The following is a 56,153-nucleotide window of genomic DNA, read 5'->3' as shown; positions in this document are numbered from 1 at the left end:
GCACCTTCAACGCGAGCCTGTCGATCGGCCGGCTGGTTCTTGTCAGGGCTGATGGTGATAGGCGTTCCCGTATCCAGCTTCAGCTGGCCAGCGCTGACGACTTGCTCGCCCTGTTGCAACCCGCGGGTCACCAACACCAGGCCACCCCGCCGCTCTCCGGTTTCAACAAAGCGCCGCTCGGCAATCAGCAGCGGCTGGCCGTCTGCATCTTTCTCCACGCTGCCGTCCTCGGCCTTCTTTTGCGCGACCGCGTACACCGAATTACCGTAAAGGGTGTAGGTAATCGCGCTTTCCGGTACCACGATATGAACCGTCGGATTGGGCAGCAGCACCTGCAGATTGGCGAACATGCCCGGGAGCAGTTTGTTATCCGGGTTCGCCAGGGTAGCGCGCACCAACACATTCCGTGTGGTGGTCTCGACCTTGGGGTTGATCGCGCTGACGGTGCCAGGAAACATCTGTTTCGGATAGGCCGAGACTTCTACCTGCACGCCTTGGCCGATCGCAATCTTTGGCACCGATTGCTCAGGGATATAGAAGTCGACGTAAAGACTGCTGAGGTCCTGCAACGTGGCAATCACTGTCCCGCTGGCCAGATAATCCCCAACATCCACCTGGCGAATACCAATGACCCCGCTGAAGGGCGCAAGAATGTGCTTCTTGGCGAGGGTGGCCTTGAGCTGGTTCACCGTGGCTTTGTTTTTTTGCAACTGGGCTGAAAGGCGGTCGAACTCGCCCTTGGAGATGGCGTGATCACCAACGAGTTGGCTGCCGCGCCCATAATCCAACTGTGCCAGTCCAAGATCTGACTGGGCGGTTTCCAATTGCGCCTGCTCTACCGCACTGTCCAGCCGGACCAGGGGTTGCCCGACCTGAACCTTTTGCCCCGACTCGAACTGCACGTCCTTGACCGTCCCGGCGGTCTCCAGGCTCAGGCTCACACCGCGCAACGCCTTGAACGCCCCCACGGCCGGCAAGCGCTGCTGCCAGGGCTGCTCAACCGCAGTCACCACTGCCACGCTGACGGGCGGTTGAGGCTTGGTAAAACCCTGAATCTGTTGATAGATGGCAAACGCCTTATAGGCCGCCAACATCAACACCACAACCAGAGAAACACCCAACATGATCAGCATGCGACGGCGCAACATATTCCTAATCCTTGGAAAAATTTGAACACGCGAAGATGAATCAGCGAGCACATTACTCCGAGTATCAAAATGTTTCCAAGAGAGATTTTTGACAGTTTTTCGGTCGAGGAAGGCAAATCATTGTGCTAGAGCCCTGCGCGTCATTCGAGGGCCTGGCGTTCGACGGTTTCTGTCGCGGATCGGTAAGAAAATGCCGTGGGTGGCTGGAAAAGCATCTGCGTAGGTGCCGATTGCGCACCAAATCCAAGGCAAAAAAAAGCCTGCATCGCTGCAGGCTTTTCTCTATCTGGCTCCACGACCTGGACTCGAACCAGGGACCCAATGATTAACAGTCATTTGCTCTACCAACTGAGCTATCGCGGAATGCGCCGTATGTTACTGATTAAAAAGAAGAAGTCAAGCATTGAGGTGCATTTGGACGAAATCCTGCAAATTCCGCTTGCAGCCCGCTATACCGGACTGGCCATTTCCTTGGCCAGATCCAGCCACGCGCGCGCCGCCGGTGGCAGGTGTGCGCTGGCGCGCCAGGCCAGGGCGATGTGCCAGTCGGTGTGGGGTTCGTCCAACGCAATCAAGGCGATGCCCGCGTGCTGATGTTTGACCGCGAGCATGCGTGGCAGGAAGGCGACGCCCAGCCCGGCCGCCACCAGGTCAACGATAAAATCGATCTGCCCGCTGCGTGCGGTCACTCGGGGCGTGACGCCTTTGCGTTCACAGGCGGCGAGGATCTTGGCGTTCAGGGCGAAGCCGGCTTCGAACAAAATGAACGGTGAATCGGCCAGGTCGGTGAAGTCGATGCGTGTGCGCTTGGCCAGTGGGTGGTTGATGGGCAGTACCGCCATCAGTGGTTCATTGCGCACCGGCTGGTAGTCGAAGGCTTGGTCCACCGGCAACAGCAGCGCGGCGAGGTCGACCTCCCCGGCTTCCAGGCATTCGCGCAGTTTTTTGCTGCCGTATTCGGTGAGCTCAATTTCGATCTCCGGGTAGCGGCTGCGGTACGCTGCGAACATCGCCGCGAACAGCACGCCGCAGCCTACCGGTGGCAGGCCGATGCGCAGTACGCCGCGTTTGAGGCCGCGCAGGTCGTTGATCTCGGCCACCAGGTCGTTGTGTTCGGCGAGCAACACCAGGGCGCGGCGGTAGGCGATTTCGCCGGCCGCCGTCAGCTCGTTACGGTGGCCCAGGCGGTTGAGCAGCGGCGTGCCAAGCTCGTCTTCGAGGGTCTTGACCGCCTTGCTCACCGTGGATTGGGTCAGGGCCACCACTTCAGCCGCCTGGGAGAAACCGCCCTGGCGCACCACTTCGACAAACGCCCGCACGGTTCTCAGGTTCATCGGTATTCCTATAGCGACTGGATGCTAGTAATAAAAGTTGTTTTTATCATGCCAGCTTTTTGCTTATGGTGGTGCGACCCAGCTCTGTGGAGAACCCGTTCATGATCATCTCGTCCGCCTCCGACTACCGTGCAGCCGCCAAACGCAAGCTGCCGCGCTTTCTGTTCGATTACATCGACGGCGGCGCCTACGCCGAGCACACCCTGCGCGCCAACAGTTCGGACCTGGCCGAGATCAGCCTGCGCCAGCGCATCCTTCGCAATGTCGACAACCTGAGCCTCAAGACCCGCTTGTTCGGCCAGGAACTGGCCATGCCGGTGATTCTCAGCCCCGTGGGCCTGACCGGCATGTATGCGCGACGTGGCGAAGTGCAGGCGGCCAAGGCGGCAGCCAACACGGGCATCCCGTTTTGCCTGTCCACAGTGTCGGTATGCCCGATTGAAGAAGTGGCGTCGCAAAGCCCGCAGTCGATCTGGTTCCAGCTCTATGTGCTCAAGGACCGCGGCTTTATGCGCAACGCGCTGGAGCGCGCCCAGGCGGCGGGCGTGACCACGCTGGTGTTCACCGTCGATATGCCCACACCCGGCGCGCGTTACCGTGATGCGCATTCGGGCATGTCCGGGCCCTATGCGGCGCAGCGCCGGATGCTGCAGGCCGTGTGCAAGCCGCAATGGGCCTTTGATGTGGGCTTGATGGGCCGCCCACACGACCTGGGCAATATTTCCAAATACCTTGGCAAGCCCACCCACCTGGAAGACTACATTGGCTGGCTGGCGAATAATTTCGACCCGTCGATCAGCTGGAAAGACCTGGAGTGGATCCGTGAGTTCTGGAAAGGCCCGATGATCATCAAGGGCATCCTCGACCCCCAGGACGCCAAGGACGCAGTGAGTTTCGGCGCCGACGGTATCGTGGTCTCCAACCACGGCGGGCGCCAGCTCGATGGCGTATTGTCGACCGCCAAAGCCCTGCCGCCGATTGCCGAAGCCGTGGGCGATGACCTGACCGTGCTGGTGGACTCCGGCATTCGCTCCGGGCTTGACGTGGTGCGCATGCTCGCCCTGGGCGCCAAAGGCTGCCTGCTGGGGCGCTCGACGGTGTATGCGCTGGCCGCTGCCGGCCAGTCCGGGGTGGAAAACCTGCTGGATATCTTCGCCAAGGAGATGCGCGTGGCCATGACTTTGACCGGCGTGACCTCGATTGATCAGATTGACCACACCACCTTGGTTCAAACAGCCAAATAACTGACGTCAGGGCGCAACGACTGGGGTGAGCTTTTTAAACAGTCGTTGATTTATAAGGCGTTTTTTTAAGTTAAACAAACTGGCATGAATCTCGCTCTAACCCCTTTCAAGCAGGTTAAGCGATGACAAGACGTGTGGCAGGGCCCATGGGTTATAACCCATGGCAAAGCGGTTTAAACTGTTTCCAATGTTTTACGGAACTGAAGGAACAGTAAGGCGCTTGGCATTTGCCACTCTCGTGCAGCCTGTAAGACAGTTAAGTGCTTAGAGGCCGTCAGCTTATGAAATCACCTACCCAGACCAACGCAATTGACTTCGACAGTGCCAAATTGCAACGCCTGGGGTTTGGTCAGCCGTCCCTGCTTCCACGTCGCCCCACCACACTTGCGCAACTTCGTCAGCAACTGAGCCAGCAATTGCAAACCAGCCTTGAGCCGGAACGCATTTTGGCGCTGTTCTTTCGCGAGGTTCAGCGGCTGGTGCCGTTGGACGCGCTGCAATATCGCCATGAGGCCAGCGACTTGCGCCTGGAGTTTGGCCATCGTGGGCACCACTCGGTGAGCTACACCTTGAGCCATGAAGGCGAGCACCTGGGCGAGTTGATATTCCGGCGCAACCAGCGTTTGCTGGACGACGAATTGGCGCAGCTTGAGTCGTTGCTGTCGACCTTGCTGTACCCGATGCGCAACGCCCTGCTCTACCGCGCCGCCACCCGCAGCGCCCTGCGTGACCCGCTGACCGAAACCGGCAACCGCATTGCGATGGACCAGACGCTGCAACGGGAAATCGACATGGCCCGGCGGCACCTGAGCCCACTGTCCTTGCTGATGCTGGACATTGACCATTTCAAGAAAATCAACGACACCCACGGCCATGCGGCGGGCGACATCGTATTGCGCGCGGTCGCCGACTCGATCAAAAGCCAGTTGCGCAATGTGGACATGGTGTTTCGGTTTGGCGGGGAAGAGTTTTTGATTTTGCTGTCGAACACCGGCCGGGATGCGGCAGGTTTGGTCGGCGAACGCCTGCGTCGGGCGGCAGAGGCCAAGGACTATTGGGCCGATGGCAAGCGGATTGAACTGACGGTGAGCCTGGGTTGCTCGACACTGTTGGCGGCCGAGTCGGCAGAAAGCCTGTTGCGGCGGGCCGATAACGCCCTGTACGTGGCCAAGCGCGAAGGTCGCAACCGCTTGGCAATGGCGGGGTAAACCCCCGCCATCACGCTTACATCACGCCTCGCTGGCGACGCGAACCTGACGCTCGCGAACGGCTGCTGGCGCCTTTGCTTTTTCGTTCTCCAACCGCATGCAACTTTCCAAAAACAGGTACATGTAGTCGTAGCTCTTGCACACCGCCTGGCGCAGTTCTACCTGCAAGGCCTTGCTCGGGTTCATCCCCGCCAATGTGCAGATGATTTCCAGCGCTTCCCAAGGGTGGGCGTCGTCGTATTGCGCGTGCATCTTCAACCACTTCATGGCGCGCTTGCGGTCTTCTTCAGGGAAGGCGGCCGCATACACACCGGTCGAGCACACCACGGCAGACCACTCCCCGGTCGCCCCCTCGATCGCGTAGTTGGTCGCTGCAATCGCCACGATCAATGAATCAGCCGAACTGGTGTGCCAGCACCAGTGACTCAGTGCATGCAACTCCGGTGGTACGTTCTGCGCTTGCAACTCTTCCAGGCTTACACCGTGGGCGCGCGCCCAGTGCACCCAATAGTCGGCGTGGTTGAGTTCCACGCGAATATTGCGCATCAGCCACCGGCGCGCCATATCCTCTCCAGGATGACGGGCAAACTTGGTCTTGGTGAGGTTCTGTGCCATGTACAAGGCAAACTGTTCAACCACTGGCCAGCCACCGATCAGGTAGTGGCGCATGGTTTTGGCGCTGAGCGTGTTGTCACGCATGCGCTGGTACAGTTCGTGTTCGACAACCCGGCGCTTGCTCTCACTACAGTCCTGGATCAGTTGTTGCGCCCAGGCCGGGTAACTCGAGGCTTCCATAAGCGGGCCGGTTCGGTTGAAGGTGTCGATCACTGTAGGGCTCCTTTTCTAGTGTGATTGTACAGACCGTCGAATGCTTCAGCGGAATGTGCCGGGCGCCTTTAGCAACAGTGGCTGCGGCCGCACAGGTCGGCATTGCAGACTATCAAAGGTAAACAATTGCGGACGTTCGATCAGGTAGCCCTGAGCATAATCCACACCGATCTCAAGTAAAGCCTGTTCGATCAGCGGTGTTTCAACAAATTCGGCAATTGTGCGCTTACCCATGACGTGGCCGATGTGGTTGATCACTTCGACCATGGCACGGTTAATCGGGTCGTCCAGCATATCCTTTACGAAACTCCCGTCGATCTTCAGGAAGTCTACAGGCAAATGTTTAAGATAGGCGAATGAAGACATTCCGGCACAAAAGTCATCCAGCGAAAAATGGCAACCTAAGGCCTTGAGTTCATTAATAAAGCGGATCGCACTACCCAAATTGGCAATAGCACTGGTCTCGGTTATTTCAAAACAAATCATTTCCGGCGGAATGCTGTAAGCCTCGAATTTCTCACGTAAAAATCCGAGAAAATCATCATCTCCAATAGTTATGCCTGACAGATTAATCGCACACATAGCCATAGGACGGCCTGCACGCTCTTGCATACAACGGGCGATAATCTTAAATACGTTCTCCACCACCCAACGGTCCAGCGAAGTCATCAAACCGTAACGTTCGGCAGCCGGAATAAAACTGTCCGGCAGGATGATCCGACCCGCCTCGTCATGCAGGCGCAGGAGGATCTCAATATGACCATTGCCGCCATCGGTGTGACCCAGCGGCGAGATTTCCTGGGAATAGAGGCAAAAACGATCTTCTTCCAGGGCCATGTGCAGGCGCTGCACCCAGGCCATTTCGCCAAAACGCAGGGACAATTCCGAGTCATCGGCATGGTAGACCTGCACCCGGTTGCGGCCCTTCTCCTTGGCCATATAACAGGCCATATCAGCCGCGCGCAACGACGTTTCCAGGGTGGTCGGCGATTGCGAGATATGCACCAGGCCAATGCTCACGGTGGTCATGAACGGCCGGCCTTTCCACACAAAGTGCAGGCTTTGCACGGTGTGGCGCAGGCTTTCGGCGATCTTTTCCGCCACGGCTGCCGGGCAGTTCTCCAACAGAATGCCGAACTCGTCGCCGCCCAGGCGCGCCAGGGTGTCGCCTTCGCGCAGGTCCGATTGCAGCAACGCACAGATATGCCGCAACAGCTCATCACCCGCTGCATGCCCGCAGGTGTCGTTGACCAACTTGAACTGGTCGAGGTCGAGGAACATCAGGGCATGCCGCCCGCTCTGCTGGCGCGACACCTGTTGCAACACCTGCTCCAGGCGGAACTCGAATTCGCGGCGGTTGGCCAGGCCCGTCAAGGCATCGTGGGTCGCCTGCCACGACAGGTTAGCGATGTACTGGCGCTCCTGAGTCATGTCGTGCAGCACCAGCACCGCGCCGCTGACCTTGCCGGCACTGCGGATCGGCGCACCAACCAGGGTGACTGACACCGTGCTGCCGTCCATGCGCTGGATCAGCTTGGAATGCCCGCTGCCACCACTGAGTTCGCCCTTGATAATGTGTTCGATCAGGGCAAAACCATCGGGCTCGGCATTCTCGTCGAGCAGGTTGAATAACGCCGCCAACGGCAAACCTTGGGCCTGCGCGTTTTTCCAATGGGTCAGCGCCTCGGCGGCCGGGTTCATGTAGGCAATCGCACCGTCGACATCCGTGGTGATCACGCCGTCACCAATCGACTCCAGGGTGATCTGCGCCCGCTCCTTCTCGGCTTGCAGCGCGGTGGCAAAGGCGTGGCGCTGAGTCAGCAGCTTGTGGGTACGCAGCAGCGCCAGCACGATCAAACCCAGGGCAGTGGCCAGGTTGGTGATCAGCAGCAGGCGCAGGATCATCCGCGAGCCTTCGCCCAAGGCATCGCTGAAGGCCTTGGCCGCCGGCGTCACGCCTTCGTTGATGGCGATGATGTGCTTCTTCCAGTCGGCAACGTCGCCAGAGTTGACTTGATCGCTGTGGAACGCCCGGTGCATCGCCTGGGCCAGGTCATCGAGTTGCACCAGGTAACCATCGCCGACGGTCCACAGTTCGATGGCTTTTTCCAGGTAACTGAAATGACGAAAATTGAGGTACAGCCAGATCAGGCTGGACACGTCATCGGGGTGGTTGCCGCCCTTGAGGATGCCCAGGCGCGCGGCCGCAAGATCGGGCGTGGGTTGGTCCAGCGCCACCCGCAACTCATGGCCGCCCTGGGGCACGGCGATGGCCTGCTGGTATTTGAGGAAGGTCGCTTCGTCGCGGTTATCGGCGTAAAGGGTCAGGTAGTAGATGGCATCTTTCTGGCCCTTGGACCACAAGCTCTCGCCTGCCACATAGCCGCGCACTGCTGACAGCACGTAGAGGCTGACGCAGCCCAGCAATGCCTGGAACAGCACGACGGCAATAAAGGGCCAGACAATGCCCAGCAACCGAGGCCTGCTTAACGTCGCTCCGAGAGTACGCTTTTGCTTCATGAGGTCCCTTGCACATGCACTGCTTGATACGCACGCGAAAATCCGCTCTCGATAGCTCAGCTAAATCAACGCACTTGTTGCAGATGCCCATAGAGCTTGGCGTACAGCCCTCCATCGGCAATCAACTGCTGATGGTCGCCATCTTCGGCGATATGCCCGCCATCAAACACCAGTACCCGGTCGGCCTGCTTCACCGCAGAAAGCCTGTGGGCGATGATCAGTGTAGTACGCCCACTGAGAAACCGCGCCAGCGCCTGGTGCAGGTTGTATTCGGTAGCGGCGTCCAGGGCCGAGGTGGCCTCGTCCAGTATTACCACTTTCGGCTCGGCCAGCACCATACGCGCGATCGCCAGGCGTTGGCGCTGCCCGCCGGAAAAACGCACACCCGAGCGCCCCACCACGCTGTCCAGGCCCAAGGGCAGTGCCTTGACGGTAGCATCCAACTGGGCGATTTCCAGTGCCTGCCAGCAGGCTTGGTCGCTGCGGGCGCGGCCCATGGTCAGGTTGGCGCGCACGGTGTCATTGAACAGCGCCGGGTGTTGCAGCACCACTGCGACGTTCTCGCGGATGGTCGCCAGGCCGATTTCCTGCTGGGTGGCACCGCCGAAACGGATACTGCCGGCCTGGGGCGTATACAGCCCGAGCAGCAGTTGCACCAAGGTGCTTTTGCCGCCGCCGCTGGCGCCGACAATCGCGACCTTCTCGCCGGGTGCGATGGCCAGGTTCAACTGGTTGAGTACCAGCTCTTCGCCATAGCCGAAGTTGAGACCGCGCACCTCGATGCCGACGGTCTCACGCCCGGTGAACGGGTCTTCGCCGCCGGCATATTGCGGCTCGTCAGCCCGAGCCAGCAGCTCGTTGATACGCGTCAGCGCACCACCCGCGGCGTAATAGGCATATTGCAGGTTCAGCAGTTGCTCTACGGGGCCGATCATGAACCACAGGTAGCTGAACACCGCGAGCATCTGGCCGATGGACAGGTCGGAAAACAACACGGTGAGCATCGCCGCTGCGCGAAAGATGTCGATACCGAACTGGAACAACAAGCCACTGGCGCGGCTGGAGGCGTCGGTTTTCCATTGCGAGTGGATCGCGTAGTCGCGTACTTCCTGGGCGCGCTGGCCCAGGCGCCCGAGGAAAAACCCCTGGCGATTGCCGGCACGCACTTCCTGGATGGCGTCGAGGGTTTCGGTCAGCGCCTGGGTAAAACGCGACGTGCTGTCGTTCTCCAGCTTCTTCAGGTGTTTGACGCGTTTGCCCAACTGCACCGTGGCGTAGATCACCAAGGGGTTGAACAGCAGAATCAACAGCGCCAGTTGCCAGTGCATCCACACCAGAATCGCCGAGGTGCCGACCAGCGTGAGCATGGCCACCAGGAAGCGGCTGAGGGTTTCACCAACAAACTTGTCCAGCGTGTCCAGGTCGGTGACCAGGTGCGTGGTCACCGTGCCACTGCCCAGGCTTTCGTATTCGCCCAGGGAAATCCGTTTAAGCCGTTCGATCAGGCGCACGCGGATGCGGTACACAATATCCTTGGCCAGCCGCGCAAACAGCCGCGCCTGCACCACGTTGAACACCAGCGCGCCGCAGCGCAGGCATAGGGTCACTAACAGCATCAGGCCGATATACCCAGCGGCCTTTTGCCAGCCCAGTGGCAACGCGTGGTTCATCACCTTGAGCGCGGCATCGCCGTGGCCCAGCAGCACTTCGTCCACCAGCAGCGGCAACAGCAACGGGATGGGCACGCTGCACAGGGTCGCCAGCACGGCAACGCCGTTGGCGATCCACAGGGATTTCTTGTGACGCAGCGCCAGGCGGCGAATTTCCGCCCAGGTCAGTCGGTCGGTGCGTTTGGGCTCATCCTGCACAGGTGGCACGCTCCAGCCATCGGGCGAGCAAGGGCGACAGCTCGGACAACGGCTGATAGCCGTTGGTCAGCAACGCCAACTGGCCATTACGCTCGGCCAGCAACGTCGGGAAACCGGCAATGCCCAGGTCCTGCACCCAGGTAAAATCAGCCGCCGTCGCCGCATGTTGATCGGCGCGGTCGAAGGCGCCGGCAAACTCGATGCGCGGAATACCGGCCTGCTCGGCCAGTTCCACGAGCACGCTGGCGAGGGTCACATCCCGGCCTTCGACATAAAACGCCCGCTGGATCAGCCCCAACAGTGTCCAAGCGCAATCCGGCGCCAGGCTGCGCGCGGTGACGATGGCGCGGCACGCAGGCTCGGTGTCATAGACAAAGCCGTCGGGCAACGCGCCTTCACGCTTGAACGGCTGGCCGGTGGCGTCGGTGACGGCCTGCCAGTGCTCAAGGATATAGCGCCGCGTAGTCGGCTCCAGCGCCGCGCCGCTGCCGGTGCGCAAACCGCCCACCACCAGGTGCACGTCCACGCCGGCCGCCTGGGCCTGCTCAACCAGCGCCTGCGCCACCGGGGCAAAGCCCCAGCACCAGGAACACATCGGGTCCATCACATAGAGCAGGCGCGCGGGCATGGGTCAGGCCTCGGAAGGGGTTTGCTTGTAGTTGAAGCCAATCGGGTGCGGCATGTTGCGGGCCTTGGCCAGCTCGATCTGCTTTTGCCGATCGATGGCGCTGCGGCGGGTCTTCTCCGGCAGCTTATCCCAGCAATGCGGGCAACTGATGCCCGCCACATAATGCTCGGACGCGCGGTCTTCTACGCTGACCGGTGTGCGACAGGCATGACATTGATCGTAGTCGCCTTCGCTGAGGTCGTGGCGCACGGTGACGCGATTGTCGAAGACAAAACAGTCGCCCTGCCATTTGGTTTCTGCCTGCGGCACCTCTTCGAGGTACTTCAGGATCCCGCCTTTAAGGTGGTAAACCTCGTCGAAACCTTCGCTGAGCATATAGCTGGAGGCTTTTTCGCAACGAATGCCGCCGGTGCAAAACATCGCGACTTTCTTGTGCTTGGCCGGGTCGAAGTTGGCTTTGATATAGTCGGGAAATTCGCGAAAACTGGTGGTTTTCGGGTCGATTGCGCCTTCAAAGGTGCCGATCGACACTTCGTAGTCGTTGCGCGTGTCGATCAACAGCACTTCAGGGTCGCTGATCAGCGCGTTCCAGTCCTGCGGGTCGACGTAGGTGCCGACCTTTTTGTTCGGGTCAACGCCTTCGACGCCCAGGGTCACGATCTCTTTCTTGAGCTTGACCTTGGTGCGGTAGAACGGCTGATCGTCGCAGTACGACTCTTTGTGGTCGATGTCGTCCATGCGCGGGTCGTTCTTGAGCCAGGCCATCAGGCCGTCAATGCCTTCGCGGCTGCCGGAAACGGTGCCGTTGATGCCTTCTTCGGCGATCAGCAAGGTGCCTTTGATGCCGTTATCGACCATTGCCTGCAGCAGTGGCTCGCGCAGGGCGACGTAATCTTCGAGGGTGACGAACTTATACAGTCCCGCCACGACGATCGGTTGAGTCATGGGTGTTCTCTCCAGGTGGCTACCCTCGTAAGGGGTGAACCGGATGCAAAAAAAACGCGCCGGCTAAGCGGCGCGTTGCGGATTCTAACAAATGCCGGGGGTCAGAGACACCTGATCATTAGTCATGCCCGCCGGCGCAGGTCGGCGAGGCCGGGGCTGCGTCGATTTTCGCCCATTCTTCAGGCGTATAGGTATGCAGCGCCAACGCATGAAATTCGCTCATCAGGTCACCCAGGGTGGCGTAGACCGTCTGGTGGCGCTTGACGCGGTTGAGCCCCTCGAACTGCTGGCAGACCAGCACGGCCTTGAAGTGGGTCTGCAACCCACGGCTGTGCATGTGGCTTTCATCCAGCACGCTCACGTGGTGCGGGCTCAGGGCGGCGAGCGCCGTTTCGATACGCTGTTGCATGGTCATTCCTGCTTACTTCTTCTTGGCCGGTGCGGCGGCTTTTGGCGCCAGCTCGTTGGTCATGTCTTCGAGCAGCTTGTTGACCACCGGCACGGCGCTTTCCAGCTTGGCCTGGGTCATCTGGGCCGATTGCTGGGTCAGTTGCGGCATTTTTTCCAGGACTTTCTTGCCCAGTGGCGACTGGTAGAAGGCTACCAGGTCCTTGAGCTCGGATTCGCTGAAGTTGGTGGTGTAGAGCTTGACCATGTCCGGCTTCAGCTTCGGCCAGCCGATGGCCTGGTCCAGCGCGGCGTTGGCCTTGGCCTGGTAGCTGTCCAGTACGGACTGCTTGGCGGCAGGTGCCTTGGTCTGTTCGAAACGCTGGGCGAACATTTGCTGCACTTGCATGTACACCGGGGTACCCAGCTTGTCAGCGTGGGCCAGGGTCAGGAAGGCTTCGGCACTGGCGTTATGGCTGGCGGTATCGGCAAAAACCTGGCCGCTGGCGCAAACCAGAGCAACCGCGGTACAGATGGCACGAAGACGAGTCATCGAGTTTCCTTTCTAGCAGGCGAGGTAAGACCCCAAGGGCGACCATTCTGCGCCTAAAAAACCTCGCGGCTCAACCCCAGGCCTTGTTCGGCCTGGTTTTGCCGGGGCATGGGCGCGCAATCCACCTTTCGGTGGGAGCGGCATGCAGCCTGAACCTCATGGGAATACCCTCGATGAAACGTCTTTTATGGAACCCCCACCCCCAAGCACAGCCTAAACTGCGCAAACGAACCTGAAGGAGTGTGCCCGATGAGCCGTATCGAAACCGACAGCCTGGGAGACGTCCAAGTCCCGGATGACGCTTACTGGGGCGCCCAGACCCAACGCTCGCTGGTGAACTTCGCCATCGGCGAGCAACGCATGCCGCTGGCGGTATTGCACGCGCTGGCCCTGATCAAGAAAGCCGCAGCACGGGTCAACGACCGCAATGGCGACTTGCCCGCCGACATCGCCCGCCTGATCGAACAGGCCGCCGATGAAGTGCTCGATGGCCAGCACGACGACCAGTTCCCGCTGGTGGTATGGCAGACCGGCAGCGGCACCCAGAGCAATATGAACGCCAATGAAGTGATCGCCGGCCGTGCCAACGAGCTGTCGGGCAAAGTCCGTGGTGGCAAAAGCCCGGTGCACCCCAATGACCATGTGAACCGCTCGCAAAGCTCCAACGACTGCTTTCCCACGGCCATGAGCATTGCGGCGGTGCAGGCGGTTCATCAACGCCTGTTACCGGCGCTCGCCACGCTTTCTGGCGGTTTGGCCGAGTTGGCCGCCCGCCATATGAAACTGGTGAAGACCGGCCGCACCCATATGATGGATGCCACGCCGATCACTTTTGGCCAGGAAGTCTCGGCCTTTATCGCCCAACTCGACTACGCCGAGCGCGCCATCCGCAGCGCCCTGCCGGCCGTGTGCGAGCTGGCCCAGGGCGGCACCGCCGTGGGCACCGGGCTCAATTCGCCCCATGGCTTTGGCGAGGCGATTGCCGCCGAACTGGCGGCGCTGTCCGGCTTGCCATTCGTGACTGCGCCGAACAAGTTCGCCGCGCTCTCGGGCCACGAGCCACTGGTGACCCTGCACGGCGCACTGAAAACCCTGGCGGTGGCGCTGATGAAACTCGCCAACGACCTGCGCCTGCTGGGTTCCGGCCCACGCGCCGGGCTGGCCGAGGTCAAGCTGCCGGCCAATGAGCCGGGCAGCTCGATCATGCCGGGCAAGGTCAACCCCACCCAGTGCGAAGCGCTGTCGATGCTGGCCTGCCAGGTGCTGGGCAATGATGTGACCATCGGCATCGCCGCCAGCCAGGGGCACTTGCAGCTGAACGTGTACAAGCCGGTGATCATCCACAACCTGCTCGAATCGATCCGCTTGCTGGCCGACGGCTGCAACAACTTCCAGGAGCACTGCATCGCCGGCCTTGAGCCGGATGCCGAGCAAATGGCCGAGCACCTGGAGCGCGGTTTGATGCTGGTAACGGCGCTCAACCCGCATATCGGCTACGACAAGTCGGCGCAGATTGCCAAGAAGGCCTACGCCGAAGGCTTGACGCTGCGCCAGGCCGCGCTGGATCTGGGTTACCTGACTGATGAAGAGTTCGATCAGTGGGTGCGCCCGGAAAACATGCTGGAAGCCGGGCACTAGGAGAGCGGGCGAAAAAGCATCCTGTGGTGAACGCAGTTTCTGTGGCGAGCGTGTTCGTCCTTTAAGGGTATTAATGCGCCATGCGCAGCCGCCGGGCCTTGAGCCCGGCGAGCAGCGACGGCGCCAGCGCTACCGTCGCTGACCCGAGCACCACCACCAACGCGCCGACGTAGCCCAGGGTATTGATCTGCTCCGCCTGCACATAGTCCGGCCACAACCACGCCGCCAAGGCCACCGCGACAAAGGTCACCAACGGCGTCAGCGCCAGGGTCGCACTGACCCGCGACGCCTCCCAATGCGCCAGCGCTTCGGCAAACGCGCCATACGCCACCAACGTGTTCATGCAGCAGGCCAACAGCAACCAGCCTTGCAGCGGGCTCAATTGCAAAGCCTCCAGCGGATGCGCCCACGGCGTGAGCAACAGGGCGCACGACAGATAGATCACCATCATTACCTGCAGCGAATTCCACACCGTCAGCAGTTGCTTCTGGCCCAGGGCGTAGAACACCCAGATGGTGGTGGCCAGCAGAATCGTCAGCACGCCGGCCGTGTAGGCGCCCATGGAGGTCAGCAACTCAGCCAGGCGCTGATTGAAGAACAGACCAAAACCAAGGATCAGCACCACCAACCCCGCGCCCTGCCCCAGGCTGAAACGCTCCTTGAACACGAACACACTGGCGATCATCAAAAAGATCGGCCCCATCTGCACCACCAGTTGCGCGGTGCCGGGGCTGAGCATTTTCAGGCCCACCAGGTACAGCACGTAGTTGCCCACCAGCCCGCACACAGCCATCGCCACCAGCCAGCCGCCCCTGGGACCAAGCACCTTGCGACTGGGCAAGCGTTTGCTCAGCGCCAGGTAGATAAACAGGCAACTGCCGGCCACCACCAGGCGAAACCAGGTGACGGTAACCGGGTCCATCACCTGCAACACTTGTTTAAGCTTGATCGGCAGAATGCCCCAGAGCAGCGCGGTCAGCAGGGTCAGGAGAAAACCATAGACCCAGCGGCCCGAAGAAATGTGCATGAGTGCCCCAAAAAACCAGAGGTGGAGGAGCCGGCATTCTAGGGCGATGCACTGCGCTTTGGGTATCGATCATTTTGTGTGTCAGGGCACCCCCATCACCAGCACACCGCTGCCACTTACAGCCCCTGCTGTCGGAAGAGAGCCATTGCGCCGTACCAGCGAGAACGTCACATCGTCTGCGCCCGCGCTGTTGGTGATACGGGTGAGGAACGAACCGTTCACCGGCACTGCAGTTCCCGCGCGCACCATGGCCGTGCCCACGTCCGGGTTACTCATCATCAACAGCCGCGTGTCGAATCCGGAACGGGTGCCTTTGTAGGTAATCGTGATAGGCGTGTTGATCCCGCCGTCCGGGCACGAGTAGGTGAGTCTGCGGTTACTGACGATGGAGGATGTGAGCGGGTCTATGCCGATTGCGCGCTGGTGCACCGTGCCGAAGTTGATTTCGATCGGGTTATTGTTGTTGATCGTGCAGGTGGAGGGGGAAACGGTGAAGTCGTTGGCTGCGGTGTAGGTCACCGTGAGATCCGCTCTGTCTGAGTTATAGTTGTTCGTGGCGGAGATACGCAGGAGCCCAAGCATATCGCCGATTCGAACATCGATCGGGTTGGATGGACTGCTACGCATCAGAATGTAAGGCGTGATATTGATCGGGTAGCCGACGCCGTTGTTGGGCATCGTGGCTATTCGTATCCCCGCCGGAACAGGAACATTCTGGAAAGATCCGTTGATTCGCAAACCGGCCCTCTCGCTGCTGAATTTAGGGCCGGGGGTCCAAGGGGCGCCTGTTGGATTACCGGTAGCCCAGTAGTCTTCGCCCCAAGCAGGACCTGCACCAGCGGTGAATCGACATTCGAGCCGGGCGCCCTCCATCAGAATCCTCGTGCGATCCTCATCGAGCCGGACGTTCACGGGTACGGTCAGGTGAGTGACACGCCCCCACGCCCCGCCATTGACCCGACAGTCAACGGCCTGCGCGGTCGTTGCAACAGCAGTCAGCAGAAGCAGCACAACAGCTTTGTATATTCGTTTCATTTTGATCTCTCGTTGCGTATCCGCGCAGACCACCTACCAGCGAGCGAGGTGTGTGCAAGGCTGTTTCCAACCTATGAATGTCGGTTGATCGTTACGGGTAATCCAGCGTAAACGTTGAGGTCACCGTGTATGCACCGTGCCCGATGGTTTGATCCCTGATGGCGGTCGGCTCGCCCTGCACAAAAGCCTTGAGCTCGATCACATTGCTGCCATCACTCAACACCTGTTCATCGCTGACGGCATTCACAGGCAGTGGCTTATCGCTCAGTGTCTCAATACCGACGCCAATCCCTGAGGCACCACTGCCACCGTCCAGCGCGAACAAACCGGGCAGCTCGCCGTTTTCGGCACCGCCGAAGGTGATGGTCACGGTGTTGCCAATGGTGGTGTCACACTCCTCCAGGTGCAGCTGGAACCGCTTGCCCACTGTTCGCGTGTTGATGTAGAGGTGCTTACTGGTGACGTCCCAGAGCTCCAACGTGATTGCTTCATCGCCTGGGCGGAGGGTGCAGGCCTCTTCAACCAGGTTGCCCTTGAACATCAGGTTGTCCGCCGCATGGCCCAGGGGGATCAGGCCGAAGGTGAGCAAAAACGCCAGCCCGCCTTTTGGCACAATGTGGTTTCGCATCGACTCAGCTCCTACTGGTATTCGGCCAACAACGTGGCCACCGCCGTAAATCGCGAGGGCGTCAAAATGGCGCCTGGCAGCTGCACCGGCACCACTTCCAAAGTCGGCGGTGACGACAGGTTGATGTCCAGTGGCGTATTAAGTGGAAGTGGCAGGTTATTCTGGAAAACACGAATGCCCAGTGCCGGTACGTTGGTCTGCACCGCTGCACCGTCAAACGAGGTGGCTGTGCCGTTGACGCTCAATTTGAGCTCCCACGGCAACGTGTCGGTGCCACAGTTGATGGCGTAGCCGACACCTCTGCGATACTTCACACCGTCGACGCGCTTTACCCCGACGTCGCCAAAATCCACCTCAATCGTGTTGCCGCTGTCGATCGTGCAAGGCGGTGGTTCATTCAGCGTCCCGCTGAACGTCAAATTGGCCGACGCACCACTGCAAAGGCCGATGGAACACAAGGTGAGCAACGCGCGCTGCTGCCAAAAAGTCATTGATCATTCCTCGTCATTGGTAATCGACCACCAGGGTGGCGGCAGCATCGAATGCCCCGCCGGTCAGCTTGCTGCCCTCACGCTTGACCGGCACCGCCTGCACCACGGGGAAATTGGGAAAGGTAAAATTCACCGCCGTATTCAGCGGCCAGTCAGTGCCGTTCACGAACAACTTGACCCCAAGGTCGGCCTTGCGGGTGGCCAGCACGCGGCTGTCAAACCCGGCGCCGGTGCCTTTGAGTTCCAGGGTCAGGGCGTTGCTGAAGGGCGAATCACAGGTGACGGTGTAAGGCACACCGCGACGATAATTGACGCCATCCACCCGTGACGTCTGAAGGTCATTGCCAAACGGCACATCAAGGGTCGTGCCGTTATTAATGACGCAAGGCGCAGGCGCGATGATGACTGCCCGGATGACCAAACTGGTCTCGGCCTGCACACTTTGACTGACAAACCACAGCAGGCCACCAGCAATAAGAATGGCCCTTGGGCCGATTGATTGGGTCATCGCGTTGCCCTTACTCATAATTGAGCCTGAAATCCACCACAGCCCTGAATGCCCCACTGCTCAATGGCGCGGTGGTGCGGGTGGGCCGAACACGCCAGGTCTGGGTGTTGCGTCCTACGGGCAAAAACAAGGGTTGGCCCCTTGAACCCAGCTGTACGTCACGGCCCAAGGCGTCGGTCAATTGCAGGCCCATCCCGGTGATGCCTTGCACTTTGACCAGCCGTGGGTCATCGGCATCGGCCGGCGCATCAAACGTTATCGACACCACGGGTTGGTAGGCGCTCCATGCCAGGTTTCCCGTGCGTTCGTTGCGCACACGGCCGGCCGTGCGCAGGCAATCGGTAAACCGCAGCTGAAAGGCCTTGGCCGTCGCCTGGTCGCCGGGCCGTTGCAATTGGCTGGTGGACACGGCGTCCAGGTCAACCGTCTGATGCAGTGAGGTCATATCCAGGCTGCAAGGCGATTCATGCATAGAGCCGAGCACATTCAGCAGCCCACTCATACCTTCGATATCCTCGTCATCCTCGGCGGCGTGAACCGCCGCCGCCAAGACCCATAACAGGCCGCCCAAGACCTTCACACGTTGCGACTTCATGATGTTCTCCAGCAGCTGGCATTACTCAATTAGGCGATGAGGCCTGCACGTTCACGTTGCACGTGTCACCCGTGCAGGTGAACGCCAGGAGCGGACGACCGCCGTAATCATTCACATAGGCCAGGTAAGGCGCCGAACCCAGCGCCTTGGCGGAAGGGCCCAGGGTCAACGACTCCTTGGGCGCAATCATCAGGGGCGCAAAGCCCTCCACGGTTTTGCCCTCCTTGCTGCTGCGCGCATCCACCAGGGTCACGTAGTAAGGCGTCGGGTTGTGGACCCGGTACTGGTCGCCTTCGCGGGTCAGGGTGAGTTTCTGCTGCCAGGGGTTGGACAGGTCCTGCTGGCTCGGCGTAATGGCTTGCGGCCGGTAGAACAGCTTGATGCGGGTCTGCAAGGCAATTTGCAGGGTGTTGGACTTATCGCTGCGCGGCGGAATTTCCCGCAGGTTGAAGTAGTAAACCGTCTCCCGGTCCTGCGGCAGCGACTTGGCCGCCGGCAGCGCCTGGACTTTCACTTGGCTTTGTTTGCCAGGCTCCAGGCGTTGAACCGGTGGCAGCACGATCAGTGGCGAGGTGATTTTTTTACCCGCCTCGTCCTCGATCCAGCCCTGGGCCAGATACGGCAACTGGGTATTGTTGTTGGTGATATTCACGCTGGTGGCATCTTTGCCGCCATCAAAAATCACGCGGGTACGATCCAGGCCGACGGCGGCGTTGGCGCTCTGGCTCAGGGCCAGGGCCAGCAGCGCCAAGGCCTGGGAAGTGAGTCGTATGTTGGGCATCATGAGGATGTGTTCTCCGTATCAGTGGGCTTGCCGGTCAGCACGGCAGGTTCAGCCAAGGATGGGTCTGTGGCTACCAGCTGGCAGCGCAGTTGCAGGGCGTCGGTCAACCCATCCGCAGGCAACGTGACAGGCAGCGTGAGCAGGCAGCGTTCGTCACCGCCCCAACTGACGACCATCTGCTCGCCGGCCTGGATACCGCTCAGGTAGACGTTGCCGCCGTCATTCACAATCCCGGTGTCCTGTTGTTTGAGGTTCTTCACCGTGGCGCCGAAAGGCGGCAAGCTGCCATCGGGCAGACGCACAACGGCCATGGCCTTTTCACCGGCGATCACATCCAGCGAGCGGTAACCGATCGCGCCTTCGGTAAGGGTCAGTTGCGTGACCGATTGAGTGGCCTCGACATTGTTTGGCAAGCGCTCCAGATCAACGCTGGCCGCCGTGCGCTGGTAACTGCTGATGTCGGAGATCACGGCCTTGCCGAACACATTACTGCGGGTCGGTGAGCCATAACCGCGCACCGGAACATCAGGTACGCCGCCGGTGTCGATCATCAGGCGGGTGCCGCCGGTGCTGGTCGTGCGATGGAGTGCGCCACCGTAGGGGGTGAGCGTGCCGCCGCCACGTGCCGACAGGCCGAGGCTGCTGTAGCCGCCCTCTTGAGTGCTGGCGCTCAGGTCGATGTCGGCCTGGTCGCCCATATGGCTCAAGTAACCACTGGCGGAAGAATCGCTGGCACTGAGCTGGTAGCTGTTGCGCTCATCGAGGCGATCGCTGTAGCGCGTCGCGAAGTTGTTCCTGCCGGCGGTCCGGTTGGCATCCATCGACAGTGTGCCGGTGCGCCCCAAGGGCAGGCTGACCGTCACGGCCATGCCGTTGTCTTTGTAGTTGTATTCCTGGGTGCGGTACATGTTCAGGGACAGGCTCATGTTCTTGACCGTGCCCACATTGAAATAGCGCGACAACGACAGGTTCCAACGTTGCGTGTCTGGCCGGTCCCAATAGGTTTGCTTGTTGTAGCTGGCGTAGACGGTGGCGCCCAGGTCGCGAAACTGCTTGTTGACCGTGACCGTATACAGCGCCTTGCTGCCACCAATCGGCTTCCAGCCCTCACTGGGATCGCGATAATCGCCTCGCCCGCCGAGTTCGCCGTTCAACCCGTAATACCGGGCGTCCAGGTACTCGCTCATGCTCAAGAAGTTTTTCTCGGAAAACCGGTAACCGGCGAAGGTCACTTGGCTGTCGTACTCTTCGAAGTTCTTGGAGTATTGAAGGCGATAGGATTTGCCCGAGAGCGTTTCGCGCCAAACCTCGGCGCGCGACTGCGTCACATCCAGCGAGACGGCACCGAACGCCAGCAAGTCCCTGCCGGCCCCGACCGATAACGCCCGATAGTTGTTATCGGTCATACCGCCGCCGAACAACGACCAGCCATTACTGATGCCCCAAGAAAACTCGCCGGTGCCGAAAACATTGCCATCCGAGCCGTTCTGAAGATTCGACGGTCGGCCAGTCGCCAACTTGTAGCGAACCTGTCCAGGGCGAGTCAGATAAGGAACACCCGCAGTATCCATCTGGAAGCTGTGCACCGAACCGTCCTGCTCCTCGACGCGTACATCCAGCTTGCCCGTTACCGCATCCTGCAAGTCCTGGATGCGAAAGGGGCCTGCTGCGACCAGGGTTTCGTAGAGCACACGCCCCTGTTGACTGATGATGACTTTGGCATTGGTCTTGGCCACCCCGACCACTTCCGGCGCGTAGCCACGCAGGTTGGGCGGTAACTGGCTCTCGTCCGAGTTGAGCGCGGCACCGGTAAAACGGAAGCTGTCGAACAGGTCCGAATACAGGTAATTCTCGCCCACCACCAGGCGCGCCTTCAGCGCAGGAATCGCGCGATAGGCGTAGTAGCGGCTCCACTCCAGCTTTTGCGGCCCGGCCGCTTCCTGCCGACCACGTTCGAGGCGCCCTTGCCAGTCGGCCCTCAAGCGCCAGGCGCCGGCATTGGCGCCGACGGTGCCGTTGCCACTGAGGTTATTGCGGTTGCCGTCGCCTCGTTGGTAATTGGACTGGGCCGTCAGGCTGTAGTCCACCAGCAACCCTGGCACCCCTTCATCCCAGCGCGCAGGCGGGTCCCAGTTGATAGCGTTGTACTCCAGGTACGCCTGGGGCAAGTTGATACTCAGCGTGGAGGTGGCCAGGTCTCCACTGACTTCCATGCCTGGCAAACTTTGAATATCCAGACACTCGCCGCCCTTCCACCATGCCAGCTTGTCGGCATCGGAGCCTTTCAGGCTTAACTGTTCCACCAGGCTGCGCGACAAACACGCCTGACTGCCTTTGGGGTCTTTGTCCGGAGGATAGAACGCCACCGATTGTTCAGGAATAGGCTGGCCATTGACTTGCACCACCATCGTGTAAGTACCCGGCAAAATAAACCCGCTGCGGGCAAATTGAGACAAGTCAATATTGCTGCGATCAATCAGGTCGAGCACATCCGTATTAAACTCGACATCCCCGGCTCCCAGTGCTGTTCCTGCCAGAGACATCAACCCGCCAAACAGGCTCGGGCGCAGCGTATTTTTGAACTTCGCTGTATTCAACATGAACGCCTGTCCATCACTATTCAAAAGTATTCCAACTTGAACCGCACTGCGGCGGTGTGAGCACCCACGACCAGCGGCAGTCCATTACCGACCAGATAAAATCTGTAGTTGAGCGTCATATCGCCCTCCGACAAAGGCGTGGGCGACATTCGCTGCCCGGGAACACTCTCTTCGCCAGCAGCGTCAACGATGTGCAGGGCAACCCCCTGCGAGCCACCAAACACGGCAAAGGAGAGCCCTCCCCGGTCGGTAGCGCCGTCAAATGTCACCCGCATGTGTTCCCAGTCAGGCAGGGTTGCCCCAGGGCGTGATGGGTCCGGGCGAGTCAGCGTGCAATTGACCAGTCGCAGTTGGAAGGGATGGTCTTCGCCGCGCGTGTTGCGTAGCAACCGGCCGACCGGCTCCGGTGGCATCTCGATGGTCTGATCGATACTGCCCAGTTCCAGCCCGCAGGCGGAGTCAACGACTTCTCCCCCCAACTGAACCACGCCATGACCTTGCGAAGATGCCTGGGCGAATACGCAAGGGCTGATGAATGTCATCAAAGAAGAGGCGAGTGCGAGGCGTTTGAATGTTTTCACCTGGATCTCCCGTCAGCGTCCCCCCGCCACGCTGGGTGGCGGGGAGCAAAACTTACTGATAAGCCAAGGTGAAGTTGGTGACGGCGCTGAAGTCGCCCGGGATGATCGGGTCGGTGGCAGCGCCTTGCACGTAGGCACCGAACTCCAGGGTGTTGTTACCGGTGGCGATGACCTGCGGGGTAGTGGGTTTGCCCAGTTCAACCAGGTCACCGCCGTGAGTCATCATGATGCCCACGCCGCCTGCACCACCGACCGTACCGATCGCACCAGGCACAGCGCTGGAAGGCGCGCCGGTGAAGGTGGTGGTCACGGTGTTATCGGTCAGGCCGGACAGGTCGCAGCCTTCCAGTTCAATCAGCACACGACGCGCTTCAGACTTGCCGCCCGACTCCAGTTGGTGTTTGGCAATCGCCCCCAGGCGAACGGTCTGATCCACCGAGTCAGGCTTGATAGAGCAAGCACCCGAGTGCACCGACCCCAGAAACGTAACCGTCCCATCCGCTGCCTGCGCAACAGAGATCGAGCCGGCCATCAGACCGATAGACAACAGCGCAGCTTTCATTTTGGTTTTCATGTACAGATTCCCACTTATTCACAAGTGTCATTAAAGAAGCCCGGCCACAGGTCGGTGCAGGGCTGATTAAACGAGCGGTTATAACCCGTGTTGTTAAGCCGATGATTCCTGAGTTGTTTTCCAATTAGTTGTATTGCAATTCAGGGATCAGCTCAACGCCAGGCAATTCTCCACTTCACACTTGCGCAAGTAAGCCATCCATTTCCGCAAACCAAGTAGCCGCGACACACTAGACCACGCAGGAAAAACATGGCTATTTGCCAAAACTTTGAAAAGCGCTGAAGGAAAAGGACTACGCGCGGACTAATGAGAACAATTCAAACCAGATCGCATCTGTAAGACGAGGATTACATGAGTTAAAAAATAACCGTGTTTACGCCATTAGAGCAACTAATCAAACAAACGAAGCCGTACCTGATTATTACCAAACAGCGAATGTGCAAAGGGGGAGCATGCTCCCCCTTTATTTGGCTACGGTGCTAACTGTCGATTGACTAACGCACCGCCTCAAACAATCCGGTCGCGCCCATGCCACCGCCCACGCACATGGTGACGATGCCGTAGCGCAGGTTACGGCGCTGCAACTCACGCACCAGGTGCCCCACTTGCCGCGACCCGGTCATGCCGAACGGATGGCCGATGGAGATCGAGCCGCCGTTGACGTTGTACCTGGCGTTGTCGATTTCCAGGCGATTGCGTGCGTAGAGGCACTGCGAAGCAAACGCTTCGTTAAGCTCCCACAGGTCGATATCCGCCACCTGCAGGCCCTTGGCTTTGAGCAGTTTGGGCACCGAGAACACCGGGCCGATGCCCATTTCGTCCGGCTCGCAACCGGCCACGGTAAAACCACGGAAAAACGCTTTGGGCTTGAGCCCCAGTTGCAGGGCTTTTTCCAGGCTCATCACCAAAGTCATAGAAGCGCCATCGGACAACTGTGAGGAGTTGCCCGCCGTCACCGAACCGTCTTCGGCAAACACCGGCTTAAGGCCATTGAGGCTGGCCAGGGTGGTGTCGGGGCGGTTGCAGTCGTCGCGGTCGACCACACCATCGAGCACCTGCACCTGGCCGGTATTTTTGTCTTCGACCTTGTACTGGACCGCCATCGGCACGATTTCATCGTTGAACAAGCCGTCGGCCTGGGCCTGGGCGGTACGTTGCTGGCTTTGCAGGGCGTACAGGTCCTGGTCTTCGCGACTGACGTTATAGCGGCGCGCGACGATCTCGGCGGTCTGGCCCATGGGGAAGTAAATGCCCGGCACCTGCGCCTTGAGCAGCGGGTTGATCAGGTTGTCGGTGTTGACGCTTTTCATGGTCAGGCTGATGGACTCGACGCCACCGGCAACGATGATGTCGCTGCAACCCGAGGCAATCTGGTTGGCCGCAATCGCTATCGCCTGCAAACCCGATGAGCAAAACCGGTTTAGGGTCATGCCCGCCGTCCCGGTGCCCAATTGCGAGAGCACCGCCACGTTACGCCCGATGTTGTAGCCCTGGGCGCCTTCGTTGGAGCCGGCGCCGACAATGCAATCCTCGACCGTCGCCGGGTCGATACCATTGCGGGTCAGCAGGGCGTTGACGCAATGGGCCGCCATGTCATCCGGGCGCGTCTGGTTGAACTTGCCACGAAACGACTTGGCCAGGCCGGTTCGCACGCTGTCGACGATCACTACTTCACGCATGGGCTACCTCGATCTTGTTGTTGGGAGATGGACCGAGCATAGAGCCGGGCCTGCCCAACCGCGATGATCATTCACCTGGCATATGCAAAAGCATGACCGCCTTACGAACTAGGCTTCTGTGGCGAGCCAGGGTTATTTCTTTGGATCGTTCCCACGCTCCGCGTGGGCATGCAGCCCCGGACGCTCTGCGTCCCGCTGACCAAGGCCACCTTGAAGGCGACGCGGAGCGTCACTGGATGCGTTACCACGCAGAGCGTGGGAACGATCAATGCTCGACAGCTTCCGCTATTTCTTTTTCTTCTTGTCGTGTTTGTCGGTCTTGTCGAACGCCTCTTCCAGCGCGCGGTTGATGGTGCGCAGCACTTTTACCCGCGCCCAGCGCTTGTCATTGGCTTCCACCAGGGTCCAGGGCGACACTTCGGTGCTGGTACGGTCGACCATGTCACCCACCGCCGCCCGGTAGTCGTCCCACTTGTCGCGGTTGCGCCAGTCGTCTTCGGTGATCTTGAAGCGCTTGAAGGGGATTTCCTCACGGGCCTGGAAGCGCTCCAGCTGCGTGTCTTTGTCGATGGCCAGCCAGAACTTGACCACAATCACGCCCGCATCGCGCAGTTGCTCTTCGAAATCATTGATCTCGCCATAGGCGCGCATCCAGTCCGCCGGGGTGCAGAAGCCTTCGATACGCTCCACCAACACACGGCCGTACCACGAGCGGTCGAACACGGTGAACATGCCGCGTGCCGGAATCTTCTGCCAGAAGCGCCACAGATACGGCTGAGCGCGCTCGTCTTCACTCGGCGCGGCAATCGGCACGATATGGTACTGGCGCGGGTCCAGCGCCGCCGCCACGCGACGGATCGCCCCGCCCTTGCCCGCCGCATCGTTGCCTTCAAACACGGTGATCAATGCGTGCTTGCGCATGCGCTTGTCGCGCATCAGGCCGGAAAAGCGCGCCTGCTCGGTAATCAGCTGTTCTTCGTAATCGTCTTTGTCCAGGCGCTGGGTCAAGTCGAGGCTGTCGAGCAAGCTCTTTTTGTCCACCGAGGCAATCAACGGCGCCGGGTTCATGCCGCTGGCCTTGCCCTTGGGCAGCTTCAAGGCGTTTTGCAGGCTTTCGAGCAGGATTTTGCCCACCGTGAGGCTGCGGTAATTCGCATCCACGCCTTCGATCACATGCCACGGCGCGTAGTCACGGCTGGTGCGGCGCAGGATACGCTCGCCGAAATGCACAAACTTGTCGTAGGTTTCGGACTGCTGCCAGTCCAGCGGGCTGATGCGCCAGCTGTGCAGCGGGTCGTCGGCCAGCGCCTTGAGCCGCGCCTTCATCTGCTTTTTAGACAGGTGAAACCAGAACTTGAAGATCAGCGCGCCTTCATCACAGAGCATCTTTTCCAGGCGCTCGGCACCCGCGATGGCCTGGTCCAGGCGCGCGTCCTTGATCTGGCCATGCACACGGCTTTGCAGCATCTGGCTGTACCAGTTGCCGAAAAAGATGCCCATGCGGCCCTTGGCCGGCAGCTGGCGCCAGTAGCGCCACGCCGGTGGCCGTGCCAGTTCTTCGTCGGTCTGCTGGTCGAAGGTGCGCACCTCGATCAGACGCGGATCCATCCATTCATTGAGCAGCTTGACGGTTTCGCCCTTGCCCGCGCCTTCGATGCCGTTGATCAGGATGATCACCGGGAAGCGCTTCTGCTGTTGCAGTTCGTATTGCACTTCCAGCAAGGCTTCACGCAGGGCCGGCACTTCGGCCTCAAAGGTGTCTTTGTCGATGGCGTGACCGATTTCCGCGGATTCGAACATGGGCAGCTCCATTTCAAGATGGCTCAAGACTAGCGGATTGGGCAACAACACGCGGAAGGAAATTCAACCCGCGCTTGCCGTGGGTCAATTCATTACCGGTTGATCGGCTAGAATGGCCGCCGTGCCTTTGCCCGCCGTTATTTTTATGAGCCGCCCATGACCCCCATCACCCACGCCCAGCTCGACTGGGATGACCAAGGCCGCCCGCATTCGCGAGTGTTCGACGACGTGTACTTTTCCGACAAGTCGGGCCTTGAAGAAACCCGTTATGTGTTCCTTGAACAGAACCGTTTGCAGGAGCGCTTTGCCGCCTTGCCGGTGAATGGGCGGTTGGTGATTGGTGAAACCGGTTTTGGTACGGGGCTGAATTTCCTGTGCGCCTGGCAACTGTTCGAACAACACGCAGTGCCCGGGGCACGCCTGCATTTTGTCAGCGTGGAGAAATACCCGCTGAGCCACGCAGACCTGCAGCGCGCCCTCGCCCTCTGGCCCGAACTGCAGCCTTTTGCAGAACAACTGCTGGCGCAGTACATCGCCATCCACCCAGGCTTCCAGCGCTTGGTGCTGGATAACGGCCGCGTGACCCTGACGCTGTTGATCGGCGACGCCCTGGAGCAATTGCCGCAACTGGATGCGCAAATCGACGCGTGGTTTCTCGACGGTTTTGCCCCGGCCAAGAACCCCGACATGTGGACCGCTGAGTTGTTCGCCGAACTGGCGCGCCTGGCGGCACCGGGCTCGACCATCAGCACCTTCACCAGCACCGGCTGGGTACGTCGGCTGATCAACGCCGCCGGCTTCAAGATGAAACGCACGCCGGGCATTGGCCACAAGTGGGAAATCCTGCGCGGCGAGTTTCTCGGTTGGCCCGACGATACGCCACCACCGGCCACACCCAAACCCTGGTTTGCGCGCCCGGCAGCCGTCAACGGCGAGCGCCATGCCATGGTCATCGGTGGCGGCCTGGCCGGTTGCGCCACCGCTGCCAGCCTGGCCGCTCGCGGTTGGCGCGTGAGCTTGCTGGAGCGGCACGCCGCGCTGGCCCAGGAAGCCTCGGGCAACCCGCAGGGCGTGCTGTACCTCAAGCTGTCGGCGCATGGCACAGCGCTGTCGCAACTGATACTCAGCGGCTTCGGCCATACCCGGCGCCTGCTGGAGCACTTGCAGCGCGGCGTAGACTGGGACGGTTGCGGCGTCCTGCAACTGGCGTTTGACGCCAAGGAAGCCCAACGCCAGGCGCAACTGGCCGAGGCCTTTGCACCGGATCTGTTGCACGTACTGAACCAGGACCTGGCCCAACAACAGGCCGGCATCGCATTGGCCCAGGGCGGGCTGTTTTTTCCGGAAGGTGGCTGGGTGCATCCACCGGCGCTGTGCCAATGGCAAGCCACGCAGCCGCTTATAAAGGTGCTCACCCATCACGAGGCGCTGGAGCTGCACCGCGTCGACGACCAGTGGCAAGCCCGTGACGGCGACGACGTACTGGCCAGCGCCAGCGTGGTAGTGCTGGCCGGTGCAGCCGAAATCAAGCGCTTCGCGCTCAGTGCGGATTTGCCGCTCAAGCGTATTCGCGGGCAGATCACGCGTTTGGCGCAAACCCCGGCGAGTGCGGCATTGGCCACCGTGGTGTGCGCCGAAGGTTATGTGGCACCGGCGCGCCTTGGCGAACACACCCTGGGCGCCAGTTTTGATTTCAACAATGAAGACCTGACACCCACCGTTGCCGAACACACCGGCAACCTCGCGATGCTGCGCGAGATTTCCGAAGACCTGCTGCTGCGTCTTGGCGCTGACTCACTGAACGCCGAACACTTGGAAGGCCGCGCCGCATTTCGCTGCACCAGCCCTGACTACCTGCCAATCGTCGGCCCCTTGGCCGATAGCGCTGCGTTCCAACAGGCTTACGCCGTACTGCGCAAAGACGCCCGTCAAGTCCCGGATACGCCCTGCCCCTGGTTGCCGGGCCTGTATATCAACAGCGGCCACGGTTCACGCGGGCTGATCACCGCGCCACTGTGCGGCGAACTGCTGGCCGCCTGGTTGAGCGACGAACCGCTGCCGGTACCGGCCAGTGTGGCCGAAGCCTGCCACCCGAACCGGTTTGCGTTGCGCGCGCTGGTGCGAGGAAAACCCGCAACACGCTGATCACCCTGAGGGATGAAATAACGCCGTTACGAGCATCGCGGCTATTTGCCTTATAACTTATCGGTCTAAAACTCCACGCATAGCACTGGGTCAGTTTCTGGGTACGCGCCCTGTCGGGCGTATTGAGTATTGCCCTCCCCAACGGAAAAACCGGTAAGGAATTTATGTGTGGACTAGCTGGCGAGTTACGCTTTGATCATCAACCTGCCGACCTGGCAGCCGTAGAACGCATCACCCATCACCTTGCCCCGCGAGGCCCCGATGCCTGGGGCTTCCATGCCCAAGGGCCGATTGCCCTGGGCCACCGCCGCCTGAAGATCATGGACCTGTCGGACGGCTCCGCCCAACCGATGGTCGACGCCCAGCTTGGGCTGTCGTTGGCATTCAACGGCGCGATTTACAACTTCCCGGAATTACGTGAAGAGCTGGAAGCCCTGGGCTACGCCTTCTATTCCGGCGGTGACACCGAAGTGCTGCTCAAGGGCTATCACGCCTGGGGCGAAGCCTTGCTGCCCAAGCTCAATGGCATGTTTGCCTTTGCCATCTGGGAGCGTGACGCCCAGCGCCTGTTCATCGCCCGTGACCGTCTGGGTGTGAAGCCGCTCTACCTGTCGCGCACCGGCCAGCGCCTGCGTTTTGCCTCAGCGCTGCCGGCGCTGCTCAAGGGCGGCGATATCAACCCGATTCTGGATCCGGTTGCGCTCAACCATTACCTGAACTTCCACGCCGTGGTGCCTGCACCGCGTACCTTGCTGGCGGGTATTGAAAAACTGCCGCCGGCAAGCTGGCTGCGCATCGACGCCAACGGCACCACCGAGCAGAAAACCTGGTGGACCCTGCCCTACGGCCCGCATGAGGATGAAAAAAACCTCAGCCTCGAAGACTGGACCGATCGCGTGCTCGACAGCACCCGCGAAGCTGTGGCGATCCGCCAACGTGCCGCCGTGGATGTCGGCGTGCTGCTCTCCGGCGGTGTTGATTCGAGCATGCTGGTGGGCCTGCTGCGTGAAGTCGGCGTGCAGGACTTGTCGACCTTCTCCATCGGCTTCGAAGATGCCGGCGGCGAGGCTGGCAACGAGTTTCAATACTCGGACCTGATCGCCAAGCACTACGGCACCCGTCACCACCAATTGCGCATCGCCGAAAGCGAAATCATCGAGCAACTGCCGGCAGCCTTCCGCGCCATGAGCGAGCCGATGGTCAGCCATGACTGCATCGCCTTCTACCTGCTGTCGCGGGAAGTGGCCAAGCATTGCAAAGTGGTGCAGAGCGGCCAGGGCGCCGACGAGCTGTTCGCCGGCTACCACTGGTACCCGCAAGTCGATGGCGCCAGCGACCCGTATGCCGCCTACCGCGACGCTTTTTTTGACCGCAGCTACGACGACTACGCCGCCACCGTTGCGCCCAAATGGCTGACCGCCAACGACGCCGCCGGCGACTTTGTGCGCGAGCATTTCGCCATGCCCGGCGCCGATGCTGCCGTGGACAAGGCCTTGCGCCTGGACAGCACGGTGATGCTGGTGGACGACCCGGTCAAACGCGTCGACAACATGACCATGGCCTGGGGCCTGGAGGCGCGCACGCCGTTCCTGGACTATCGCCTGGTAGAACTGTCGGCCCGCGTGCCGGGCAAATTCAAATTGCCCGATGGCGGCAAACAGGTGCTCAAAGAAGCCGCGCGCCGAGTCATCCCCAGCGAAGTCATCGACCGCAAGAAGGGCTACTTCCCCGTGCCCGGCCTCAAGCATTTGCAAGGCGACACCTTGAACTGGGTGCGCGATTTGCTGATGGACCCAAGCCAGGATCGCGGCCTGTTCAACCCGGCCATGCTCGACCGCCTGCTGACCGACCCGCAAGGCCAACTGACGCCGCTGCGCGGCTCCAAACTGTGGCAACTGGCGGCGCTGAACCTGTGGCTCAGCGAACAAGGAATCTGATTGATGAAACCTCTTGCAGCGGCTTACAGCCAACGCTTGCTCAAGGGCCAGGCGCCGACTTACGAACGCCTGCAGGCGCGCCTGGCCGAAGACGGCAGCCCACTGGCCGCCGAGCCGATTGCCGTGCATTGCGGCTGGGGCCGATTGTTGATCGGGCACACCTTCCCGGACCCGGCCAGCCTGGCGCAGGAACTGCTCAATGAGCAGGCGGGCGAGCGCGACATTGCGCTGTACGTGGCAGCGCCCCAGCAGATCCTCGGGATTGACCCGCAGCAGTTGTTCCTCGACCCCTCCGACACCTTGCGCCTGTGGTTCAGCGATTACCGCCCCGCTACGCGGGTATTTCGCGGCTTTCGCATTCGCCGTGTGCAGAGCGAGGCCGATTGGCAGGCGGTCAACCAGCTGTATCAAGGCCGCGGCATGCTGCCCGTCGACGCCGAGCGCCTGACACCACGCCACCAAGGCGGCCCGGTGTATTGGCTGGCCGAGGATGAAGACAGCGGCGCGGTGATCGGCAGCGTGATGGGCCTGAACCATCAAAAAGCCTTCCACGACCCGGAAAACGGTTGCAGCCTGTGGTGCCTGGCGGTCGACCCGCAATGCACGCGCCCAGGTGTGGGCGAGGTGCTGGTGCGCCACTTGGTGGAGCACTTTATGAGCCGTGGCCTGAGCTACCTTGACCTGTCGGTGCTGCACGATAACCGTCAGGCCAAGAGCCTCTACGCCAAGCTCGGTTTCCGTGCGCTGACCACCTTTGCGATCAAGCGCAAGAACGGCATCAACCAGCCGCTGTTTCTGGGCCCCGGCCCGCAGGCAGGCTTTAACCCGTATGCACGCATCATCGTCGAAGAAGCCCATCGACGTGGCATTGATGTGCAGGTGGATGACGCCGACGCCGGCCTGTTCACCCTCAGCCACGGCGGGCGCCGTGTGCGTTGCCGCGAGTCGTTGAGCGACCTGACCAGCGCCATCAGCATGACCCTGTGCCAGGACAAGAGTCTGACCCACAAGACGCTCAGCGCAGCCGGGTTGAAATTGCCGTCGCAACAACTGGCCGGCAGTGCCGACGACAACCTGGAGTTTCTCGATGAGCATCAGCGCATTGTGGTCAAGCCGCTGGATGGCGAGCAAGGCCAGGGCGTGGCGGTGGATCTGCAGACCATTGAGGAGGTGCAAAAAGCCATCGAGACTGCGCGTCAATTTGACAGCCGCGTGTTGCTCGAAAGCTTCCACGAAGGCCTCGACCTGCGCATCCTGGTGATCGGCTTTGAAGTGGTCGCCGCCGCCATTCGGCGGCCTGCCGAGGTGACCGGCGATGGCCAGCATTCCATCGGCGCCTTGATCGAGGCCCAGAGCCGTCGCCGCCAGGCGGCCACCGACGGCGAAAGCAAAATCCCGCTGGACGCCGAAACCCAACGCACGCTGCACGCCGCCGGTTACGACTACAGCAGCATTTTGCCCCGTGGCCAAACCTTGGCGGTGCGCCGTACCGCCAACTTGCATACCGGTGGTTGCCTGGAAGATGTCACCGCGATTCTGCACCCGACACTGGTAGACGCCGCCGTGCGCGCAGCCCGTGCACTGGACATTCCCATGGTCGGCCTGGACCTGATGGTGCCCGCCGCCGACCAACCCGAGTACGTGTTTATCGAAGCCAACGAACGCGCCGGGTTGGCTAATCATGAACCGCAACCGACAGCGGAGAAGTTTGTGGATTTGTTGTTTCCGCACAGTCAACCGACTGCCTGACCACTGATCGTTCCCACGCTCCGCGTGGGAATGCAGCCGGTGACGCTCCGCGTCACAAGAGCGGACGCAGAGCGTCCAGTGAGGCATTCCTTTGCTGCGCGTGGGAACGATCGCCCTCAACTCATCAGGAGTTTCCATGACCCGAACCATCCCCGAACCGGATCTCAACTACCTGCAAAAAGTGCTGCTGGAAATGCTCGCCATTCCCAGCCCCACCGGGTTTACCGACACCATCGTGCGCTATGTCGCCGAGCGCCTGGAAGAACTTGGCATTCCCTTTGAAATGACCCGGCGCGGCACCATCCGCGCCACGCTAAAGGGCCAGAAAAACAGCCCCGACCGCGCCGTCTCCGCGCACTTGGACACCATCGGCGCCGCCGTGCGGGCGATCAAGGACAACGGCCGCCTGACGCTCGCGCCGGTGGGCTGCTGGTCCAGCCGGTTTGCCGAAGGCAGCCGCGTCAGCCTGTTTACCGACAACGGCGTGATCCGTGGCAGCGTGCTGCCGTTGATGGCCTCCGGGCACGCGTTCAACACCGCCGTAGATGAAATGCCGGTGAGCTGGGACCACGTGGAACTGCGCCTGGATGCCTACTGCGCGACACGCGCCGATTGCGACTCGTTAGGCATCAGCATCGGTGACTATGTAGCGTTCGACCCACTGCCCGAGTTCACCGAGAGCGGGCATATCAGCGCCCGCCACCTGGACGATAAAGCCGGTGTGGCCGCTCTGCTCGCCGCACTCAAGGCCATTGTCGACAGCGGCGAACCGTTATTGATCGACTGCCACCCGCTGTTCACCATCACCGAAGAAACCGGCAGTGGTGCGGCCGCCGCCCTGCCGTGGGATGTCAGTGAATTTGTCGGTATCGACATCGCTCCGGTCGCGCCCGGCCAGCATTCCAGCGAACACGCGGTGAGTGTGGCCATGCAGGATTCCGGCGGGCCGTATGACTATCACCTGTCCCGTCACCTGCTGCGCCTGGCCTCGGAGAATGAATTGCCGGTGCGCCGCGATCTGTTTCGCTATTACTTCAGCGACGCCCACTCGGCGGTCACTGCCGGCCATGACATTCGCACCGCGCTGCTGGCGTTCGGCTGCGATGCAACCCATGGCTATGAGCGCACGCACATTGACAGCCTGGCCGCGCTCAGCCGCTTGTTGAGCGCGTACATCCTCAGCCCGCCGGTATTCGCCAGCGACGCACAACCGGCCCAGGGTTCGCTGGACAGGTTCAGTCATCAGATCGAGCACGAAACACAAATGGAGAGCGACACCCGCGTGCCGTCGGTGGACAGCCTGGTCGGTCAGAAGTCCTGACACCGGCAACTACTGGTAACTACTGGTAACTACTGGTAACTGATGGTAACTGCTGGTAACAAGGGCCCCCGGCGCAGTAGCATCGCCGGGTTCCTACCTGCGAGGCTTGTATGCTGATTCCCTACGACGCACTTGAAGTCGACACCCTGACCCGCCTCATCGAAGACTTCGTCACCCGCGACGGCACCGACAACGGCGACGACACGCCCCTGGAAACCCGGGTACTGCGCGTGCGCCATGCCTTGACCAAGGGCCAGGCCCTGATTGTGTTCGACCCGGAAAGCGAGCAATGCCAGTTGATGCTCAAGCACGACGTGCCCAAGCATCTGTTTGACTGAGCGGGTGTCAGCGGTTGGTTACGGCGTGGGTGTCTGCGGCCTGGCGTTCGAGGATCTTCTGATACACCTCGGCCCGATGGACATTCACATCCGCCGGGGCGGCGATGCCGAATTTCACTTGAGTACCGTTGAGTTCGAGAATGTGCAGGGCGATGTCATCGCCGATGGAGATGATTTCGCCTACAGCGCGGCTTAAAACCAGCATGGCGTTTGTCCTTTTGGAATGACAGGACCTTGACCATGCGTGATTGGATTTGGCGCAGCAATGGCTTGCGGCAAAATCAGGCAAGGCCTACGCAGCCCGGTAATTTTGCTGACAGACAAGCCCTCGACTCGGTCAAATGTTTGATCGCTAATGCCGCTCCGGACGCTCCGCGTCCCGCTTTCAAGACGTGACGCGGAGCGTCACCGGATGCATTCCCACGCGGAACGTGGGAACGATCATCCGCTCAGCCCTTGGTGGCCTGCGCCTTGGCGCGCATCTTGTCGGCCATCAGCGTCATTTCGTCATACAGCAACTGCGGGTTCTTTTGCTTCAACGCCCACGCCATCCGCCCCTGCTCGTGGGGCAAAATCATGAACTCCCCTTCGGCCACCCGCTGATAAATGTAATCGGCAATATCCGCCGCTGAAATCGGTGAGCTCTCCAGCAACTTGCCGACCTGCGCCTTCATCGCAGGCGTTGGCCCACGGAATGAATCCAGCAGGTTGGTCTGGAAAAACGACGGGCATACCACGTGCACGCCGACCTCCTGCTGCTTGAGTTCCACCAGCAAACTCTCCGACAACGCCACCACACCGGCCTTGGCCACGTTGTAGTTGCTCATCGCCGGCCCCTGCATCAGCGCAGCCATGGAGGCGATGTTGATAATTCGGCCCTTGCTCTTTTCCAGCAGCGGCAGGAACGCCTTGCAGCCCTTGACCACGCCCATCAAGTTGATCGCAATTTGCCAGTCCCAATCTTCCAGTGACAACTCGGCAAAGAACCCACCCGAGGCCACACCCGCGTTGTTGACGATCACATCAATGCCGCCCAGCTTGACTTCGCAAGCCTGGGCAAAGGCGGTGAGCTGGCTGTAGTCACGCACGTCGCAGCGCTGGATAAAACCATCGCCACCGGCCTCGCGGACCCGCTTGAGGGTTTCCTGCAAGCCGGGCTCGCTGACGTCCGACAAGGCCAACTGCCAACCCTCGCGCGCCCAGCGCAGCGCGATTTCGCGACCCAGGCCGGACCCGGCACCAGTGATCATCATGCGATTTTGCATAGGTAGTAGCCTTGTAGTTCACGGAAGAAGTGATCGGCAGTGTAGCGAAGGTTTTTCCTGCACCCACGCACCATCCAATTGATGAATGCCTCAGGCAAACCGCCGGCCAGGTAGCAGCCCGGCTTATAGCGTAAGTTCAATCTTTTTCAACTAAGTGCACGTCATTGCGAACGTATTAAAAGAAATAAGCCTGTTTGCGAAATGCTTTAAGAAACGATGGAATTTTCTGCACAACAGCACAGTCGGAGTTATTAAGGCGTCCGTAAATAAACCCACGGGCCTGTCGTTAAACAACCGGTCTTTTCAGAAGGCCCACAAGGAAAAAAACATGAGCCTGATTCTGATCATTATCCTGATCCTGCTGCTGGTCGGCGGCCTGCCGGTGTTCCCGCACTCACGTAACTGGGGCTATGGCCCATCGGGTATTCTCGGTGTGGTGCTGGTGGTGCTGCTGGTGCTGTTGCTGCTCGGCCGGATATAACATCCGGACAAAAAAAGAGGCCTTTTAGAAGGCCTCTTTTTTTATGCCCGGATTATTAGTCCGGCTTGCCGTCAATCACACCGGCGGTGTTATCCAACAGGCTCTTGGTGGCCGTCTGCAGGAACGACTCAAGTTTCTGTTTCAGCGCGGCTTCGTCCGGCGATTCGGGAATCACCTTACCGGTCGGGTTAGCGCCCAGCTCGTATTCCCACAGTTTCGGCGGCATCTCTTTAGGCAGTACCAGGATGCGGTCAGCAGTGACCAGGGCGACGGTCTGGTCGCTGCCCGACGGCTTGATCACGCCAAAGCCCTTGTCGCCTTCCGGCAGGTTCAACAGGTCGCGGCCCCAGCACTGGTGCAAGGTGTCGCCACCCAGACGGCCCATGATGGTCGGCACGATGTCGATCTGGGTGCCCACGGTGTGGTCACGCTCGCCGAACTTCTCCTGCATGCCCGGTGCGATCATCAGCATCGGTACGTTGAAGCGGCCCAGGTCCATCTCGGTGATCTGCTGTTCATTACCAAAACCGTGGTCACCCACGATCACGAACAGGGTTTCCTTGAAGTACGGCTCTTTACGCGCCTTTTCAAAGAACTGGCCCAGAGCCCAGTCGGAGTAACGCATGGCCGTCAAATGCTCGTTGAGGCTGCCACGGTCGGTGACTTTCTCAACCGGCAAGGGCGTCGGCAACGCATACGGCGTGTGGTTGGACAGGGTTTGCAGCAGCGCGTAGAACGGCTTGCCGCCTTCGCGGGCCTTCAACTCTTCCAGGCCACGGTTGAACATGTCCTGGTCGGACACGCCCCAGGTCGGGTCGGAGAACACCGGGTTAACGAAGTCGTTGCGCCCGATAAAGTTGGTCATGCCCTGGTTGCTGAAGAAACCCGACTGGTTGTCCCAGGCGAAATCGCCGTTGTAGACATACACGTCGTCAAACTTGCGCGCGCTGAGCAACTGCGGCAGGCCCGACAGCTTGTGGCTGCCTTCCGGGGTCTGCATCAGGTATTCGAAGCCCGGCAGGTTCGGGAAGCATGCCATAGTGGCAAACATGCCCTGGTGGGTGTGGGTGCCGTTGGAGAAGAAACGGTCGAACAGCAAACCTTCCTTGGACAGCTTGTCGAAGTACGGCGTGATGTTGCCCGGGCGACCCAGTGCGCCGACCGAGTGACCGGCGAAGCTTTCCATCAGGATCACCACGACGTTCTTGATCGGCAGGGTTTTCTCGGCCGGTGGCGTGTAGTCACGGCGCACGGCGGCAGTGTCGGTGTCCACCAGTTTCTCTTGCGGCAACACCAGCATGTCGCGCACGGTCTGGGTGGCCAGCGGTTGGTCCAGCGTGGCTTTCCAGATGTTCGAACGCTCTTCGGAGAAGCGCGACTTGGCCGCCGCGATCAACGACAGCGTGCCGTTCAAGCCCAACTGGTTGGCGAAGTTGGATTCGGTGGTGTAGACATCACCCCAACGCAGCGGCGGGCCCTGGCGCAGGGTGCCACGGATGGCGACCACGGCGATCAGCAGGCACACCACAAACACTGCAATGCGGCTGTACCACGGCGCCACCTGGCGAGTGCCGACGGTGCCGCCGCTGAACGGGCCACGTGGGCGCGTCGCGCGGTCGGCGCCCTTGAAGGCGATGCTCAGGATCAGCGTGCCCACGGCCCAGGACAGCAGATAGCGCACCACCGGGAAACCGTACCAGAGCATGCTCATTACGGTTTTCGGGTCTTCCTTCACATACTGGAACACCAGGCCGTTGAGGCGTTGGTGGAATTCGCGGTAGAAGTCCATCTCCATCAGGCCCAGGAACAGGGCAATGCTGGACACCACGGTCAGCCAAAAACGGAAGAACCCACGCGCCGCCATGGCCCGTACGCTGAACAGCGCCAGCAGCAGCGGAACCAGTGCGTACATCACAAAGCGGATGTCGAAGCGCGTGCCGTTGACAAAGGCTTCGAGGAAGGTCGAGGCCGGCGTGTCGAGGATCATCTCGCGGTTGTAGACCAGCAGCGCCAGGCGCAGCAGGGAGAACATCACCATCATGACCAGCGCGCAAAGCAGCGTGTATGCCAGATGGGATTTGACGGTCGGTTGCAGCAAGCGATTAGAAGCTCGCTGCTGACTCAGGGCGTCCGGGTTTGCCATGTCGTTCTAGGACCCATTGGAAGTTTAAGTTTCGAAATAATGCAGTGGCGTCCGACCCTCGCCCAGGCCGGCTGGGGTAGGCGGTTAACGCGGTGGCGCAAATGGTGCCCGATCAACGGCATCAACGCTATTAATTACTGAACGTGCGCCCGGGACCTGCCTTTAATCGCACCCGAGTTAGAGCCTTGGCAGAGCCGGAAAAGCGCCGAATTGTCTTGGAAAAGATGTGAAAATTGTGTGCAGCGAATAGTTTCGACACACAAAACCTGTGAATGCACCAGAAACTAAATGTGGGAGCGGGCTTGCTCGCGAATGCGGCGTGTCAGTCAAAACATCTGAAACTGATACACCGTATTCGCGAGCAAGCCCGCTCCCACATTGACTGTGCCCACTCTAGATAGAGTGGGTGAACGATCAGATCCGCACGTTACCGCGCGGCCCGGCAATCGCCCAGATGATCAGGCCCAGTACCGGCAGCAACAGGATCAGCAGGATCCACAGCACTTTGGCGCCGGTGCTGGCGCCACTTTTGAACACGTTGATGATCGCCCAGATATCCAGCGCCAGAATGATCAGGCCGATAAGACCGTTGAAAGTGGAACCCATGGTGTCGCTCCTAAGTGAGGGCATGCACTTGTAGGATAGTCAGCCCTGGCAGGGGTTCCGTTTTATTTCAGACGTGGACGGCGACTTTCAAGGCTTCCAGCGACGGCTCGGCCTTGATCCCGACTTCGGCGCACAGTTCCAGCACGCGCGGCAGGTCGTTACCGTACACCAGCACCGCCTGGATCTCGTCATCGAGCAATTGGCTGAAGTCGAGCAACACATAGCCGCCCTCTTCGGGGCTCAACGCGCTCATCTGAATCTGGATGCGGTTCAGCGCGGTGAGGTCTTCGGTCTTGGCCAACTGCTTGGGCTTGAGGTTGAACGCCACGCCGGGGCCGAACGAGGCGACGATCTGTGCGAACAGATCGCCATAAGTATCGGCCTGGAACAGCACCGTGTCCGGCAGGCTGCCAACTACTACCCACTCACCCAACGGGATCGGGAAGGTGTCGTCGTAGTTGATATCCGGGTTCGCCGTCAGAAACGCCGCCGGGTCCGCGTAGGCCTGGGCGGCTTCTGTGGCGATGCGTACCACCTCTTCCTCGCCCATGACGCCGGCGCTGATTTTGCTGATAAGTTCGACGAGGGCGGTGTGCATGGGAAGGTCCTGTGGCGGCTGGTTTTTGAGGGCGCGTAGCCTACACCAGTTTCTGCAACTGCGCCGCCGTATCCGCCGCGCCCATGGTGTGCGCCGCCGCCAGCGCAGTCGCGCCCTGGGCATCGGTGGCCTTGGGGTTGGCGCCTTGAGCGAGCAGGTAGTCGACCATTTCAACGCGGTTGAACATTGCGGCCAGCATCAGCGCCGTACGCCCGTCCGGAGATGCGGCATCCACCGGCACGCCGCCTTCGATCAGCGCCTTAACCACCGCCAAGTCGCCTTTGAACGCGGCGCCGGCAATCGGCAGTTGGTTCTTATCGTTGGCAATCAGCGGATCGGCCTTGAACTCGAGCAACACTTTTACCGCCTCGACATGGCCGTGATAGGCCGCGAGCATCAGCAAGGTGTCACCATTGTGATTACGAAAATTGGCCGGCAAGCCTTTGGCCAGCAGCGCAGCCAGCATCGCCGCATCGCCTTTGCGGGCCACGTCAAAAACCTGTTCGGCGAATTCGGCGGCTTCATCGTCGGTCATTTGTTTGGGCTGGTCTGACATGCAGGGCGCTCCTTGTCTGGGAATGTGTATAAGGCGCCCAGTGTCGCGAGGGAGTTCCCCGCTGTCATGGCTTTTTTGTCAAAAGCACTCATAGCCAGAATCAATAACGGAACTGCCCGCCCTGGATCTGCGCCAGCAATTGCCCGGTGACCGGTACATAACTGTCGGAGCCCGGCAGCCACGCGTACACCGGGTCGTTACCGGCCTTGTCCGGGTCGAAGGCTTCCTCCTTGAGCTTGACCTTCTGGTATTTGAAGGTGCCAGTGGTTTCCATCTTCACCTTGATGCGCAAAAACAACGGCACCGCATAGTGCGGCAACTGGCCGTGGGCAAACTGCAACAGCTCGCGCATGTCCAGGGCCGCCAGAGATTCGCTTGGCGTGATGGCAACCATGCCGGCGCGGCCATTGGTGTTTTCGATCTCGACGCCATAGGCCACCACTTCGGCGATCTGCGGGTGCTGCAACAGCACGTTTTCCACTTCGGTGGTGGAGACGTTTTCGCCCTTCCAACGGTAGGTATCGCCCAGCCGGTCGACAAATTGCGCATGGCCAAAGCCGATACTGCGCAACAAGTCGCCGGTATTGAAGTAGCGGTCGCCCTTCTCGAACACGTCCGTAAGCACCACCTTGCGGTTCTTTTCCGGGTCGGTGTAGCCATCGAACGGCGACTTTTCATCGATCCTGGCCAGCAGCAAGCCCTGCCCGCCGGTTTGCACCTTGCGCAGAAAACCATTGCTGCCCCGCAACGGCTCGCCGGTTTCGTGGGCGTACTCCACCAGCGCCCAATGCTGCAGGCAAAAACCGATGGTGTTGTCGAAATTCAGCACATTGGTAAACCCGATGTTGCCGTCGCTGGCCGCATACAGCTCGCAGATGTGCTCCACGCCATAACGCTGCTTGAACTGCGCCCAGACACCGGGGCGCAGGCCATTGCCGACCATCTTGGTGACTTTATTGTCGCGATCCTGCGCACTGGCCGGCTGATCCAGCAGGTAGCGGCACAGTTCGCCGACATACCCCAGGGTGGTTGCGTTGAATCTGCGCGCATCGTCCCAGAACTGGCTGGCGCTGAATTTACGCCGGATGGCGAAGCCCGACGCGCCGATAATCGCCGAACCCCAGCACACACACAGGCCAGTGGCATGGTACAGCGGCAAGGTGCAATACAGGACGTCTTGCGGCCCCATGTCCAGGGCGATGCTGCCGAAACTCACCGCCGTCTTGGTCCAGCGCCCATGTTTCATGATGCCGGCCTTGGGCAAGCCGGTGGTGCCGGAGGTGTAGATATAGAAGCACGGGTCGTTGAAGAAGATGCGCCCGCTGCTGGCAGGGTTGTCCAGCGGGCTGTCGGCGCTGGCGGCCAGCAGGTCGGTGTAGCCTTGCGGCATCACGGTTGAGGATTGATCCGCCACACACCAGCTGCGTTCGGCCGCGATCGACACGTGATCGCGCACCGCCGCATAGGCGTCGAGCAATTCCGCGCCTGCCACGATCGCCACCGGGTTAACCAGGTTCAGGCTGTGCACCAGCGCCGCCTGGGTTTGCGCGGTGTTGAGCATGGCGCAGATGCCGCCCAGCTTGGCCACGGCCAGCACGCTGAGGAGCAACTCCGGGCGATTTTCAATAAACAGCGCAACAACATCACCCTTGCCGATGCCCTGCGCGTGCAGGTAATGCGCGATACGATTGGCGCGCTGGTTGGCTTCGCGGTAGCTGAGCACGCTGTCGCCGTACAACAACGCCGCGCCGTCGGGGTTGCGCAACGCAGCCTGTTCAAAGTGCCAACCGAGGCCGCAGGGCTGCGCGGAGTCGGTGACATTCGCGGCGCGCATGCCGCGCACCACGCGTGGCAGGGCGCGAACAATCGCAGGCACCTTACGCAAGAGCTTGCCCCACGTGATCATGTCGTCTTGTTGATGGCTCATGGCGCAACGTCCTTTTTCTTATTCTTCGTATGATCCAGGGACAGCGGCAGCCCTGTAGGCAGATGCCGAATGCCTTGCAGGAAAATACGCCTGCCATTCTTTGACTGTACATGCCGGATTTGAAAAGTTTTGTATCCCGAGCCGGCCTCCACCGAAAAGGAATTTTGCCAGGGCGAGGCGGTCTTTATCCTGGAGGCTGACCTGAAACAGCTGGCGCGAATAACGCAAAATGCAGGATGCACGATGGCCATTCATGCAAATTGCACGAAACCGAAAATCTGTTAAGTTTTTAAATGCTTGATTTATAACGATTTTTTAAGATATCCAATACTGGCACAATCACTGCACCTATCTCTCCATGCTTGCCAACTTGAGCCAACGGAGCTGATAGACATGAGCCTGATCCAAGATAAATTCGCTTCAGTATTCTCCCAATACGACGTCACCACTCAGCCACGTCCCGACGGCGGTATCCTGCTGACCCTGCGCAACAGCGAAGGCAAACAGGTCAAGCGTTCGATCTCGTATCAACAGCTGCACACCGCTGACCAACTGACCTGGGTGATCAGCGCGATCCGCCGCGACCTGGCCGAACAAGCCAGTGAACTGCCACAGATTTCGATGCTGCAAAGCCAGAACCGCTTTGCCCTGCCGACCTACCATTCGGCATAAGCAGAAGATAACCAAAAAGGGCCGCGACGCTGACAGGCGTCGCGGCCCTTTTTTGTGTGGCTTCAGCACAAGCCTTGTCGGCTGGCCTCATTCATCGCCTGTACGCGGTTGGTGACTTCCAGCTTGCCGTAGATATTGCGCAGATGGAATTTCACCGTGGCTTCAGAGGTCGCCCGAATCTGACTGATCTCCCAGACGGTCTTGCCTTCCGAGGCCCAGCGCAAAATTTCCAGCTCGGTCGGGGTGAGGGGCTTGCCGCCCAGGCTCAGACGTCTTCTAACGGTCATCGGCGCGTCCACCGGCGTGCGACACGACTGTTCTGGGCCACTCATTGTGCTCTCTCCTTATGTAGTGGATGCCCTATCACCTTTCGGATTCCTGCTATTGACAGGTGATATAAACATCGAGTCCGCAGAGAGTTACATAACGAATGGATTGAAAGCACAGGGCGCAGCAGAAACAGCTACGCCCTACAGATAATCAGGCTTATTCCCACAACAAATTCCAACTTGCCTGGGTTGAACATTTAGATATCTGTGCTTAGTCGTCCAAGCCCGGGAAACCATCGGCAATAGCATCGCCGGTAAGTTGAGGCTCACAGCCTTTAGCTGTGTTGAACAAACGCAAGGTGACAAAGTGCGGGTTCTCGCCCATGTCGAACCAATGCGGCATGCCGGCCGGAATCACCAGCAGGTCATTTTTCTCACAGCGCACGGCATACACATAGTCGCCCACGTGCACGTTAAACAGGCCCTGGCCTGCGACGAAGAAACGCACTTCGTCTTCGCTGTAGCGGCGCTCATCGAGGAACTGTGCGCGCAGTGCAGCATTCTCTAGAGGGTCACCCGCCGCCCTGAGCACTTGCACAGCGGCGTAGCCAAGGGCATCGATCTGCGGTTGGTACGCGGCGATGATGTCTGCGTCGCTGGCGCCCTTCTCTATCGGCGCCGGCTGCCAGCGCGCAAAGCGCACACCGTGGTCAGCCAGCGTCGAGACGATATCGTCGAAATGGGTCAGGACCTTGTTCGGGGTCTCCGGTGTGGCAGCAGCGTAAACAGCGACATAACTCATTGCTCGGTTCCTGTAGTCGGTTCTTGCAATCGAAGGCCAATGATAATGGCGGCGGCCAGGGCGGCGACGCTGGCGATGCTGAAGGTCAGAGTCGGGCCCAACAGGTTCCAGCTGTAGCCGGCGTAAAGAGCACCCAACGCGCCCCCGGTGCCGGCCAGCGCGGCATACAGCGCCTGGCCCTGGCCTTGTTGTCTGGCGCCGAAGCTGCGTTGCACAAAGGCGATGGCGGCCGCATGAAAGCTGGCGAACGTGGCGGCGTGCAGCACTTGCGCCAGCAGCAATACCCAGAAGATTTCCGCGAATGACCCCAGCAGCAACCAGCGGATAGCCGCCAACACAAAACTGGCCAGCAGCACCCGTCGCACCGAAAAACGCGTGAGGATGCGGCTCATGGCCAGGAACATCAGCACCTCCGCGACCACGCCCAGCGCCCACAGCATGCCGATCACGCCACGGCTATAACCCAAATGTTCGAGGTGCAGGGTCAGGAAGGTGTAATACGGGCCATGGCTCATTTGCATCAAGGCCACGCACGCATAAAACGCCAGTACGCCGGGGCTGCGCAATTGCTTGAGAAAACCGTCCCCGGCCAGGCGGTTGCCCTGCACGGCGGGCTGCGCGTTCGGCACCCACAGGCTGGCACCAATAATACCGGCCATGATCACCACGACCACCACCGGGTAAATGTCCAGGCTCAGCCCGTCGAACAGGCGGCCCATGATCACCACGGTGAGGATAAAACCGATGGAGCCCCACAGGCGGATCTGGCTGTAACGTGCGGTCTGCTTTTGCAGGTGCGCAAGCGTGATCACTTCAAACTGCGGCAACACCGCGTGCCAGAAGAACGCATGCAACGCCATCACCAGGGCCAGCCAGGCGTAGGTTTTGCTGAAGAAGATCAGCGAGAAACTCGCCAGGGTGCACACCGCGCCAAAGCGCACGATGGCCAGGCGCCGGCCAGTGTAGTCGCCGAGCCAGCCCCACAGGTTGGGCGCCACGCAGCGCATCAGCATGGGGATGGCCACCAGCTCGCCGATACGCGCGCTGGAGAACCCCAGGTGGTCGAAGTACAGCGCCAGGAACGGCGCCGTCGCCCCGAGCAGGGCGAAGTAGAAGAGGTAGAAGCTGGAGAGGCGCCAGTATGGGAGGGCTGTCACGGTCAGCCCGTCACAGCTGGCCCAACACCGGCGTACTCACCTGCACATCGGCATTTTGCCCACGGTGGCGCAGCAGGTGGTCCATCAACACGATGGCCATCATTGCCTCGGCAATCGGTGTGGCGCGGATGCCCACGCACGGGTCGTGGCGGCCCTTGGTGATTACGTCCACCGGGTTGCCGTGCACATCGATCGAACGGCCCGGCGTGGTGATGCTCGACGTGGCCTTGAGCGCCAGGTGCGCAACAATCGGCTGGCCGGAGGAAATACCGCCGAGGATGCCGCCCGCGTTGTTGCTGAGGAAACCTTGCGGGGTCATCTCATCGCGATGCTCGGTGCCGCGCTGGGCGACGCAGGCAAAACCGGCGCCGATTTCCACGCCCTTGACCGCATTGATGCTCATCAGCGCGTGGGCCAGCTCGGCGTCGAGGCGGTCGAAGATCGGCTCGCCCAGGCCGGGTTTGACGCCTTCGGCGACCACGGTGATCCTGGCACCCACCGAGTCCTGATCACGGCGCAACTGGTCCATATAGGCTTCCAGTTCCGGCACCTTGTCCGGGTCTGGGCTGAAAAAGGCGTTATCGTCGACGCTGTCCCAGGTCTTGAACGGGATTTCAATCGGGCCCAACTGGCTCATGTAGCCGCGGATCACGATGCCCTGGGTGGCCAGGTATTTCTTGGCGATGGCACCGGCGGCCACGCGCATGGCGGTTTCGCGCGCCGAGCTGCGGCCACCACCACGGTAGTCGCGCTCACCGTATTTGTGGTGGTAGGTGTAGTCGGCGTGGGCCGGGCGGAACAGGTCCTTGATCGCCGAATAGTCCTTGGACTTCTGGTCAGTGTTGCGAATCAACAGGCCGATGGCGCAGCCGGTGGTGCGGCCTTCAAACACGCCGGAAAGGATCTCGACTTCGTCGGGTTCCTGGCGCTGGGTGGTGTGGCGGCTGGTGCCGGGCTTGCGGCGGTCGAGGTCACGCTGCAGGTCTTCCAGAGACAACTCGAGGCCTGGCGGGCAGCCGTCGACAATGGCGACCAACGCCGGGCCATGGCTTTCGCCCGCGGTGGTGACAGTGAACAGCTTGCCGAAGGTATTGCCGGACATGCAGGGCGCTCCGTGAAATCAGTTGAATCAACTCAACCGTAATAACTTAAGGCGGCCAGTATACGCAGGCTAACCGACTAGTTCATCCTCGAAACCTTACCGGTAGACGTTGGTCCAACCGGCACCTTCCTGATGATGGCGCGATGATGCTGCGAGTTTTGCTTTTGACCCTTACCCTGTTTTCCAGCCTTGGCTTCGCCGCCTCCCCTGTTGTGCTGCAACGGCCGATCAGCCTGGACACCGGCAGCGGCGAGTTGTTTGGTTCGCTGCTGCTGCCCAAATCCGACAAACCCGTGCCCGTGGTGCTGATCATCGCCGGCTCCGGCCCTACCGATCGCAACGGCAACAGCGCCGATGGCGCGCGTAACGACAGCCTCAAGCGCCTGGCCTGGGTGCTGGCGCGCAACAACATCGCCAGTGTGCGCTACGACAAACGCGGCGTGGCCGCGAGCCTGGCCGCCACACCCGACGAACGCAACCTCAGCCTGGATGCCTATGTGGCCGATGCCGTGGCCTGGGGCAAGCTGCTCAAGGCCGACAGCCGCATGGGCCAGTTGATCGTGCTGGGCCATAGCGAAGGTGCGCTGGTGGCCGCCCTGGCCGCGCCGCAACTCGACCCGGCCGGGGTTATTTCGCTGTCCGGCAGTGCCCGGCCAGTGGACCAGGTGATCCGCCAGCAACTGGCTAACCACCTGCCGCCGGCCCTGTTGCTGCGCAGTAATGAAATCCTCGACCACCTCAAGGCCGGCCGGGTGGACGCCGACGTGCCGCGCCCGCTCGAAGGGATCTTCCGCCCCAGCGTGCAGCCTTACCTGATCAGCCTGTTTCGCGCCGACCCATCGGCCGCTTTCGCCAAACTGACGATGCCGGCGTTGATCCTCCAGGGCACCAACGATATCCAGGTGGGTGTGGCGGATGCCCAGCAGTTGCAAGCGGCCAAGCCGGACGCACAGCTGAGCGTGATTCAAGGCATGAACCACGTGATGCGCATCGTGCCCAAGGGTGTGAAGGAACAGCTGGAGTCGTACAACGACCCGAAACTGCCCCTCGCCGCCGAACTGGGCCAACGTATCGTGCGCTTTATCGACGGACTTCAACCCCGTTAAGCGACTATTTGCCTCCAGTCCTGAATAAAACGGCCGATAAGCCCAGAGTCGACAGTAAAAAGACTGTCGACTCGCAGGGCTTGGACAGGATCGCGCCGCATGACTACCACCGAAGCAACACCCGACTCTACTGCCGACAACCCGGCTGAAAAAACCGAGGCTGTCGAGGCCGCAGCACTGCCGTGGGCGGACGTCCAGGCCGAACACTTCAAGATGCTGCGCCTTGCGCCCCTGGCCACCGATCGCGCCACCGGCGCGCGGCCGCTACGGTTTGTGCAGTTCGGCTATACCGAGCGCCATGACAAGAAGCACAGCCTGTTGCGCATGGTGATCCAGCTGCCGGGCCAGCGTGTGCGCCGCGAGCAGAACCACCTGGATATCTGGGTCGACCACGAAACGCACCGTGTGCACTTCGGCCCGGGCAACAGCCTGGAAATCGAACCGGCCAACCGGGGCCTGGGACGCTTTCTGGTCGCACAGGGCGCCGCGTGGGCAAAAAAGAAGTGGTCACATTACCGCGTTGACGGCGTGAACCTCGCCAACAAGGATGCACTCAACGAAGCCACGCGCCTGCGCCGCGATCATTTCCTGCGCATCCAGGGGTTTGATGTGGCCTACGCCGATGTGCAGCACCTCAAAGGCAACGTGCAACCCGGCAAAGTCAGCGAAGTGCTGGACAGCTGGAACACCGAGAAGGTGCAGTACGTAGAAATCCTCGAGGCGGCGCAGATGCTGCAGCAGGCCGAGCACAACCTGGCCGAGCAGGAAGTGAAGCTGCGCAAGGAAGAGGAAAAGGTCACCAAGTTCAAGCGCGAGGACAGTGGGTTGCGCTTTACCATTACGTGCCTGGTGGCGTTTACGGTGTTTCAGGCGGGGTTGTTGATCTGGATAGCCACACACCGCTAGCCGATAGGAATGCAACAAAAATGTGGGAGCGGGCTTGCTCGCGAAAGCGCAGTGTCAGGCAAAAAATCTGCCACTGATACACCGCCTTCGCGAGCAAGCCCGCTCCCACATTTAGACCCTGCCCGCACAGTTGGATCGGCTTAAACCCGCGCCGCAAACACCGCCTGATGCGCCCGGCACTGCTCAGCCGTCAGCATGAACACACCGTGCCCGCCGCGCTGGAAGTCCAGCCAGGCAAAGTCGACTTCCGGGTACAGCGCTTCGACGTGCACCTGGCTGTTGCCGACTTCAACAATCAGCAAGCCCTTCTCTGTCAGGTGGTCGGCGGCCTCGGCCAGCATGCGCCGTACCAGGTTCAAACCATCGTCGCCGCAGGCCAGGCCCAGTTCCGGCTCGTGCTGGTATTCGTCCGGCATGTCGGCGAAGTCTTCGGCGTCCACATACGGCGGGTTAGACACGATCAAGTCAAAACGCTGGCCCGGCAGGCCATCGAAGCCGTCACCCTGCACGGTGTAGACGCGCTCATCAACACCATGACGCTCAATGTTCTGGTTGGCCACTTCCAACGCTTCGAAGGACAAGTCGCCCAGCACCACTTCAGCGTCCTGGAACTCGTAGGCACAGGCGATGCCGATGCAACCGGAGCCGGTGCACAGGTCGAGAATGCGCGCCGGCGGTTGGGCCAGCCACGGCTCGAAGCGGTTTTCGATCAACTCGCCGATCGGTGAACGCGGGATCAACACGCGCTCGTCAACGATAAACGACATGCCGCAGAACCAGGCTTCCTTCAACAGGTAGGCAGTAGGAACACGCTCGTGGATACGCTTGTGCAGCAAGCGCTGCACGTGGGCGACTTCCTCTTCTTCCAGGTTGCAGTCCAGGTAGCTGTCGGCAATTTCCCACGGCAGGTGCAAGGCGCCGAGCACCAATTGCCGGGCTTCGTCCCAGGCGTTGTCGGTGCCATGCCCGAAAAACAGGTCTTCCCCATGGAAACGGCTGACAGCCCAACGGATGTGGTCGCGCAACGTGCGCAGGCGAGAGGTAATCACGGGGGCAAGCTCCTGGAAAAAACGACTGACGATTCTAACAGCCTTCGCCTGTACCGACGATGTACGAAACCCCTTCACCATCCGTCGGATTTCATTCAAATTGCCATCATTGTGCTAAACAAGCCCACCTCTTGACATGGCTGCACGTCAACAACGGCGTACCTTACGATGGTAGCGATTCACAGAACCGCTCAGCCAGTGGACAATGTGACAAAAGCCCCACTCACAGGAGCCCCCAGAATGTCCGTTCCAAAGACGATGTTTCAACTCAGCGGTCGCGGTTACGCAGCAGCCAACCTGAACCATGCGACCCTCGTGATCATCGACGCCCAGAAGGAATACCTCAGCGGCCCACTCGCCCTGTCCGGCATGGACGCGGCGGTCGACAATATCAAGCAGTTGGTCGCGGCGGCACGCAACGCCGGGCGACCGATCGTGCATGTGCGTCACCTTGGCACCGTCGGTGGCCTGTTCGACCCGCAAGGCGAGCGCGGTGAATTCATTCCTGGCCTGGAACCCCAAGGCGATGAAACCATCATCGGCAAACTGCTGCCGAGCGCGTTCCACGGCACGGGCCTGGAGAAACACCTGCAAGACCTCGGCTCCCTGGACTTGATCGTCTGCGGTTTCATGAGCCACTCCAGCGTCAGCACTACCGTGCGCGCCGCCAAGAACCTGGGCTTTCGCTGCACCCTGGTGGAAGACGCCTGCGCCACCCGTGACCTGCCTTACAAAGGTGGGATCCTGAGCGCCGAACACGTGCAGCACACCGAAATGGCCATCATGGCTGACAACTTTGCCACTCTCGCGTTGACCAAAGATCTGATCTGATCGCCCTTGAGATGAGCGGCGCATTTATTGCCCCGCTCATCCGCAAAGCCCTCTCATTTGGCGCATTTACCGCTGCTGTCGGAACAACCTGTGTATCTTCCGGTCGAAGGGCCGATACCCTGGAGGAAAGGTCGGAATGAAGATATCCGATGGTTTTGACGCTCGTCGCTTGCGCCCCAAGGGCCCGAGCAATTGGCGTCTGCGCCTGGTAGCCGGCTTTGCCGCGTTGCTGGCCATTGTAGGTTTGCTGTTGGCCGGCGCTGGTGGCGCCGGCCTGTTTGGTCATTCGCCGGCCCTTGGCGAGTTGAATACCAGCCCCGGTGGCTCGGCTATCCTGTTGGTGATCGGGCTGCTGGTGCTGTGGTTGGGCGTGTGGTTGTGGCGTCGCAGCCGTCGGAAAATGCGTCAACCGCTGTCACTGAACATCGCTTCGCACCTGATGAAAAAGCACGACTGATGGCGCTTGGATAGCGTTTCCTGCGCCCTGGCCGCCGCGATTTAGGTAAACTGCCCGCCCTTCGCGGAGGCTGACATGCAAGACGACGATTTTTCCCTGTTCAAAAACGAGCTGCGCGGCGTCAAGCCGATCAAGCATGATCGTGCCGACACCGGCAAACCCAAGGCCGACCGGGCGCAGATCGCCAAGCTGCGCCAGGCCGCGACCGTGCGCACCGACGCCACCACCGTGGACGGCCTGTCGGACCAGTTCGTGATCGACGTAGGCCCGGAAGATGAGCTGATGTGGGCCCGCGACGGCGTGCAAGAAAGCCAGATGCGCAAGCTCAAGATCGGCCAGATTCCGTTCGAAGGCAGCCTCGACCTGCACGGCATGAACGTGGAAAAAGCCCGCGAAACCCTCTGGGCCTTCCTGGCCGAAGCAACCAAATTCGAAATCCGCTGCGTGCGCGTCACCCACGGCAAGGCTGTACGCCTGGACGGCAAGCGCCCGATGATCAAGAGCCACGTCAACACCTGGCTGCGCCAGCACGCCCAAGTACTCGGCTTTACCTCCTGCCAGGCCCGCCACGGCGGCGCCGGTGCGGTGTATGTAATGCTCAAGCGCACCATGATGGAAGGGCGCGACGAGTAACAAGTGCCATCGTCAGGCTTGCAGCGATGTGTCCGCCACCGTAACCTTGCGCTTTGCGAAAATCCCACAGGTAGTTTCATGTCCCTGGAACAGAATTACACCGCGATCCTCGGCCAACTCGGCGAGGACGTTTCCCGCGAGGGCCTGCTCGACACGCCAAAGCGTGCCGCCAAGGCGATGCAGTACCTTTGCCGCGGCTATGAACAGACGCTGGAAGAAGTCACCAACGGTGCCTTGTTCAGCTCGGACAACAGCGAAATGGTGTTGGTCAAGGACATCGAGTTGTACTCGCTGTGCGAGCACCACCTGCTGCCGTTTATCGGCAAGGCGCATGTGGCGTATATCCCGAGCGGCAAAGTGCTGGGCCTGTCGAAGGTCGCGCGGATTGTCGACATGTATGCGCGCCGCCTGCAGATCCAGGAAAACCTCAGCCGCCAGATCGCCGACGCGGTGATGCAGGTGACGGGTGCCCTGGGCGTGGCGGTGGTGATCGAAGCCAAGCACATGTGCATGATGATGCGTGGTGTGGAGAAACAGAATTCGTCGATGATCACCTCGGTGATGCTGGGTGAGTTCCGCGAAAACGCGGCCACCCGCAGCGAATTCCTCAGCCTGATCAAGTAACAGGCTGTGTAAGGAAAAGCCGGCGTTCATCGCCGGTTTTTTTTCGCCTGCGAAATTCAGGTAAGCTGCGGCCCCTTCTTCATGGGCAAGAGGTTTCAGCCATGTTCGTCAAAGCACTTCGAGTGGGTCTCGGCCAAATCATCATCGCAGGCGACTTCCTGACTCGCCCGCGCAAAAAGCAGCGTTCTGCCGAGCAACAGGCTCAGGTGAATGCGGCGGCCAAGGAGCTGACGCTCTACCAGTTCCACGCCTGCCCGTTTTGCGTGAAGACTCGCCGCACCCTGCACCGCCTGAATGTGCCGGTGGCGCTCAAGGATGCGAAAAACAACGAACAGGATCGCCAGACCCTGCTGGAGCAAGGCGGCAAGATCAAAGTGCCGTGCCTGCGTATTGAAGAGAATGGCCAGACCACCTGGATGTATGACTCCAAGGTGATCATTGATTACCTCGATAAGCGGTTTGCAGCGGTCTGACGACTATAGGAAATCCAATGTGGGAGCTGGCCAGCTCCCACATTTGTTTGGCGGTGTAATTAAGTCAGTATTACCAAATCCAATAAAGCCGAGCCCAGGCACTTGCCGTGGGCGTCCAGCGCCAGCGAGCGGGTTACGCCGCCACGCAGGATCCCCGGCAGCACGAAGTTCAGCGCCTGCACGTGGGGCAATTCATAACGCCGCACCGGCGCCGCATCCGGCTCACGCAAGCCGGCAAAAAATTCGGCGACGCGCTCGGGCGTGAGCTGTTCGCACAGCAGCGGATAGTCCTCTGTACGGTAGGCGATGATCGAGATGTTCGAGGTGTCGCCCTTATCGCCGGTACGGGAATGGGCCAGTGTGTGCAGTTTCATGCTTCGATCCTCGGGTTGACCGCGCTACGCGGCAGCAGCAAGGAGGCCACCGCCACCACCTGGCGCACGCTTTTACTCGCCCCGCCGCCGCCCGACGGGCCATTGGTGTAGAGGGTTTCCACTTCATTGCCAACCCGCACCGCTTCGCTGCGCTCCTCACACCGAGCGGCCACGCGCAGGCGCACCTCCCAGGGTTCGACGTTACTGCGGGGGCCGTGCAAGGAGTCCATGCCCATCAGCTCGGCGCGCAGGTCTTGCATCTTCACACCCATGAGTGCCAGGCGCTTGAGTACGATATCCCGCGCCAACTCAGCCCGTGCGACAGCGCCCGGGCCGCCGTAGGACATCTGCCCTTCACCGATCCATCCATCGAGGTAACCCACGCTGACCTTCAATTGTTCAGGCCGCGCCCGGCCATCGGCGCCTTGGGCACTGACGCGATCCACGCCCTCCTCCACAAAGCTCACGTGGGAAAAGTCTGCCGTCACGTCCGGCGTCAAGTAAGCCGCCGGGTCGTGCACTTCGTAGATCATCTGTTCGGTGCACGTCGCACGGCTGACCCGCCCGCCTGTGCCTGCGACCTTGGTGATCACAGCCTCGCCATTGGCATCGATTTCGGCCAACGGGAAACCCAGGCGTGCCAGGTCATCCACATCCTTGAAGCCGGGGTCGGCAAAATAGCCACCGCTGACCTGCCCCGCGCATTCCAGCAAATGCCCGACCAACGTCCCGCGCCCCAGCCGCTGCCAGTCGTCCGCAGCCCAGCCGAATTCAAACATCTGCGGCGCCAAAAACAGCGACGGGTCGGCCACGCGCCCGGTGATCACCACGTCGGCATCGGCGCGCAAGGCGTCAAGGATGCCGTCGACGCCCAGGTAGGCGTTCGCGGATATCAACCGCGCGCCCAAAGAACCGACAGTCTGGCCGTTATCCAGGCGTTGCTCGGGCTGTAAAACATCCAGCACGTCATCGCCCACCACCGCCACGACCTTGAGGTCCTGGCCCAATTCGCTGGCAATGCGCCGCACTTCAACGGCCGCCGCTACCGGGTTGGCCGCGCCCATATTGGTGATCACCCGCAGGCGCCGGCCACCGTTCCCGCCAACAAACGGCAACACCCGGCGCATACGCTCGCTCAGCAGCGGGTCGTAACCCCCTTGTGGATCGCTGATACGCGCCTGTTGCGCCAGGGCAATGGTGCGTTCGGCGAGGCATTCGAACACCAGGTAATCCAGGTCGCCCTGTTCGGCCAGTTCCACGGCAGGCTCGATACGGTCACCGGAATAGCCGGCGCCGGCGCCGATGCGCAAGGTCTTCATTTCAAATCACTCCCAGGAGCAATGCGGTCAGGGTCATCAACACTGACGCGGCAAACAGAAACGGAATGGTGAAGCGCTGGTGATCGGCCAGTTCGATCTTGCACAGGCCCACCAGCAGGAAGGTCGCAGGCGTCAGCGGGCTGACCGGGAAACCGGTGGTGTGCACACCCAGCAATGAGGCCTGGGCCACTTGCAGCGGGTCGACGCCCAGGGCTTTACCGACTTCGGCGATCACCGGCATCACGCCGAAATAGTAGGAATCAGGGTCGAACAGCATGCTCAACGGCATGGAAATAAAGCCCACCACTGCCGGGATCAACTTGCCGTGGCCGGCGGGAATCTGCGCCACCGCCACCTCGGCAATCGCCTTGAGCATGCCGGTGCCTTGCATGATGCCGGTGAACACCCCGGCGGCGAGCAGGATACTGGCCATGGTCAGGGCGGTTTTGGCATGGGCATCGATGCGCGCGCGTTGGGCGTCCACATTCGGGTAGTTGATGCACAGCGCCACCACGGTGCCGAGCATAAACATCACCACCGGGTCGACCCAGCCGGCAATCATCACCACCATCACCAGCACGGTCAGCAACAGGTTGACCCAAAACAGCCGTGGGCGCCGCAGCTTGATGTCATCGTCGCTGAGCACCCGTTGCGGCACCGCCTCCACCGAGGAACCGGCGCCCAGGCCCAGGCGTTTTTCTTCACGACGGCCCAGCCACCAGGCGCAGGCAAACACGAAGACCAGGCCGACGATCTGCACCGGAATCAGCGGCTGAAACAGGTCGGCCACCGGCACATGCAGGGCCGCCGACGAGCGCAGCACCGGGCCGGTCCACGGCAGAAAATTGACCCCGGCAGCCATGGCACAGACACACGCAAGGATGCGCTTGTCGATGCCCAGCCGCGTATACAGCGGCAGCATCGCTGGCACCGTCACCAGAAACGTCACCGCCCCGGAGCCGTCCAGGTGCACCAGCAGCGCGAGGGTCGCGGTGCCGACCACAATCCGCGTAGGACGCGTGCCTACGGTGCGCAGGATGCGATCAATGATGGGATCGAGCATGCCGGCGTCGGTCATGATCCCGAAAAACAGGATCGCGAACACGAACATGCCCACCACCGGGGCGACGTTCTTGATTCCGGTGATGATAAAGGCGCTGGTTTGCAGGCCGAAACCGCCGAGCAATGCGGCAATGATCGGCAAGGCGATCAGCGCCACCAGCGGCGACAGGCGTTTGCTCATGACGGCAGCGAGCAGGCACAGGATGGTAATGACACCCAGGGTAGCGAGCATGGGTTACTCCAGAGCGGCCTTGGTGGCCGGTTATTGTTTTCCCTGGAGTATTGGAAGCGGGTTAGTCTTTGTAAATTGGAATATTCGGCCTGCCACGTTCGGAAAAACAAAATGAAGAACAGCATCCAACACATACAAGCCTTTCTCGCCGTAGCCCGCACCGGCAGTTTCACCAAGGCCGCCAATGAGTTGCACTTGTCGCCCTCAGCCTTGACGGTACAGGTGCAACAACTCGAAGACTGGCTTGGCGTCGCGCTGCTCGATCGCAGCCCGCGCCACGTAAGCATCACCGCCGCAGGCGAAGACGCGCGCGGGCCGATGGAAAAACTGCTGCTGGACCTGGACAACATCGTCACCGGCTCCCGTGACCTCGCCGCCCTGCGCCGTGGCGTGGTCAGCATCGCCGCGCTGCCCTCGGTGTGCGCCGGCGCGCTACCACCGGCTTTGCGCCTGTTTCGCGAGCGTTTTGCCGGCATCGAAGTGCGATTGCATGACCTGGTGGCCCATCGAATTCATGCGCAGGTACGTGAAGGCGTGGTGGATTTCGGCATCGGCGTGCGTGCCCGGCTGAGCCACGGCCTGGAGTTTTTGCCGGTGCTCAATGATCGGTTGTGTGCGTTTGTGCCACTGGGCCATCCCCTCGCCCACCATCGCCGGCTGACCCTGGAGCAATTGGCGGACCAGCCGATCATCCTCACCGGCCGCGACAGCAGTGTGCGTGAGCAGGTGGACGCATTGTTTGATCAGACACGGCTGACAATGAATGCCGGCATGGAAGCCAACTATATGTCGACGGTGCTGGCGCTGGTGCGCCAGGGGTTGGGCATCAGTGTGCTGCCGGAGTCGGCGGCGGACAGCTTGGCGGGGCTGAAGCGCATCAATATTGACCATCCCGGCGTGAACCGCGAGATCGGCTTGATCAGTCGCAGCGGGATGGGCCTCAGTCCGGCGGCGCAGCGTTGCTTTGAATTATTAAATGATGAACTCTCTGACAAAACATCGAGCTAAAAATGGACACTGTGGGAGCTGGCTTGCCTGCGATGCAGACACCTCGGTTTATCTATGAGCCCGAGTTGATGCTATCGCAGGCAAGCCAGCTCTTATCAAACAAAAAATAACTCATTGTTTTTGCTCTTAAAAATCAAGCCGCTTTAACCAGCTGCAACCCCAACTTTCGCGCCTTGCGCTCCAAGGCGCGCAGTTGCCGGTCCCGGCTACGCTCTTCAAATTCCTCTATTCCTTTCTCAACATAAGGCTGACCTTTGGTCAGCATCGCGTAGATCAGTCGTGCCAGTTGATGCGCTGTCGCCTTAATCGCGCAACAGGTGTCCATCCGGGTCAGGCGCGCTCGGTGGCTGGCACCGATAAAACTTTTGTCGTTACGTGCAATAGAGGCGGCTTGCTTCAGCGCTTGAG

At 60.6% G+C, this 56,153-nt stretch carries 54 protein-coding genes, 1 tRNA gene and 1 pseudogene (1 of these 56 running past the window's edge); 18 read left to right on the top strand and 38 right to left on the bottom strand.

Features of this window, described 5'->3' with window-relative positions; genetic code table 11:
* From BLV67_RS24820 to BLV67_RS24810, 3 genes are all read right to left on the bottom strand, one after another.
* Window positions 1-1,148, bottom strand: the 5' portion of a protein-coding gene (locus BLV67_RS24820) for an efflux RND transporter periplasmic adaptor subunit (protein WP_065931363.1). Its footprint begins 7 nt before the window's first position; the window shows 1,148 of its 1,155 coding nt (coding positions 1-1,148); it begins with the start codon at window positions 1,146-1,148; the stop codon falls past the left edge of the window.
* A gap of 287 nt (window positions 1,149-1,435) precedes the next feature.
* Window positions 1,436-1,511: transfer RNA gene (locus BLV67_RS24815), tRNA-Asn, on the bottom strand.
* An 86-nt stretch (window positions 1,512-1,597) separates the two neighbouring features.
* Complete coding sequence (locus tag BLV67_RS24810) at window positions 1,598-2,482, bottom strand: LysR family transcriptional regulator (protein ID WP_069786556.1); 885 nt, start codon at window positions 2,480-2,482, stop codon at window positions 1,598-1,600.
* Window positions 2,483-2,583: 101 nt separating this feature from the next.
* Between BLV67_RS24810 and lldD the strand changes: the two genes are divergently transcribed.
* Both lldD and BLV67_RS24800 read left to right on the top strand, forming a co-directional pair.
* Window positions 2,584-3,726: an FMN-dependent L-lactate dehydrogenase LldD gene (lldD, locus tag BLV67_RS24805; RefSeq protein WP_065931361.1), complete on the top strand. Its 1,143-nt coding sequence runs from the start codon at window positions 2,584-2,586 to the stop codon at window positions 3,724-3,726.
* Between the two features lie 281 nt (window positions 3,727-4,007).
* On the top strand, window positions 4,008-4,934 hold the full coding sequence (locus BLV67_RS24800; RefSeq protein WP_065931360.1) for a GGDEF domain-containing protein: 927 nt from the start codon (window positions 4,008-4,010) through the stop codon (window positions 4,932-4,934).
* Between the two features lie 21 nt (window positions 4,935-4,955).
* On the opposite strand, the gene BLV67_RS24795 is transcribed toward BLV67_RS24800, so the two are convergent.
* From BLV67_RS24795 to BLV67_RS24765, 7 genes are all read right to left on the bottom strand, one after another.
* Entirely contained in the window at window positions 4,956-5,729 is a 774-nt protein-coding gene (locus tag BLV67_RS24795) for an iron-containing redox enzyme family protein (RefSeq protein ID WP_218177998.1), read from the bottom strand.
* 78 nt (window positions 5,730-5,807) lie between these two features.
* A complete protein-coding gene (locus tag BLV67_RS24790; RefSeq protein WP_065931359.1) occupies window positions 5,808-8,282 on the bottom strand; it encodes an EAL domain-containing protein in 2,475 nt (824 codons plus the stop codon).
* A gap of 65 nt (window positions 8,283-8,347) precedes the next feature.
* Window positions 8,348-10,150 carry an ABC transporter ATP-binding protein gene (locus BLV67_RS24785; RefSeq protein ID WP_056861154.1) on the bottom strand — a complete coding sequence of 601 codons (1,803 nt, stop codon included), beginning with the start codon at window positions 10,148-10,150 and terminating at the stop codon, window positions 8,348-8,350.
* Window positions 10,140-10,778, bottom strand: a complete 639-nt coding sequence (locus tag BLV67_RS24780) for a DsbA family protein (RefSeq protein ID WP_065931358.1) — start codon at window positions 10,776-10,778, stop codon at window positions 10,140-10,142. Before BLV67_RS24780 ends, BLV67_RS24785 begins: the two co-directional genes overlap by 11 nt.
* Before the next feature lie 3 nt (window positions 10,779-10,781).
* Window positions 10,782-11,723 carry an oxygen-dependent tRNA uridine(34) hydroxylase TrhO gene (gene trhO / locus BLV67_RS24775; RefSeq protein ID WP_069786555.1) on the bottom strand — a complete coding sequence of 314 codons (942 nt, stop codon included), beginning with the start codon at window positions 11,721-11,723 and terminating at the stop codon, window positions 10,782-10,784.
* A gap of 118 nt (window positions 11,724-11,841) precedes the next feature.
* Window positions 11,842-12,138 carry a BolA family protein gene (locus tag BLV67_RS24770; RefSeq protein ID WP_065931356.1) on the bottom strand — a complete coding sequence of 99 codons (297 nt, stop codon included), beginning with the start codon at window positions 12,136-12,138 and terminating at the stop codon, window positions 11,842-11,844.
* A 6-nt stretch (window positions 12,139-12,144) separates the two neighbouring features.
* Window positions 12,145-12,663 carry a DUF2059 domain-containing protein gene (locus tag BLV67_RS24765; RefSeq protein WP_003175221.1) on the bottom strand — a complete coding sequence of 173 codons (519 nt, stop codon included), beginning with the start codon at window positions 12,661-12,663 and terminating at the stop codon, window positions 12,145-12,147.
* Window positions 12,664-12,912: 249 nt separating this feature from the next.
* Here BLV67_RS24765 and BLV67_RS24760 point away from each other — a divergent pair, with 249 nt between their 5' ends.
* The gene (locus tag BLV67_RS24760) at window positions 12,913-14,301 is read left to right on the top strand and encodes a class II fumarate hydratase (RefSeq protein ID WP_065931355.1); all 1,389 of its coding nucleotides are present in this window, start codon (window positions 12,913-12,915) and stop codon (window positions 14,299-14,301) included.
* A gap of 70 nt (window positions 14,302-14,371) precedes the next feature.
* On the opposite strand, the gene BLV67_RS24755 is transcribed toward BLV67_RS24760, so the two are convergent.
* From BLV67_RS24755 to pap, 12 genes are all read right to left on the bottom strand, one after another.
* The gene (locus BLV67_RS24755) at window positions 14,372-15,328 is read right to left on the bottom strand and encodes a DMT family transporter (protein WP_065931354.1); all 957 of its coding nucleotides are present in this window, start codon (window positions 15,326-15,328) and stop codon (window positions 14,372-14,374) included.
* A gap of 81 nt (window positions 15,329-15,409) precedes the next feature.
* Complete coding sequence (locus tag BLV67_RS24750) at window positions 15,410-16,363, bottom strand: fimbrial protein (RefSeq protein WP_065931353.1); 954 nt, start codon at window positions 16,361-16,363, stop codon at window positions 15,410-15,412.
* A 91-nt stretch (window positions 16,364-16,454) separates the two neighbouring features.
* Complete coding sequence (locus tag BLV67_RS24745; protein WP_069786553.1) at window positions 16,455-16,991, bottom strand: fimbrial protein; 537 nt, start codon at window positions 16,989-16,991, stop codon at window positions 16,455-16,457.
* 11 nt (window positions 16,992-17,002) lie between these two features.
* Complete coding sequence (locus BLV67_RS24740) at window positions 17,003-17,482, bottom strand: fimbrial protein (RefSeq protein WP_065931351.1); 480 nt, start codon at window positions 17,480-17,482, stop codon at window positions 17,003-17,005.
* A gap of 13 nt (window positions 17,483-17,495) precedes the next feature.
* Window positions 17,496-17,990 (bottom strand): fimbrial protein, encoded by a 495-nt coding sequence (locus BLV67_RS24735; protein WP_065931423.1) that lies wholly within the window; start codon window positions 17,988-17,990, stop codon window positions 17,496-17,498.
* Between the two features lie 10 nt (window positions 17,991-18,000).
* Complete coding sequence (locus BLV67_RS24730) at window positions 18,001-18,585, bottom strand: fimbrial protein (RefSeq protein ID WP_065931350.1); 585 nt, start codon at window positions 18,583-18,585, stop codon at window positions 18,001-18,003.
* Window positions 18,586-18,610: 25 nt separating this feature from the next.
* Window positions 18,611-19,369, bottom strand: a complete 759-nt coding sequence (locus tag BLV67_RS24725) for a fimbria/pilus periplasmic chaperone (RefSeq protein ID WP_069786552.1) — start codon at window positions 19,367-19,369, stop codon at window positions 18,611-18,613.
* Window positions 19,366-21,969, bottom strand: coding sequence for an outer membrane usher protein (locus BLV67_RS24720; protein WP_163005563.1), 2,604 nt, complete (start codon window positions 21,967-21,969; stop codon window positions 19,366-19,368). The genes BLV67_RS24725 and BLV67_RS24720 overlap by 4 nt, the downstream gene beginning before the upstream one ends.
* A 20-nt stretch (window positions 21,970-21,989) precedes the next feature.
* On the bottom strand, window positions 21,990-22,550 hold the full coding sequence (locus tag BLV67_RS24715; protein ID WP_065931348.1) for a fimbrial protein: 561 nt from the start codon (window positions 22,548-22,550) through the stop codon (window positions 21,990-21,992).
* Window positions 22,551-22,602: 52 nt separating this feature from the next.
* On the bottom strand, window positions 22,603-23,124 hold the full coding sequence (locus BLV67_RS24710; protein ID WP_069786551.1) for a fimbrial protein: 522 nt from the start codon (window positions 23,122-23,124) through the stop codon (window positions 22,603-22,605).
* A gap of 494 nt (window positions 23,125-23,618) precedes the next feature.
* Complete coding sequence (locus tag BLV67_RS24705; protein WP_069786550.1) at window positions 23,619-24,803, bottom strand: thiolase family protein; 1,185 nt, start codon at window positions 24,801-24,803, stop codon at window positions 23,619-23,621.
* Window positions 24,804-25,088: 285 nt separating this feature from the next.
* The gene (gene pap, locus BLV67_RS24700) at window positions 25,089-26,603 is read right to left on the bottom strand and encodes a polyphosphate:AMP phosphotransferase (RefSeq protein ID WP_065931346.1); all 1,515 of its coding nucleotides are present in this window, start codon (window positions 26,601-26,603) and stop codon (window positions 25,089-25,091) included.
* A gap of 156 nt (window positions 26,604-26,759) precedes the next feature.
* Here pap and mnmC point away from each other — a divergent pair, with 156 nt between their 5' ends.
* The 5 genes from mnmC to BLV67_RS24675 all read left to right on the top strand — a co-directional run bounded on the left by mnmC (window position 26,760) and on the right by BLV67_RS24675 (window position 34,093).
* A complete protein-coding gene (gene mnmC / locus BLV67_RS24695) occupies window positions 26,760-28,748 on the top strand; it encodes a bifunctional tRNA (5-methylaminomethyl-2-thiouridine)(34)-methyltransferase MnmC2/FAD-dependent 5-carboxymethylaminomethyl-2-thiouridine(34) oxidoreductase MnmC1 (RefSeq protein ID WP_069786549.1) in 1,989 nt (662 codons plus the stop codon).
* A gap of 164 nt (window positions 28,749-28,912) precedes the next feature.
* Complete coding sequence (locus BLV67_RS24690; protein ID WP_065911445.1) at window positions 28,913-30,685, top strand: N-acetylglutaminylglutamine amidotransferase; 1,773 nt, start codon at window positions 28,913-28,915, stop codon at window positions 30,683-30,685.
* A 3-nt stretch (window positions 30,686-30,688) separates the two neighbouring features.
* Window positions 30,689-32,434 carry an N-acetylglutaminylglutamine synthetase gene (gene ngg, locus BLV67_RS24685; protein ID WP_065911446.1) on the top strand — a complete coding sequence of 582 codons (1,746 nt, stop codon included), beginning with the start codon at window positions 30,689-30,691 and terminating at the stop codon, window positions 32,432-32,434.
* A 136-nt stretch (window positions 32,435-32,570) separates the two neighbouring features.
* Entirely contained in the window at window positions 32,571-33,755 is a 1,185-nt protein-coding gene (locus tag BLV67_RS24680) for an osmoprotectant NAGGN system M42 family peptidase (protein ID WP_056861133.1), read from the top strand.
* Between the two features lie 110 nt (window positions 33,756-33,865).
* A complete protein-coding gene (locus BLV67_RS24675) occupies window positions 33,866-34,093 on the top strand; it encodes a YheU family protein (protein WP_056861132.1) in 228 nt (75 codons plus the stop codon).
* A gap of 7 nt (window positions 34,094-34,100) precedes the next feature.
* Here BLV67_RS24675 and csrA read toward each other — a convergent pair whose 3' ends face one another.
* Complete coding sequence (gene csrA, locus BLV67_RS24670; protein ID WP_065911447.1) at window positions 34,101-34,298, bottom strand: carbon storage regulator CsrA; 198 nt, start codon at window positions 34,296-34,298, stop codon at window positions 34,101-34,103.
* 244 nt (window positions 34,299-34,542) lie between these two features.
* Entirely contained in the window at window positions 34,543-35,358 is an 816-nt protein-coding gene (locus tag BLV67_RS24665) for an SDR family oxidoreductase (RefSeq protein WP_065911448.1), read from the bottom strand.
* A gap of 328 nt (window positions 35,359-35,686) precedes the next feature.
* On the opposite strand from BLV67_RS24665, the gene BLV67_RS24660 reads away from it, so the two are divergent.
* Window positions 35,687-35,839, top strand: coding sequence for a DUF3309 family protein (locus BLV67_RS24660; protein ID WP_015885095.1), 153 nt, complete (start codon window positions 35,687-35,689; stop codon window positions 35,837-35,839).
* A gap of 55 nt (window positions 35,840-35,894) precedes the next feature.
* Here BLV67_RS24660 and BLV67_RS24655 read toward each other — a convergent pair whose 3' ends face one another.
* The 5 genes from BLV67_RS24655 to BLV67_RS24635 all read right to left on the bottom strand — a co-directional run bounded on the left by BLV67_RS24655 (window position 35,895) and on the right by BLV67_RS24635 (window position 41,669).
* Window positions 35,895-37,982, bottom strand: coding sequence for an LTA synthase family protein (locus BLV67_RS24655; RefSeq protein WP_056861129.1), 2,088 nt, complete (start codon window positions 37,980-37,982; stop codon window positions 35,895-35,897).
* 414 nt (window positions 37,983-38,396) lie between these two features.
* The gene (locus BLV67_RS24650) at window positions 38,397-38,588 is read right to left on the bottom strand and encodes a PLDc N-terminal domain-containing protein (RefSeq protein WP_003172956.1); all 192 of its coding nucleotides are present in this window, start codon (window positions 38,586-38,588) and stop codon (window positions 38,397-38,399) included.
* Window positions 38,589-38,655: 67 nt separating this feature from the next.
* Window positions 38,656-39,186 carry a hypothetical protein gene (locus BLV67_RS24645; RefSeq protein WP_069786548.1) on the bottom strand — a complete coding sequence of 177 codons (531 nt, stop codon included), beginning with the start codon at window positions 39,184-39,186 and terminating at the stop codon, window positions 38,656-38,658.
* Window positions 39,187-39,226: 40 nt separating this feature from the next.
* Window positions 39,227-39,742, bottom strand: a complete 516-nt coding sequence (locus tag BLV67_RS24640; RefSeq protein WP_065911452.1) for an ankyrin repeat domain-containing protein — start codon at window positions 39,740-39,742, stop codon at window positions 39,227-39,229.
* Window positions 39,743-39,842: 100 nt separating this feature from the next.
* A complete protein-coding gene (locus BLV67_RS24635) occupies window positions 39,843-41,669 on the bottom strand; it encodes a long-chain-acyl-CoA synthetase (RefSeq protein WP_069786547.1) in 1,827 nt (608 codons plus the stop codon).
* A gap of 393 nt (window positions 41,670-42,062) precedes the next feature.
* On the opposite strand from BLV67_RS24635, the gene BLV67_RS24630 reads away from it, so the two are divergent.
* Complete coding sequence (locus BLV67_RS24630; protein WP_016970113.1) at window positions 42,063-42,341, top strand: DUF3509 domain-containing protein; 279 nt, start codon at window positions 42,063-42,065, stop codon at window positions 42,339-42,341.
* A 62-nt stretch (window positions 42,342-42,403) separates the two neighbouring features.
* Here the strand turns inward: BLV67_RS24630 and BLV67_RS24625 are convergent, their stop codons facing one another.
* The 4 genes from BLV67_RS24625 to aroC all read right to left on the bottom strand — a co-directional run bounded on the left by BLV67_RS24625 (window position 42,404) and on the right by aroC (window position 45,671).
* A complete protein-coding gene (locus BLV67_RS24625; RefSeq protein WP_017137824.1) occupies window positions 42,404-42,673 on the bottom strand; it encodes a response regulator transcription factor in 270 nt (89 codons plus the stop codon).
* 208 nt (window positions 42,674-42,881) lie between these two features.
* Window positions 42,882-43,412, bottom strand: coding sequence for an acireductone dioxygenase (locus BLV67_RS24620; protein ID WP_065911456.1), 531 nt, complete (start codon window positions 43,410-43,412; stop codon window positions 42,882-42,884).
* Window positions 43,409-44,569 (bottom strand): MFS transporter, encoded by a 1,161-nt coding sequence (locus tag BLV67_RS24615; protein ID WP_056861124.1) that lies wholly within the window; start codon window positions 44,567-44,569, stop codon window positions 43,409-43,411. Before BLV67_RS24615 ends, BLV67_RS24620 begins: the two co-directional genes overlap by 4 nt.
* Before the next feature lie 10 nt (window positions 44,570-44,579).
* On the bottom strand, window positions 44,580-45,671 hold the full coding sequence (gene aroC / locus BLV67_RS24610) for a chorismate synthase (protein WP_056861123.1): 1,092 nt from the start codon (window positions 45,669-45,671) through the stop codon (window positions 44,580-44,582).
* Between the two features lie 143 nt (window positions 45,672-45,814).
* Between aroC and BLV67_RS24605 the strand changes: the two genes are divergently transcribed.
* Window positions 45,815-46,777 carry an alpha/beta hydrolase gene (locus BLV67_RS24605; RefSeq protein WP_065911458.1) on the top strand — a complete coding sequence of 321 codons (963 nt, stop codon included), beginning with the start codon at window positions 45,815-45,817 and terminating at the stop codon, window positions 46,775-46,777.
* A 99-nt stretch (window positions 46,778-46,876) separates the two neighbouring features.
* Window positions 46,877-47,683, top strand: a complete 807-nt coding sequence (locus tag BLV67_RS24600; protein ID WP_069786546.1) for a hypothetical protein — start codon at window positions 46,877-46,879, stop codon at window positions 47,681-47,683.
* Window positions 47,684-47,823: 140 nt separating this feature from the next.
* On the opposite strand, the gene prmB is transcribed toward BLV67_RS24600, so the two are convergent.
* Window positions 47,824-48,732, bottom strand: a complete 909-nt coding sequence (gene prmB / locus BLV67_RS24595; RefSeq protein WP_058420625.1) for a 50S ribosomal protein L3 N(5)-glutamine methyltransferase — start codon at window positions 48,730-48,732, stop codon at window positions 47,824-47,826.
* A 240-nt stretch (window positions 48,733-48,972) separates the two neighbouring features.
* Here prmB and BLV67_RS24590 point away from each other — a divergent pair, with 240 nt between their 5' ends.
* From BLV67_RS24590 to BLV67_RS24570, 5 genes are all read left to right on the top strand, one after another.
* Window positions 48,973-49,563 carry a cysteine hydrolase family protein gene (locus tag BLV67_RS24590; RefSeq protein ID WP_058420624.1) on the top strand — a complete coding sequence of 197 codons (591 nt, stop codon included), beginning with the start codon at window positions 48,973-48,975 and terminating at the stop codon, window positions 49,561-49,563.
* A gap of 136 nt (window positions 49,564-49,699) precedes the next feature.
* On the top strand, window positions 49,700-50,020 hold the full coding sequence (locus BLV67_RS24585) for a hypothetical protein (RefSeq protein WP_069786545.1): 321 nt from the start codon (window positions 49,700-49,702) through the stop codon (window positions 50,018-50,020).
* 75 nt (window positions 50,021-50,095) lie between these two features.
* Window positions 50,096-50,653, top strand: coding sequence for a Smr/MutS family protein (locus BLV67_RS24580; protein WP_017137833.1), 558 nt, complete (start codon window positions 50,096-50,098; stop codon window positions 50,651-50,653).
* Window positions 50,654-50,731: 78 nt separating this feature from the next.
* On the top strand, window positions 50,732-51,277 hold the full coding sequence (gene folE, locus BLV67_RS24575) for a GTP cyclohydrolase I FolE (RefSeq protein ID WP_003442011.1): 546 nt from the start codon (window positions 50,732-50,734) through the stop codon (window positions 51,275-51,277).
* A gap of 101 nt (window positions 51,278-51,378) precedes the next feature.
* Window positions 51,379-51,750, top strand: coding sequence for a glutathione S-transferase N-terminal domain-containing protein (locus tag BLV67_RS24570; RefSeq protein ID WP_017137834.1), 372 nt, complete (start codon window positions 51,379-51,381; stop codon window positions 51,748-51,750).
* A 59-nt stretch (window positions 51,751-51,809) separates the two neighbouring features.
* On the opposite strand, the gene BLV67_RS24565 is transcribed toward BLV67_RS24570, so the two are convergent.
* The 3 genes from BLV67_RS24565 to BLV67_RS24555 are packed head-to-tail and all read right to left on the bottom strand — an operon-like array spanning window position 51,810 to window position 54,737.
* Window positions 51,810-52,124 (bottom strand): AtuA-related protein, encoded by a 315-nt coding sequence (locus BLV67_RS24565; RefSeq protein ID WP_069786544.1) that lies wholly within the window; start codon window positions 52,122-52,124, stop codon window positions 51,810-51,812.
* Window positions 52,121-53,443 (bottom strand): acyclic terpene utilization AtuA family protein, encoded by a 1,323-nt coding sequence (locus BLV67_RS24560; RefSeq protein WP_069786543.1) that lies wholly within the window; start codon window positions 53,441-53,443, stop codon window positions 52,121-52,123. The genes BLV67_RS24565 and BLV67_RS24560 overlap by 4 nt, the downstream gene beginning before the upstream one ends.
* Before the next feature lies 1 nt (window position 53,444).
* Window positions 53,445-54,737 carry a CitMHS family transporter gene (locus BLV67_RS24555; RefSeq protein ID WP_065911468.1) on the bottom strand — a complete coding sequence of 431 codons (1,293 nt, stop codon included), beginning with the start codon at window positions 54,735-54,737 and terminating at the stop codon, window positions 53,445-53,447.
* Between the two features lie 111 nt (window positions 54,738-54,848).
* Here BLV67_RS24555 and BLV67_RS24550 point away from each other — a divergent pair, with 111 nt between their 5' ends.
* Window positions 54,849-55,745, top strand: coding sequence for a LysR family transcriptional regulator (locus tag BLV67_RS24550; protein ID WP_069786542.1), 897 nt, complete (start codon window positions 54,849-54,851; stop codon window positions 55,743-55,745).
* Between the two features lie 133 nt (window positions 55,746-55,878).
* On the opposite strand, the pseudogene BLV67_RS24545 reads toward BLV67_RS24550, so the two are convergent.
* Window positions 55,879-56,153 (bottom strand): annotated as a pseudogene (locus BLV67_RS24545) (IS110 family transposase); the annotation flags it as partial.

Source organism: Pseudomonas salomonii (genome assembly GCF_900107155.1).
GTDB lineage: Bacteria > Pseudomonadota > Gammaproteobacteria > Pseudomonadales > Pseudomonadaceae > Aquipseudomonas > Aquipseudomonas salomonii.
This window is presented reverse-complemented; position numbering and strand designations above follow the sequence as displayed.

Excerpts from the sequence above, each read along its gene's own strand:
- BLV67_RS24635 (WP_069786547.1), bottom strand. The coding sequence starts at position 41,669 with ATGAGCCATCAACAAGACGACATGATCACGTGGGGCAAGCTCTTGCGT.
- BLV67_RS24740 (WP_065931351.1), bottom strand. The coding sequence starts at position 17,482 with ATGACTTTTTGGCAGCAGCGCGCGTTGCTCACCTTGTGTTCCATCGGC.
- BLV67_RS24760 (WP_065931355.1), top strand. The coding sequence starts at position 12,913 with ATGAGCCGTATCGAAACCGACAGCCTGGGAGACGTCCAAGTCCCGGAT.
- BLV67_RS24800 (WP_065931360.1), top strand. The coding sequence starts at position 4,008 with ATGAAATCACCTACCCAGACCAACGCAATTGACTTCGACAGTGCCAAA.
- BLV67_RS24780 (WP_065931358.1), bottom strand. The coding sequence starts at position 10,778 with ATGCCCGCGCGCCTGCTCTATGTGATGGACCCGATGTGTTCCTGGTGC.
- BLV67_RS24730 (WP_065931350.1), bottom strand. The coding sequence starts at position 18,585 with ATGAAGTCGCAACGTGTGAAGGTCTTGGGCGGCCTGTTATGGGTCTTG.
- BLV67_RS24555 (WP_065911468.1), bottom strand. The coding sequence starts at position 54,737 with ATGCTCGCTACCCTGGGTGTCATTACCATCCTGTGCCTGCTCGCTGCC.
- BLV67_RS24640 (WP_065911452.1), bottom strand. The coding sequence starts at position 39,742 with ATGTCAGACCAGCCCAAACAAATGACCGACGATGAAGCCGCCGAATTC.
- BLV67_RS24630 (WP_016970113.1), top strand. The coding sequence starts at position 42,063 with ATGAGCCTGATCCAAGATAAATTCGCTTCAGTATTCTCCCAATACGAC.
- pap (WP_065931346.1), bottom strand. The coding sequence starts at position 26,603 with ATGTTCGAATCCGCGGAAATCGGTCACGCCATCGACAAAGACACCTTT.
- BLV67_RS24765 (WP_003175221.1), bottom strand. The coding sequence starts at position 12,663 with ATGACTCGTCTTCGTGCCATCTGTACCGCGGTTGCTCTGGTTTGCGCC.
- trhO (WP_069786555.1), bottom strand. The coding sequence starts at position 11,723 with ATGACTCAACCGATCGTCGTGGCGGGACTGTATAAGTTCGTCACCCTC.
- BLV67_RS24755 (WP_065931354.1), bottom strand. The coding sequence starts at position 15,328 with ATGCACATTTCTTCGGGCCGCTGGGTCTATGGTTTTCTCCTGACCCTG.
- BLV67_RS24725 (WP_069786552.1), bottom strand. The coding sequence starts at position 19,369 with ATGATGCCCAACATACGACTCACTTCCCAGGCCTTGGCGCTGCTGGCC.
- BLV67_RS24570 (WP_017137834.1), top strand. The coding sequence starts at position 51,379 with ATGTTCGTCAAAGCACTTCGAGTGGGTCTCGGCCAAATCATCATCGCA.
- BLV67_RS24770 (WP_065931356.1), bottom strand. The coding sequence starts at position 12,138 with ATGACCATGCAACAGCGTATCGAAACGGCGCTCGCCGCCCTGAGCCCG.
- BLV67_RS24665 (WP_065911448.1), bottom strand. The coding sequence starts at position 35,358 with ATGCAAAATCGCATGATGATCACTGGTGCCGGGTCCGGCCTGGGTCGC.
- BLV67_RS24550 (WP_069786542.1), top strand. The coding sequence starts at position 54,849 with ATGAAGAACAGCATCCAACACATACAAGCCTTTCTCGCCGTAGCCCGC.
- BLV67_RS24625 (WP_017137824.1), bottom strand. The coding sequence starts at position 42,673 with ATGAGTGGCCCAGAACAGTCGTGTCGCACGCCGGTGGACGCGCCGATG.
- BLV67_RS24605 (WP_065911458.1), top strand. The coding sequence starts at position 45,815 with ATGATGCTGCGAGTTTTGCTTTTGACCCTTACCCTGTTTTCCAGCCTT.
- BLV67_RS24745 (WP_069786553.1), bottom strand. The coding sequence starts at position 16,991 with ATGCGAAACCACATTGTGCCAAAAGGCGGGCTGGCGTTTTTGCTCACC.
- ngg (WP_065911446.1), top strand. The coding sequence starts at position 30,689 with ATGAAACCTCTTGCAGCGGCTTACAGCCAACGCTTGCTCAAGGGCCAG.
- BLV67_RS24660 (WP_015885095.1), top strand. The coding sequence starts at position 35,687 with ATGAGCCTGATTCTGATCATTATCCTGATCCTGCTGCTGGTCGGCGGC.
- BLV67_RS24580 (WP_017137833.1), top strand. The coding sequence starts at position 50,096 with ATGCAAGACGACGATTTTTCCCTGTTCAAAAACGAGCTGCGCGGCGTC.
- BLV67_RS24680 (WP_056861133.1), top strand. The coding sequence starts at position 32,571 with ATGACCCGAACCATCCCCGAACCGGATCTCAACTACCTGCAAAAAGTG.
- folE (WP_003442011.1), top strand. The coding sequence starts at position 50,732 with ATGTCCCTGGAACAGAATTACACCGCGATCCTCGGCCAACTCGGCGAG.
- BLV67_RS24590 (WP_058420624.1), top strand. The coding sequence starts at position 48,973 with ATGTCCGTTCCAAAGACGATGTTTCAACTCAGCGGTCGCGGTTACGCA.
- BLV67_RS24810 (WP_069786556.1), bottom strand. The coding sequence starts at position 2,482 with ATGAACCTGAGAACCGTGCGGGCGTTTGTCGAAGTGGTGCGCCAGGGC.
- BLV67_RS24620 (WP_065911456.1), bottom strand. The coding sequence starts at position 43,412 with ATGAGTTATGTCGCTGTTTACGCTGCTGCCACACCGGAGACCCCGAAC.
- BLV67_RS24585 (WP_069786545.1), top strand. The coding sequence starts at position 49,700 with ATGAAGATATCCGATGGTTTTGACGCTCGTCGCTTGCGCCCCAAGGGC.
- BLV67_RS24795 (WP_218177998.1), bottom strand. The coding sequence starts at position 5,729 with ATGGAAGCCTCGAGTTACCCGGCCTGGGCGCAACAACTGATCCAGGAC.
- BLV67_RS24710 (WP_069786551.1), bottom strand. The coding sequence starts at position 23,124 with ATGAAAACCAAAATGAAAGCTGCGCTGTTGTCTATCGGTCTGATGGCC.
- BLV67_RS24750 (WP_065931353.1), bottom strand. The coding sequence starts at position 16,363 with ATGAAACGAATATACAAAGCTGTTGTGCTGCTTCTGCTGACTGCTGTT.
- BLV67_RS24645 (WP_069786548.1), bottom strand. The coding sequence starts at position 39,186 with ATGCACACCGCCCTCGTCGAACTTATCAGCAAAATCAGCGCCGGCGTC.
- BLV67_RS24600 (WP_069786546.1), top strand. The coding sequence starts at position 46,877 with ATGACTACCACCGAAGCAACACCCGACTCTACTGCCGACAACCCGGCT.
- BLV67_RS24675 (WP_056861132.1), top strand. The coding sequence starts at position 33,866 with ATGCTGATTCCCTACGACGCACTTGAAGTCGACACCCTGACCCGCCTC.
- BLV67_RS24565 (WP_069786544.1), bottom strand. The coding sequence starts at position 52,124 with ATGAAACTGCACACACTGGCCCATTCCCGTACCGGCGATAAGGGCGAC.
- BLV67_RS24735 (WP_065931423.1), bottom strand. The coding sequence starts at position 17,990 with ATGACCCAATCAATCGGCCCAAGGGCCATTCTTATTGCTGGTGGCCTG.
- csrA (WP_065911447.1), bottom strand. The coding sequence starts at position 34,298 with ATGCTGGTTTTAAGCCGCGCTGTAGGCGAAATCATCTCCATCGGCGAT.
- BLV67_RS24650 (WP_003172956.1), bottom strand. The coding sequence starts at position 38,588 with ATGGGTTCCACTTTCAACGGTCTTATCGGCCTGATCATTCTGGCGCTG.
- mnmC (WP_069786549.1), top strand. The coding sequence starts at position 26,760 with ATGACCCCCATCACCCACGCCCAGCTCGACTGGGATGACCAAGGCCGC.
- BLV67_RS24720 (WP_163005563.1), bottom strand. The coding sequence starts at position 21,969 with ATGTTGAATACAGCGAAGTTCAAAAATACGCTGCGCCCGAGCCTGTTT.
- BLV67_RS24560 (WP_069786543.1), bottom strand. The coding sequence starts at position 53,443 with ATGAAGACCTTGCGCATCGGCGCCGGCGCCGGCTATTCCGGTGACCGT.
- BLV67_RS24790 (WP_065931359.1), bottom strand. The coding sequence starts at position 8,282 with ATGAAGCAAAAGCGTACTCTCGGAGCGACGTTAAGCAGGCCTCGGTTG.
- BLV67_RS24705 (WP_069786550.1), bottom strand. The coding sequence starts at position 24,803 with ATGCGTGAAGTAGTGATCGTCGACAGCGTGCGAACCGGCCTGGCCAAG.
- aroC (WP_056861123.1), bottom strand. The coding sequence starts at position 45,671 with ATGTCCGGCAATACCTTCGGCAAGCTGTTCACTGTCACCACCGCGGGC.
- BLV67_RS24655 (WP_056861129.1), bottom strand. The coding sequence starts at position 37,982 with ATGGCAAACCCGGACGCCCTGAGTCAGCAGCGAGCTTCTAATCGCTTG.
- BLV67_RS24690 (WP_065911445.1), top strand. The coding sequence starts at position 28,913 with ATGTGTGGACTAGCTGGCGAGTTACGCTTTGATCATCAACCTGCCGAC.
- lldD (WP_065931361.1), top strand. The coding sequence starts at position 2,584 with ATGATCATCTCGTCCGCCTCCGACTACCGTGCAGCCGCCAAACGCAAG.